We start from the raw sequence: 47,724 nt of genomic DNA, 5'->3' as shown, positions 1-47,724 counted from the left end.
AACCTCTTTTTGACTCCCCTAACGCTTGGCGTTAAGTGGACGGCTATCTTAATCTTTTAAAAACTCACGTCAAGCGTTTATTTTTATTTGATTTTTTACGTCAACATGGCGCTGAGCGCTTGCCCTGTGTGCCGTGTCGATGTGGGGCGTAGTATAGCGACACAGATCACACTGACAAGGGTTTTTTACGTTTTTTATTTCGACTGGACAAGAATCCACCTAAAATGATGAATAACCAGCGTTTTGAAACATTCTTGATACGTGGTATTTACTGAGAGATAACGCTGGCCCGTTTTCTTGGTCCTTTTCATGACATGCATTGCCTATTTGTTGTTCATGTCATCACTTTTAATTGCTCTATTTTTAATAATGCTTATGAAATCACCAGTCAATTTTGCACTAATTATCTGTATCGCCGTACTCGGCGCCATTATCGTCAACCTGATGGGGGTCAGTTCACCTGCCATTGCATTCGCTGCAGGCGCAATCGTCAGCGGACTGGCTTGCCTCTACCTTCCTCTCCCCGATTTTAAACCAGCGACACAGGATGCTCCTGCATCACATAACGCGAACAACGACGAGGAAGAATCACCTCAGAGTAAAACCTTGTATGTGGGTAACCTACCTTATCGCGCCAATGAAAATGATGTCCGTACACTGTTTAGCGAACATGGCGAGGTTTTTGCCGTTCGACTGATGAAGGATAAACGCACCGGTAAACGTCGAGGCTTTGGTTTCGTGGTGATGGCCGCTGCGCATGCCGAGGATGCCATCAACGCCCTGAATAACAATGTATACGGCGAGCGGACACTTAAAGTCCGTGAAGCGAACGAACCAAAAAAGCAGGCGAATAGCTAACGCGCGTCAATCCTATCGACTGTATATAGTCGGATAGCGCGTCAGCCTTAATCGGTGTTGCCGTTGCGTAGGCGTGATTGCCTGATGTGGTCGCGGTAACACTGGATATGTTCAGTGTGGCCGTCAGTGAGACGATGCGGCGCGCGATTGCAGTGCCTGAATCAATCAAACACACTGACTCACCCAATACTTGTTGGATTTCCTCTCGCAATAAGGGGAAATGCGTACATCCCAGCACCAACGTATCGGTGGTAGCTGCAAACGGCGCTAAGATTGCCGTTAAGTCCTCTTGATTAACGGCCTCGCCTCGTAGCTTTCGCTCTGCCATATGCACCAAAGCTGTAGTACCTACCGACACTATATGACAATCTTTGGCGTAATCGGCAATCAACTGCTTCGTATAAGGACGAGCAACGGTGGCAGGTGTGGCCAGCAAACCTATCGTTTTATACTGACTTTGCGCCGCTGCCGGTTTGATCGCCGGCACCACGCCGACAACCGGAATCGCTAACTGTTCACGTAACTGCGGCAGTACCAGCGTCGAGGCGGTATTACATGCGATGACCACGATATCAATATCATGCTGCATACATACCGCACTCACCAAAGCAGTCACACGAGTGATGAGTTGGGTATCATCCAGCTCACCGTATGGGAAAGCTGCGTTATCGAACAAATAGGTGTAGTTAGCGTCAGGAAGCAGCTCTCGCACCGACTGATAAATCGATAAGCCCCCCACACCGGAGTCGAAGATCAATATATTGGGCTGCGCCATGGGACACCCATTCAATAAAAAACGCCCTTATCATAACGATAAAGGCGTGATTAAAGCTAGTTTAGAAAGAGTATCTCGCTTCCAGTGTCAATTGGCGCCCATCACCTGGATAGTAAGCGTCCCGTGCATTCGCATTAGCATTAGCAGGATATTGTTTGTCAAAGAGGTTATCTACGCGAAATGTAGTTAGCCACTGTTCCAATTCATACTGTAACCCAAAGTTAGATAGCCAATAGGATGAAAGCTTTCCTTTGCTATTAGCATTATCCCCATCTTTATAGCGCGATCCAGTATAAACACCTTCAATATATGCGAGAACATCTCGAGTAATATGGACAGTACTTTGCAGTGTCGCTGTATGCATCGCTACCCACGGCAACGCATTACCCTTGTTATCACCTTCCGTAAACTCAGCATCGATATAATGGTACTCACCCACAACAAGCCACGCTGGAGTGACGTGTAACTGACCAGAGATACTTCCACCGTATCGTACAGAGCGATCTGCGTTAACATTCGCACCGCCTGAACCGCCTGATGGCGAGATGGCATTAGAGTCAAATAAGATTTCATCATCAATTTCTAAACGATAAAGATCCGCACCAATTTGATAGTTCTCAGCCTCTTGTCGCCAACCTAGTTCTAGAGAGTTGCCTCGCTGCGGATCTAAACCAAACACACCTGGAGAGGTGTATGCTTGCTCATCCACTTTTGCAAAACGAAAGTTCTGCTCACCACGAATATAAATACGGTTTATATCATCAATAAAATGGTTTAACCCTAACTCTAACGCATTAGCATGTGCTTTTAATTGCTCACCATTTGGATATGTCGCAGCATCCGTTAAGTCATCGGTAACACGTGATTTTCTTCCTCCCAGAACAAGGGTAGTCTGTGAAGACAATGGATAATGAAGTTGGCTAAACACACTCACTCGTTGCTGACGATTATCCCTGTCTATAAACAGGGAAAAATAGTCGAAAGTATTGTTGGCATAATCAACGCCAACAATCCAAGCTCCCTCTTCTCCCCCTTTGGCCGCAAATGATTTCTCTCCTGATATAGAGACTGTTAGCTGATCCAACTCGGCTTGGCTTGGTGTTCCCCAACTTTTAGCGCTTGTGCTGGTATCCGAATACTGTAAAGAGGTAGATAACTGCCATGTTTCTCCTACACCTTTCTGATAACCCACATCAAGCGAGCGAGATATTTCATGACCATAATCTTCAGCGTGAGTACTTTTAGACTGGCGAGGATTGGCGCGATACTCATTTTCAGTTAGTGAACTTGGCCATTGACGATCATCGTCAAAGTAACTGAGTACAGCGTGGAAGCGCTCGCTACCTCGCTGATATTCGACTCGGCTACTCAACATCCCAGAATCTTGCGCATTGTGCTCACGATAGTTGTCTGTTTTCTCGTAGTCTGCCGATATTTGATAATGCCAATAGTCCCTCAGCTTGCCTGATTTGCTAGCGTAAGCGCCACGGGTCTCAAAGTCTCCAACACGAACACCTACATGGCCTCCCTCTCTGGCTGTACTTTTTAGAATGATATTGATGACACCACCTACCGCTTGGTCACCATATAAAACACCGGCACTACCAGAGAGGATTTCAATACGCTCTACTTGGCTCAAAGCAACCGAGCCTAGCTGTGGCCCAGATAAATCAGCTTTGTTTAATCGCCGACCATCAATCAAAACAAGTGTATTGTGAGCGCTTTGTCCACCAGAAAATCCGCGCATTGCAAAAGAAGCGCCAGAGTTAGTATCCGAAACCTGAATACCTGACTTTCCTCTAAGTAGAGTCGCTATATCTTGAGCTCCACTCTTGCGGATATCTTCTTGAGTAATTACAGCGACGTTTGAGGGTATTTGCGTGAGCGTATCAGCATGATGACTCCGCCCTATCACCACCACCGTTTCAGTATTTTGCTCGGCCCACGCGCTCGCGGGGAGTAATGACGCCGCCACCAGGCTCGCCACAATTGGTTTGTTCATGGGTTATTCCTTCCTATCGCGAGAATATGCAGCACAATGCTGCGGGGCGGGCTGTATTCGGACTTAAGAGCATGGCTTTCGCCGCCTACTGCTAACGACTTCCCATCACCTATCCAAAGAATTGGCGACAGTGTCTGGCCAGGGGCCGAGTTAGGGTCGTTCTCTGATACCGCTGCGCGTCAGTTGCGGATTCTCACCGCATTCCTGCGATTACGGCTTGTTTGCTCGCTAATCGCTTACCCGCCCAAGGATAGTAGCCATCTAGATGGATATTGTCCATTGATAACCTTGTAGAATAACGGAGAATCGTGAGCAAGGCTGGACATAGCTGGGGATTTGTCTAAAATCTGCGCTCATTTTCCAATCGCTGAGGCAGCCATCATGACCAAGGCCCAATCAACCGTTGACTACGACACACAGCTTGCTGAGAAAGTCCAACGACTCACGGAACAACTCGCACCGTTTCACGCGCCTGAGCTCGAAGTGTTTCATTCGCCAGAGACGCATTATCGGATGCGCGCGGAATTTCGGGTATGGCATGAGGGGGATGATCTTTACTACATCATGTTTGACCCGGCGACTAAACAAAAATATCGCGTTGATACCTTTCCCGTGGCGAGCCGCTTAATCAACGACTTGATGCCGCTCTTACTCGAAGCAATTAAACCCAACGAGACCTTGCGCCGCAAACTGTTCCAAGTGGACTTTTTGTCAACCCAAAGTGGCGAGATCTTGGTGTCGTTACTGTACCACCGCCAACTAGATGAAGCGTGGGAGCAGGCCGCCCAGACACTGAAGCAACGCCTCAATGATGAAGGCTTTAACCTCAACTTGATTGGCCGTGCGCGTAAGCAAAAAAAGGTACTAGACCGCGATTACGTACTAGAAAAGGTACAGGCTGATGGCCAAACCTTGGTGTACCAGCAAATTGAAAACAGTTTTACCCAGCCCAATGGCCCAGTGGCGCAAAAAATGCTGGATTGGGCGATTGATTGTACCCGAGATAGCGAGGGCGATTTGCTGGAACTGTATTGCGGTAACGGCAACTTCTCACTGGCGCTGGCAAAAAACTTCCGTCGAGTCTTAGCCACCGAGCTTGCCAAGCCCTCGGTACAATCGGCGCAATACAATATTGCCGCCAATCATATCGATAACGTGCAAATCGTTCGTATGTCAGCCGAAGAGTTTACCCAAGCGATTAATGGTGAGCGTGAGTTCCGTCGCTTACAAGACCAAGGCGTGACGCTGAGTGATTATCAGTGCAACACCATTTTTGTCGATCCACCCCGCGCGGGCATGGATGATGAAACCTGCAAAATGGTGCAAGGCTACGATCGTATTTTGTATATTTCATGCAATCCGGAAACCTTGGTCGAGAATTTACAACGCTTAGGCCAAACCCACCGGATTAGTCGTTGTGCCCTGTTCGATCAATTCCCGTTCACTCACCATACCGAAGCGGGTGTGTGGTTAGAGCGCATCAAATAAGGGTTTTCCGGTCATTTAAATAAACCCAAAATCGTTCTGGGTACGGCGTGAGGTACGGGGACACTAAAAACCGACTTCACGCCAAAATGAACAACTCTTTGTCATCCATTGAAAGTGCGATTAGGAATTCTCACTAAAAATCCTAAAGATCGGATTTTTAGTGATTTTAGTGATAAAATGGAGTGAAAGAGACTAATTTTTGCATTAGCCATAAAGTGATTGATAATGTGAGGAAATTCTATACTTGGTTCAGGCTGGACTTTATCGCATTTTCGAACAACGTGATGAATGAAGCGCAGTCACCGATATAGTTTGGATATGCTTCCGACAACTGTCCCATGTTTTTTGTCGAAATGAGCAGAGTGTTTAGTCTCGCATGACTGCGTGTCATCTTCTCAGCCGCATTATAAACCGAAATAGCTCTGTTGTAGTTCGCAAACTCTTCACTAAAGATCAACTCTAGCGAAGCTTCATCGATCACTAAAAGGACATGCTCTATTGAGCTATCGCAGCAGCCTTCAACTTTTTCGGATAAAATTTTAAAGCTTCTCAGACGGCCCAATGCATTAATTTCACTGTCCAAATCAATCAATCTATTTGAAAATTTCGTTTTGTCATCATCACTTAGCTCGATAGCACCTTCTGTATCTGCAATGTACTGACTCATGATTGAAAGGAGTTCTTCCCACTGGATCTGCAGGTTCGCTTTGTCGGCATCTGGACTATGCGAGTGTGTCTTAATCTTTGTCCCTTCCAAGATGTCGACGATTTCTACCGTTGTTGCCCAGAGGTGTTGAAGACGAGTACGTAGCTGAGCTTCTATATTAAAGCTTTTGCCACTAGCATGGTCATAATGATAGATGAGATGCAAACTACGGTATCCGCAGTCATTAGGTTTGGAATTTGTGATGTAATCATCAATGTCCTTGATTTTTATCCGACCCACTTTTTCTACTGTGACTTGCAGTTGCTCTTTTGCTTTCTCCAATGACTCCAGATCAGGAAAAATAGCCCGACAACCACCAATATCGTTCATATTGGTTATGCAAGTCGCATTCGTCGTCTCACCATCAAGAGATCTACGCTGTAGCTTATCAACTATGGTTTCTAAGCGCTTAAGTCGCGTCACTATCTTAACGTCTACCCCTAGCTCGCGGCAACAGCGCCCTACAAGATAAGCGATTGTATGTAGTGGTTTTTCATGAGCAGCACGAAACTGCTGAATTGTCGCAGTAGCGGACTTAAGGTCGCCCTCTTTCTTACGTAGCCGTCGCCCTGCTTTTTTCACCCCATTATTGGTGTATGAGAAGTCTTCAGCGGTACTTTCATTAACCGTTCGCTCAAGAAAATCTTGAAAGTTCAGCTCATAGTCATCTTGGAAGGTTTTTGATGCCTGTTCGGCGGTAGGCGTGTCGTCAATCTGAAAACTGACGACACTTTTTTCTTTCTCACTCACAGGCTAGCTGTCCGACCTGACTGTTTGATCTGAGAGTAATGAGCTTGGATCAAATAATCTGGAATCACTTTTTGGTGTGTGCCATCCCAAACTTGATGCCATGGGCTACCGTCACGATGCGTCAAATCTACAAGCTGAGGTCCCGTTAAGTGGCCCAGTTGTGATACTACATCTTTGACAATAGACTCACTCTCCTGATCTAGAGCAACATCACATTGTTCAGTGATCTCGCTACTACCGTATGATTTAAAACGAAAGTAGACAGAGGGTACTACTGGACCAAACTTCCAAGCAAATACGTCGTCCACAACAAGAGGACGCTGGAAGTGAGCCAATGATAGACCGTGGCATACATAGGTTAGTTTTTGTAGCTGCAAATTGGAGAAGCATGTACCTTGCTCTTTCGCATGCTTAAGCAAGCTCCACGCAACGTCTACAGCACTGTATGTGTGATATGCTTTCATCTTCTTATTCCAATTTCGTCTAAATAGTTTACATAATTCAGTCGATGCAACATCAAAATTGTAAACCATTGCTGCATTTAAAGACAGTAATTTTATTCACAGTTAGATGCTCGTTCGCAAAAATTAGCAACATATTCATGCAAATAATCGGTCGCGGTAGGAATAGCGGTCACCCGCTACCCCCCGCACAGATCCGTACGTGCGCTACTAACGCATACGGCTCCTACCTTAGGTCTAACGTCAAATCGCTGCTCAGGATAAGGGTGGACAATTCTTGCACTGGGAATCCAGTAATCAACTAGTTTCCTAAAGCGTGCCCATGTCATTTTATGACGCTGGCTACGCCTTCGTAGTTGCTTTAACCACACATTAGTGACCTCTGTAATAAACAGATTTAGGGAGCGACCATTCATTGGTACACCGTAATAGTTGATGTGCCCTCGAATAATCCGATTCAGCCACCTTCCAACCTTCCATGGCGGTAGATGAAGCCTTTTCTTTAGCTCCTGTCTGACCCATTTTATCTTACTGATAAGTCGCTTTTTTATTGTCTTCCGCTTGATCACTATAGCCTTTCGGCTCCTTGTAAGGTCGCAGTAGTGCGTAAATCCAAGGAAATCAAAGGTGCCAGGTCTTTGGGCTTTCCCTTTCTTGTAGTCTTCGAAAGCGAAACGTCCAAAGTGTATCAACTTGGTTTTGTCCGGATGAACTGATAAACCAAATTTAACAAGGCGCTTTTTCAACCCCTCTAAGCAAGCATTTGCATCACTTTTGTACTGAAAACCAATAACTGCATCGTCGGCATACCTAACCATGATTACATCGCCGATTGCACTTCGGTGTCGTTCCCTGTTCAGCCAAAGGTCAAAAGTATAATGAAGATAAACATATGCCAGTAATGGCGAAATCACAGCCCCCTGAGGAGTGCCTAAGAGCGATTTAACCCGTTGGTTATGTTCATCAAGATACCCTACTTTTAACCATTTGGTTATAAGCTTGAGCAATTGCTTATCTGCGACTCGATGCTCTAGAAATTGGATCAACCAGTGATGTTCTACAGTATCAAAGAACTTGGTTATATCTAAGTCGAGCACCCAGTTTATCTTTCTTCGATTGAGTGCAACATACAGTGCATCAAGGGCTTGATGCTGACTTCGCTCTGGTCGAAAGCCGTATGAAAATCCCATGAAATCGCTCTCATAGATTGACTCGAGGATTTTGCAGACTGCTTGCTGAACAATTTTGTCCTTAATACATATGATACTCAGCGGACGCTGACTACCATCCTGTTTAGGGATATGGATTCTTCTGGCAGGTTTTGGCTTATATCGCCCAGAGTGGATGTCTTCACATAGCTGCTTAATGAGCTGTTTTGAGAATAATTGGTATTTATCCCATGTTACCCCATCTATCCCTGCGGCGGAGTCACGCTTGAGAGCATAAAAGCTCTCCAGCAGTAGCTCTTCCGTTATGAGATGAAGAAGATTGTTAAACTTCAGTGGCTTATCTTGAGTTGCGAGTTTGCGTATGGTCACCAACTTTGACGTCACGGGAGTCCAGCTCTGTGTCTGGCCGTGGTTAGACTGTTGACCATTCCCCTTGGTCAGGACACTTCCCTCCACAGATTCCGCGGCTGTTTTACGAGTGTTGTTCGCCTGTTTCATCAGTACTATTATCCTGTCCGACTTCCTATACCATAACTATCTCGCCTGAAAAGGTTCGGCAGTTATGCCCGATTGATACCTACCGGGACTGCATAGGATCTCCTAGGTTCCGGCGTATAAACTTCTCTGTATGCGTAAGGTCTCCGACCCCGGGAAGTGTGACTAAGAGCTCACCATTTACGCTCTTGTCACTGTTGGATTCTGTTTCGCTTAACAACATCTCCACTTCCGAATTTAATTTCGTGGCTCAATACTTAGCCTACAGATGCCTCTACTAACACTTCACTGGTACAGTTACCCACACTCAGCGCATAGCTCGAGGACTCAGCGGATGGTTAGTCCTTACTGAGATGGGACTTTCACCCATTATTTATTCGCCAGCTTTGCCTAGCGTACTAAGCGGTTAATTAACCGGTGAACGCCTACTTGACATCATTGAGATCCATACTCCACGGCATCAGATCTGACATATCATCCGACGGCGACCGCTTGGATAATTCAGCGAACAGGTGTCGGAAGTAATAATAGGGATTGATGTCATTGGCACGGCGTGTCATCACCAAGCTATACAGATTGGCGCTCGCTTTCGCACCACCGACAGATGTCGAGAACATCCAGTTCTTTCGCCCTGTGGCTAACGGGCGGATGTCTCGCTCTGTCATATTGTCGTCGATGCTAATCTAATATGGCCATCTTCCAGATAGGTCAGCAGGTCTTAAAAGATGGCGATGCATTGGCGAATTTATGAGGGGATCCCTCAGGATATCGTGGGCAAACCTTATCAGGATCGGCTCGAACGATTGAAACATAAGAATCAACAATTGCTTTCTGTTCAGATAAACGTAAAAAAGGCGTCTTCTCGACGCCTTTTTGGGTTTCGCTAACGGCTGTCTTAGAAGCAATTACACGTCAGAGGCGGTATCGCTTTTCGCTTTGCGACTGAAAAAGCCCAACTTATGTCCAATCCAGAAAGCTAACGCCATTGAGACCAAAATCGAGAAGAAGTTACCGCCCAGCTCTGGTATTTGCATGCGAATAAAGGCGGAATAGCCAAATGCCCCCACCAGGAAACACGCAAAGGCAATCAGCGGTGTGCCTTCTGTCAGTGGCTGTCGTTCATGCAATTGATAACAAGCATGTACGGCCAGTACAAATGCGAGAATGGGGAAGATCGAAAACGCCACGCCACTGAAAAAGACGGTGGCTAGCGTTGCACTTCCACAAATGCCAGTGACTAGCGCCAGCAATAAGAATTTACGTTCTGATTTGACTTGCTCGTGTTCCATGTTTTCACCTGTTTATGACAGTTTTTCCTGTAAGGCTCGCCGCTCACGGTCTTTACGGTACCAGTAAGCTCCCTTGGCTATCATGCGCAATTGTAACACCATTCGCTCCGCCAATTCTGCGCGTGCGTGCGGGTCGAGATCAAGGGCCTCAGCCCCCATATTGAAGACTAAAATCACACACGCCTCAGATTGATTGTACGCTTCTTCATACGTGAGCTGTGTGCGCGATTGTAAATACTCGGTTAACTCCGCAACAAAATGTTGAATTTCTCGCGCGACCGCAGCACGAAACGCAGCGGATGTGCCTGACCGTTCACGGAGCAACAATCGAAACACATTCGGACTACTTTCAATAAATTCCATAAAGGTTTCGACGGAAGTACGTACCACACTGCCTTCCGCAGCGATACGTTGACGCGCTTGGCGCATCAGTTGGCGCAATAACAAGCCCCCTTCATCGACCATGGTTAAACCGAGCTCATCCATGTCTTTGAAGTGACGATAAAACGAAGTCGGTGCTATACCTGCCTCACGGGCCACTTCGCGCAAACTTAAGCCTGAGAAACTGCGCTCAGCACTGAGTTGGCTAAACGCCGCATCAATGACAGATCGACGCGTTTTTTCTTTTTGTTCTGCTCGAATCCCCATCATATCCAACTCATGGTCACCATGGTGTCACTATACGCAATTTTTATCGGCAAATCAGCCAGCCTACATCACGCGCGAACGCCAATTTCACCAGAGATTGGGCACCGAAAGTTAACCTTACGGATAATAAGCGTTAAACTAGTCATAAATGGATGTTGCAATAATGAAAATAAGGTCTGAGCCCTATGAGTAAGTCGAGTCCCCACCCAAAAGATCACTTTGACGCGATCGTTATTGGTAGCGGCCCTGGCGGTGAAGGGGCCGCGATGGGTTTGTCAAAAGCAGGCAAACGCGTCGCGGTGATTGAGCGCGAAAACACGGTTGGCGGCGGATGTACCCATTGGGGCACGATTCCCTCCAAAGCGCTGCGCCACACGGTTAGCCGGATCATCGAATTTAATCAAAGTCCGATTTATACCCAAAACACCAAGAGCCTACACAGTACGTTTGCACAAATTCTAAGTCATGCCGATTCAGTGATTGGCAAACAAACGCGCATGCGCCAAGGTTTTTACGACCGCAACCAATGTACCTTGTTACATGGGAGTGCCACATTTATTGATGCACACACATTAGCGGTTCATCATAGTGATGGCAGCGCTGATACCTACACGGCCGATCACTTTGTGATAGCCACCGGCTCTCGCCCTTATCAACCGGCAGATGTTGATTTTGCTCACCCTCGTATTTACGACAGTGATTCAATTTTGTCGCTTGAGCACGACCCTCGTCATGTCATCATTTATGGTGCGGGGGTCATTGGCAGTGAATATGCCTCGATTTTTCGCGGGTTAGGGGTGAAGGTCGATTTAATCAATACACGAGACCGCTTGCTCTCCTTTTTGGATAACGAAATCTCTGATGCCTTGTCCTATCACTTTGGCAGTAGCGGCGTCATGATCCGTAACGATGAGACCTATGCAAACATTGAAGGCACGGAAGATGGGGTGGTCGTCCATCTTGAGTCAGGCAAAAAAATGAAAGCCGATTGTTTGCTCTATGCCAACGGACGCGCGGGCAATACCGACAAACTTAATCTTCAATCCGTCGGGCTGATACCGAATTCTCGCGGTCAACTTGATGTCGATAGCGAAAGCTATGCCACTGAGGTCGGTCACATCTACGCGGTCGGTGATGTCATTGGTTATCCAAGTTTAGCGAGTGCTGCCTACGACCAAGGCCGTGTGGTGGCTGAAGCCATCTGCCAAGGCAATGCCAATGTGCGCCTGATTGAACATATTCCAACTGGGATCTATACCATTCCGGAGATCAGTTCAGTGGGGAAAACCGAGCAGGAGCTCACTGCAGAGAAAGTCCCTTACGAAGTAGGCCGATCGCTTTTTAAACACCTAGCACGAGCACAAATTGCAGGGATGGATGTCGGTAGCTTAAAGATACTGTTTCACCGTGAAACACGCGAGATCCTTGGCATCCATTGCTTTGGTGAACGTGCCTCGGAAATCATTCACATTGGCCAAGCGATTTTCGAGCAAAAAGGTGAGGCAAATACCATCGATTATTTTGTCAACACCACCTTCAATTATCCCACCATGGCAGAAGCCTATCGGGTGGCGGCGCTTAATGGGCTCAATCGCTTGTTTTAGCGGCTTTGTTCTTATCCATGCAAAACGGCACCGAGAGCGGTGCCGTTGACTGTATTATCAAACACCTGCGGTGTCTCTAGCGACGTAAAATAGATGACCACGCTAGCGACTCATCACCAAGAACAATAAAGTTTGGATTTTGCAGTGAATCCCGCTCGTTATACGACAAAGGGTCAAGCTCTGTGCTGAGGATCCGTCCACCTGCTTGCTCGACGATGCATTGCGTCGCGGCGGTGTCCCACTCACCGGTCGGTCCTAAACGCAGATAACAATCTACCGCCCCTTCCGCCACTAAACAGGCTTTCAGTGCGGCTGAGCCCAAAGGGATCAAATCGTAATTAATTTCAGGCGCTAGTTTTTCCGTCACCGCATGAATATCTTGTCGACGACTGATCGCAATGGATAACGAGGTAATCGCTTCGTCGCGCTTCATGGTCGAGATGCGATGCATATCGCCATCAGGGGTGATTTTCCACGCCCCTTTATCTTGGCACGCATAATAGGTCACACCCGATACAGGCGCATAGACCACGCCCATCACCGGATGGTTGTTTTCCACCAGCGCAATAATAGTGGCAAAATCGCCACTGCCAGCGATAAATTCTTGGGTACCATCCAGTGGATCAATCAGCCAATAGCGCTGCCATTGTTGGCGATCACTGAAGGGTACACCGCAATCTTCTTCCGACAATACCGGAATCTCCGGCGTCAACGCAGTGAGTTTTTCCGTAATCAGCTTGTGGGCAGCTAAATCGGCGCTGGTCACCGGCGTTTGATCACTTTTGGTGATCTCTTCAAAATCACCGTCTTGATAAATATCGAGAATAACCTGGCCCGCTGAGCGGGTTATTTCAATCACATCGGGCAACAACTCAGGCAATGCCATGCCTCACCTCTCCGCTTGTAAGTACTTCAGCGCCATCATCAGTGCGGTAATACTGCGCGCTTCACAGAAATCACCATGGGTCAGTAACTCTTCCGCTTGGGCTAACGGCCAGCGAATGATCTCAAGCGGTTCGGGTTCATCACCTTCCAAGCTTTCTGGATACAAATCACGTGCCAACATCAAGGTCATACGGCTGGAAAAGTACGAAGGCGCGAGGACCACCTCTTTCAACGGGATCAATTCGCGCGCGCCCTGGCCAATTTCTTCTTTCAGCTCACGCACCGCCGCTTGCGCAGCCTCTTCACCCGGGTCAATTAAGCCTTTCGGGAATCCCAATTCATAGCGCTCTGTCCCAGCAGCATATTCTCGGACTAATAAGAGATCGCCTGACTCGGTAACCGGCACCATCATTACCGCATTACGGCCTGAGGGTTTCATCCGCTCATAGGTACGTTCAACGCCATTGCTAAACGTGAGCTCTAACGACTCCACCTTAAACAAACGAGAAGCGGCGACGACCTGTTTCGACAGGATTTGAGGAAGTTTACGCTGCGTCATAGTGTGATTTGCCACCCTTTGCTGATATGCCAATCAGGCCTTGTTAGCCGCGAAAAGAAAAGCGATAGCGGCCTTGTTGATCTGGCGCGCCTAACCAAGATAATGGCGCCTTCATCGGCTCGGGATAGTCAGGCCCCGGCTTTAGCCATCCCGATACAGAGTATCGCCCAGACGGCGTAATTGACAATGAAAACTTATTGCTTAAAGACGCCGACTGCCCCTCACCGTGCGCGGCAATACCTTGATTTTCGCAGGATAAAGCGGCTTGCGCAGGAATATTTTCTAGCTGCCTCATCGGCAGTTGCAATGCTGCATGCTGCCATTGGATTTGCCCTTGCAATTGCTGACACCCTGATTCAGCCAAGATGGCATCGCGCAGCACCAGATCGAGTGTGCCATCAATCGCAACGCCCGGGGGCAGTGCGATAGCGCCTGTTAATAGCTGCGCGGGCGCAGACACCAACGTTTGTGACACCGTCAGTGTCGAGCCGTTAAAACCAAGGTTCCCTTTTCCTCGCAACCCGTCAGGGCTACGTACCTGAATGGCCGCTTCAAACGTCGCGCCGGTGACTAAACGATGCCACTGCACATCCCATTGCACCGGCCCTAGGGTATAATTTTGCCACCGTATTTGTTCGACTTGCCCGTGCCAAACCGTGCCGTCGATTTCACCGATTTGTATCGCATCGGGCAAAGGCGCTAGGCGTAATAAAGACGCAGGCGCGTGCACCACAACACTGACCACAAAGACAAGCACACACCCTATGCCGAATAAGCCTTTTTTCCACATTGTTTTATCGCTCCAACTGCAGTCGATTCACCTTAACTTTGCCGGCCGTCTCTGTGGCTTCCGTGCTTAAACGCACCACGCGAATACCATGTACACTCGCCAGTTGATCTAACCAGCGGAGGAGTTGGTTAAACGGCAGCGGTTCAATCCCAAGCTGCACGCTATCTTCACCCGGTTGTAAGCGCGTAATCGTGAGGTTAAATTCCCCAGCACTGGCCGCGATGACTTGGTTTAATGGCTGTGTACGGCTTGCAGAGGCTTGATAACCGCTTCCTGACTGCGCCCGCAGCTGCATGATTTGGGTGCGCTTTTGTTGAACGTCTCGCAACAGGTGCTGCTCGCTGGCTAGCGCGGTATTGGCCTTTTCGGCCTGAGTTTGAAGCGGAACCATAACTCCCCAGTACAAAAGACTAACGACCAGCACGCCACCCGCGATCAGTAATAACCGCTGCTCGCGCACACTGATCGCCTGCCACTGGGCTTGAATGCGTGCCATCATGATGGGCTCCTTAACGTAAACTCGCCACTGACTACGTCGCCACTACGGTTCAGCTGGCCGAGCTCAGTCGCATAATGCTCGCTCAATATTCCTCGCAAACGCTCAAATTGCGCAAAGTCTCGACCTTTGGCGCGTAAAATCAACGCGTCTCGATTACCCTGATAACGCAGCGCCTGGAGCTCCAGGCCAGGCACATCATCCAGCATTGGCGCTAATTGTGCCAACCAAGGCAGTAGCGCGGAATCCTGTTGCTGCCCGGCTAGGCGGGCAATTTCAGCGTCCATTTGCCGCACCATATACGAGCGGGTTGGAATGCGTTGGTATTGTGGTAACGTCTCACGAAACAAGGCTTCGCTTTGCGAGCGTAACACTTGCACCTGTTGCTGGGTGTCACGAAGTGCCAGCCATTGCTCGCCGCCCAACAACGCCATCACCATCACCAATAGCGCGGCGGTGGGGATCAGCGGCTTGAATCGCTGCTTCATCTGGCTTTGCGGCCGATAAGGGCCGGATAATAAATTGGCAGACACCGCGGTACTCTGTGCGGCCAACATACTGATAGTTGGTTCACTTTGCTGCCACTGCACCGGGAAGCCATCGATGGGTAAAGGCGACTCGGTGTGTGCGTCTTGCGCGCCATACACCTGCAGGCTGAGTGTCGATGACTCGGTGTCTGCCGCGCGCGCTCCCTCGGTTTGATTGCCCAGCTGTTGCCACCAAGCTTGCGCCCAGAAGGCAAGCCATGCGCGCTGCCCAACCACACCTTGATGGGGTTGATAGCGGCACAACCACTGATCGGCCAGTGGCGCTAGCGTCAACGTTTGAGGCTGCCAAGGTAAACACAACACATCCGGGATCCACTGGCGAGCATGGATATTGGCCGCATCAAGGGCCTGCTGCCAAGCTTGCATCTGCCGATGAGCTACCACCGCGACCTGAGCGGTGTTTTCTTGGGTGTCTAGCAGGGTGACATGCACCGCCTCAACCTCATCGGCTAATGCTTCTTCCAGTAAATAGGGCACGACTTTGTCTCGTTGCCGGCGCGAGCCAGGCGGTAACGTCACCGAAGTGAGCGTCAGCCAGGTACTGTCCACCAGCACAACCACACGTCTTGTCTGTGCTTGTTCTGTTAATGCTGACAACTGCTGACAGGTGCCGGTCGTCATCACTTGGTTATCGCTGGTACGCACCTGCGCCCAATAAATGGGTTGGCTGGCATCACTGATCCTGATTATCAGTCGCTCGCTCACGCATTCCTCCGAACCGACGGCGTAAAACCGATACTTGGCCGTCGTCTTGATAGTGCAATAATGCCTGGATGTGACGTTGGGCTGAGGCCACGTGCACATCGGCGTGTAATAAAAAGTAATGGCTTGTCACGCTTAAATGCGACATCACTTGCTTGCGCGCCGCCTCATCAAAATCAGTCAGCGTCAGGGTAGCGATAAAATCGTCGACACTTTTCCAACCCGACTCAGGGCGCTCGGTCAGTACCTGTTCTGCCTGTTCAACTGACAGGGCCGGGGTAAACAACGCCGATAGCAATGCAGCCTGTTTGTCCGTTAACGTGTTCACATTCACCATCAGCTCCGCAGAGGGAATCGCACACAGCTGCGGTGATAACTGGCGAAAGACCTCAGCGTTGACCCCACGAACAGCGCGCCACTCACTGACATCGGCAATCACGGCATCAGCCGTCACGTAAGCGGGACGGACACTCTCGTAGTGAGCATCTTCCGCGCCTAACGATTGATCAAGCTGATTATTTTCATCAATATAATCGCGACTCGCTTGCGCAATCACATCGGCTTGATAACTATCGTCGACCTGGCTACCGATTAAAGCACGCAGTACGCGCACTTCATACGGCACCTCACCGCCTAATGCTGCGCCTCGCAACTGCAAACTATTTAAGTTAAAGCAGGCTTGCGCATCTTGTAAGTAACCACTAACTTTGCCACCTTGAAGCGGAAATGTCCGCGCAGACTGGGCCCAGTCCTGGTTTACATTCACCGTGTCACTGTCCGATAAACTCTCGCGTAATACCGCAGAGGCAAGGGCTTCCACCGCGTTGCTGTACCAGTACACTTGCTGAAAATGGAGCTGGTTTTCCGCCCGATGGTAATTGGTAAACAATCGTGACGCCATGCTGCCAGCAATCGCTGTCATCAGCGCCATGATCATCATCACGATAAGAAGCGCCGCGCCTCGCTGTCGGGTCATTGTGCCTCCCGCTGCAGCGGCGCGGGTAACGTTTGCCCCGCCAGCAAATACGTGCGGACTAACCGCCCGTAACGCGGATGAGTAAAGCGTACTTGCACCGCTTTGGGCAAAGCATGGGCCGTGTTATAGCTTTCTTGCCAATTGCCTTCCACGTAAAATCGAAACGTGAGCGCTTTGATATCACTGAGCAAGGTCGCCACCGCTGGCTCATCACCTGCGGCCTGATCCGGATAGCGCCAACGCAGGCGCTCTAAGTGACCGTCCCGTTGTCGGTAGCCAACCGCGACGACTTCACCGCGAGGAAAACGCGCTTGCGGGTTAATCCAACCGGTACGCGTAAAACGTATACCCATTTGTTCACTTTGGAGAACATCGCGTCCGGCAATCAGCAGTCGCTCGGTCGGTGTTTGACCGTCGATACGCTGACGACGCGCGGCCATTTGACGAAAGTCACTGTCCATGATCACTAACGCACGTTGCAACCGCTGCAAGGTTTCGCCGACTTCACGCGATTGCACATTGCTGCGTTGTACGGTTTGTAGCACTTGATAAGCCGTCAGGCTGATACTGGCAAATACCACCAACGCCAACAAGACTTCAAGTAACGTAAATCCCTTTTCAGCGCGTCTCGACATACGTCCTCACGGTCACCAATGGGTTATCGCTCTGCTCAGCGGCCGACACCGACAGATCCACCGCTCGCAGTTGGCCGGTTTCGGTCGCCACCGGCGTGAGTTGCCATTGCCATTGCTGACCGGCCATCTCAGTGGTCCCTTGCGTCGCCTTTTCTGGCACGTCAGCCCTGAGCACGACTTCAGCAAGTTGGTTATCCGCCACCATGGCCGCTAAGGTTTTTTGCTCTAAACGCCCTAGCGAACGGGTATGCTGGCCCGTCGCCTTCATGACACTGAGCGCGGCAATGGCAAAAATGGCCACCGCCACCAATACCTCAAGCAAAGTCATGCCCTTTTGGGGGCTTGGCGTCTTGCCATGCATCAGCGGTCCTCCACTCGTTGCCAAGTAAACTGTGCCAGCTCATTGGCTTTAAGCTGCCAAGCGGCCTGGCCATCTACGTCGATTCGTAAGGTAAAAGGGGTGAGTTCACCATTGGGCAATAACCAGATCTGTGGTGGGGCCACGGGCTGTTCACCCTCGTCATCAAACAGGTTCTCAAACAGAGGCTTATCTTCGAACAAGCGGTCTTGTTGCTGCCAACCAAAGCCGTCCATGGTGAGAGAAAACCGGCTTTGCGCTGGCAAGGTCCCTTGGGTTGCCCAGCGTTCACTGCGCACGGGGCGCCACTTGTCTTCCCCCAATCTTAACAGCTGATAATCATGCTCATTGATGCGCACGCCATACGTTCGCCCCTCGAGCCAGCTTTGCTCGGCCCATAGCTTCATCCGCTGGTGTAACGCTTGCCCCGCTTCTTGCGCGCGGGTATCGGCAGGCTCTGGCAACACCATCACCACACCAGAGGCACTGACAGCGATAATGACCACCACCAGTAAGATCTCAAGGAGGGTAAAACCTGCCGCTTGGCGCATCTTATTGCAGCTCGTTAAGGTTCCAGTTGCCGATGTCTTGGTTGACACCGTCGCCCCCTTCTTGGCCATCCGCGCCTAACGAGAAAATATCAATCACCCCATGTTCACCTGGGCTGACATAGCGATAATCGTTATTCCATGGGTCCTGTGGCAAGCGCTTAATGTAGCCTTGATCCGGATAGCTGCGCGGTACCGGCTCACTTTGCGGTTTGTTCACTAACGCGTCTAAGCCTTGATCGGTGGTGGGATATTGGTTGTTATCCAGTTTGTACATGTCCAGAGCATTTTCAAGCGCACTGACATCAGCAATCGCCTTTTTGACCGCGGCTTTATCTTTATTACCGAGCAAATTGGGGGCGACAAAGCTTGCTAATAAGCCAATAATCACCACCACGACCATCACTTCGAGCAGGGTAAAACCGTGTTGACGACGCATCTTGTTCTCCTTATTTATCATTATAAAATTACAATCCGACCATATCGTTCATGGCAATAATCGGCATCAAGGTGGCCACGACAATAAAAAGCACCAATCCTGCCATTAATACGATCATCAACGGGCCGAATATACCTAGTGCCACATTCACTTGGGCTTCAAAATCTTTATCTTGGTTATCCGCGGCACGAGAGAGCATGGGCTCAAGATCACCACTGCGTTCACCACTGGCAATCATGTGCAGCATCATGGGAGGAAATAAGCGCGACTGATCCAAAGCGACACGCAAACTGGCACCTTCCCGCACTTTATCCGCAGCTTCCAATACGCGCATGCGGACGTATTGATTACTCATCACTTGCGCGGCGACTTTCATCCCATCTAATAACGGGATGGCACTGGCCGTGCATATTGCCAAGGTACGCGCAAAACGGGATGTATTCAGGCCGCGAGCCACCCGGCCAATTACCGGCAAGGACAGTATTTTTTTATCCCACACTAAGCGTCGCTGCGTATCCTTAAGCAAGGCTCGGATACTGACACCGATAAGGATCAGTGCGCTCACCACCCAAACCCCCCAGTCGGTAATAAAATCACTGGCGTTCAATAGAAATTGGGTGGATGCCGGCAGCGCCTGACCGGTTTGAACAAATTGACCGACAATATCAGGCACCACGGTGGCCAGTAAAAAGGCGACAATCACCACCGAAAAGAAGGTGAGAATGGCGGGATACAACATGGCTTGTAACAACGTGGACTGAATGCGCTGACGGTTCTCAACATAATCAGCCAAGCGTGATAATACGGTGGATAAATACCCCGCTTTTTCACCGGCAGCAATCATCGCTCGATAGAGTTCATTAAACACCTGTGGGTAATCGGCTAACGCATCAGCCAAGGTGTACCCTTCCATCACTCGCGCTCGAACACTGGTCATCATGCTGCCTATTCGCGGTTTTTCCGCTTGCTCTGCCACTGCTTTTAAGCACTCTTCAAGTGGCATAGAGGCATCGATTAAGGTCGCTAATTGGCGGGTGATCAACGACAGCTCTTGTGTACGAATACCGCGGTTTCGTTGACTGAACAGTGGCTGCGACGCCGATGCCTTTTGGTTGGCGCGTTGACGACGCGTTGCATTGACGTCGAGCGGGGTAAAGCCTTTGTCACGCAGCTGCTGACGCGCTTGTCGTGCAGTATCGGCTTCAATCACCCCTTTACGCTTACGCCCTCGCGCGTCTAACGCTTGATAGTCAAATGCGCCCATTAGCCCTCCTTGGTGACACGAATCACTTCTTCAAGGGTGGTTTGCCCTTGCAGCACTTTGGTTAGGCCGTCATAGCGAATACTCGGACTTTGCGCACGCACGGCTTCTTCTATCGCATGCTCGCCCGCATCATGATGGATCAGCGCTTGCACCTTCTCGTCGACTGTCAGCAATTCATGAATCCCGGTTCGGCCTCGGTAGCCCTTGTGGTGACAGTGTTCACAGCCATCCGCTTTATAGAGCGTGATCGCCTCGCCGGGGTTCGCCAAGCCTAGCTCGACAAATAACGGCTGCTGCGAGCTATCGGCTTGATAAGGGATACGGCACCGTGGACATAAGGTGCGGACCAAGCGCTGCGCCAGCACGCCGAGTAACGAGGAGGACAACAAGAAAGGCTCAATGCCCATATCACGTAAGCGTGTCACCGCGCCAATCGCCGTGTTGGTGTGCAGTGTCGACATCACTAAGTGACCGGTCAGTGAGGCTTGTACGGCGATTTGTGCGGTTTCTAAGTCTCGAATTTCACCCACCATTACCACGTCGGGATCTTGACGCAACATGGCGCGCAACCCTCGCGCAAAGGTCATATCGACTTTTGGATTGACTTGGGTCTGACCGATACCCGCCAGATCAAATTCGATCGGATCTTCCACGGTGAGGATATTGCGATCCTCACTGTTAATGGTTTGTAATCCAGCATACAAGGTCGTGGATTTCCCCGACCCCGTCGGGCCGGTGACGAGCAAAATACCATGAGGTTTGTGAATCAGTGCGCGAAAATCTTGGTGCAAGCTGGGCACCATGCCCAACTGCGCGAGATCCAGTTGGACGGCGTTCTTATCCAGCAAACGCATGACGACACGTTCGCCGTGAGACGAGGGCATGGTCGACACCCGTACATCCACCGCTCGCCCACCAATACGGACCGAGATACGCCCATCTTGTGGGACCCGTTTTTCGGCAATATCCAGTTTTGCCATCACTTTGACGCGAGACACTAATAATGGGGCCAACTTGCGGCTGGGGGATAGAACGTCACGCAGCACCCCGTCAACGCGAAAACGGATCGATAACGCATGCTCAAAGGTTTCGATATGAATGTCAGACGCGCTTTCTTTAATCGCTTCGCCTAACATGGCGTTAATCAACTTAATGATCGGCGCGTCGTCTTCCGATTCAAGCAAGTCTTCACTTTGCGGCAGCTCTTCGGCCAACGAGAAAAAGTCGTCGCTGTCAGCATCCGCACCAATGTCAGCCATTAGCTGTTGTGCATCGGCGCTGTCTCTTTGATAGAGGCGAGTCAGGTGGTGCTCAAAGTCAGCATCCGACACCCATTCCGGGGCGAGAGTCGCGCCCAGCACACGTTGCACCTCCACCAAGGTCTGCGGTGTTACCGACGCTAAACACAATAAACGTGGGGTGTCGTTGTCGGTCAATACCACCACACCGTGACGACGCGCAAAGCCAAAGGGTAACTGCCAGGTTGTCACCGGTTCAGCCGCTAGCGCCGCAGCACGCTCACTCATCCTTCTAACTCCGCTTGTAGCATACGTACTTCGGCCGGCATCACCGCTTCGCTGTTGTAATCAGGCAGGACCGGTTTTTCGGCGTCAGGCATCAGCTTAACGCCATCTTGGGCGCGCAGTAATTGCTCGGCGCGGATATAGTTGTATTTGCGTTGGGTCACCCCGTCTGCGGTCAAACCGGTACGGATAATGGTCGGCTTAATAAACAGCATCAGGTTTTTCTTTTCGGTTTCGGTCGAGGTCGACTTAAACAAGTGCCCTAAAATGGGAATATCCCCCAACAGTGGCACCTTGGATTCACTTTCGACCGTACGTTCGTCAATCAAGCCACTTAATACAATCATTTGTTGGTCACCGACCATCACTGATGTATTCAGTTGACGTTTACCAAAGCGCACATCCACCGCGCCACTGGCGCCAAGCACGTTCGAGACTTCTTGCTCAATATCGAGCAACACCGCGGAGCCTTCATTGATTTGCGGAGTGACTTTCAGCTTGATCCCCACATCTTTACGCTCAACGGTTTGGAAAGGGTTATCGTTATTTGAGCCTGTCCGCGAACCAGTAATCACCGGCACTTCCTCACCGACAATAAACGAGGCTTCTTGGTTATCAAGCACCATCAAATTGGGCGACGACAAAATATTCGACTCGTTTTTCGACGCCACCGCGGTCACCAAGGCGGTCCAATCGCCCATGACTACGCCGGCAGCCAAGCCATTTAACCCACCTAACACTTCATTAAGTGCGGAGTAATCGCCCGATTCAGTGATCTCAACGGTTTTTTCCTCACCATCGATGACGCGTGTCTCGGTTCGCGTTCTATCTTTGGTGGCTTCCTGCCCACCGAGGTAACTCGAAATGCCGACACCTGTGTTATTAAACTGAATCCCACCGTTTTCAAGCGAGCCCCACTGTACGCCGAGATTCGCCCCATCGGATTCCGACATTTCGACGATTAGCGCTTCAATCAACACTTGTGCGCGGCGTATATCGAGCTGAGAAATCACGCTCTCAAGGGTTTTTAAAATATCAGGTGGCGCGGTGATCACCAGCGAGTTAGTGCCTTGGTGCGAGGAAATTTGTACCGCTTGGTCATTCACACTCGGTTTCGCATTTTTCTCTTTGTCTTTCAGAAGATTATCCGAAACACCTTGCAATACATCGACCAAATCTTCCGCTTTCGCATAGCGCAGATAGATCACCCGGCTGTTGCCCGTGGTCGCCATTTCTTGGTCGAGTTGTCGGATAAGTTCAATCACGCGCTCACGGACTTTGGGCTCGCCAGAAACCAACACCGCATTCAGGCGCTCGTCCGCAACAATACGTGGTTCTAAAAGCTCAGGGCGGGTGTTGGCGTTGTCTCGCTTATTTAAAGTATCGACAATCCGTACCATTTCCGCGGCTGACGCGTGGTCAAGGCGGACCACTTCCACTTTTTTATCGCCCGCTTGATCGACGCGCTGAATAATATCAGTGAGCCGATTCACCACCGCGGCACGACCGGTAATCATAATGACATTGGCAGGATCATAGTGCACCACGTTCCCTGCCCCCGCATTATTGATCAGCTGACGCAACAAAGGGGATAGCTCGCGCACCGAGACATTTTTTACGGCAATCACGCGCGTCACGACTTCGTCACCGACCACGTTATCGCCTTCTCCAACCACGGGAACGGGCGAGGTTTTCGCATCTTTGTCGCGAACAACTTTAACAATCCCATTTTCCATCTCAACCACCGCAAAGCCATACACTTCGAGCACGTTAAGGAAAAATTGGTAGTACTGTTCATCGTCTAACGTATTGTAACTGCGTACATTAATGGTGCCGCGTACCGAGGGATCAACGATAATGGTTTTCTCGAGGTTGCGCCCTACAATTTCGATAAACTCTTGAATGTTCGTGCCTTTAAACGAGGCACTAAATTCTGCCGCTCCCGCCGGTAGGCCAGAGAAAAGCAGACTTGCGGCCATCAGATAGGGGATCAGTCGTTGCTTTACGTTCACGTCACACTCCTAAAGCCGCACGGGGCGGTTGTGGTAATTTATAGTTGAATCGAAATGTCATGTTGCTGCCCTTGTCGCTCGACGACTAAATCAAGCGTGCCCTGTTGTTGAATGCGATTGAGAATATCGGGAAGCGCCACCGAACGGCTCAGTGTTAGACCGTTAATAGCGACGGCGATATCACCCGGCTGTAACCCCGATTGCTCAAATAACACCGGATTTTTTCCTGGTGTAAGACGAAAACCTTTTAACTGTTTGGCATCGCCGACCTGCGCTAACTGGACATAATCAAATAAGCGCTGAGGATTGCTGGCAAGCTGTCGCGCTAAGTCGGCAGGCCAGTCAGGGCTGGTCTGCCTTGAGATTGGCGTCGGCTTTGGGGGCGTATGGTTACCCTCAGAAGAAGAGAACACGGTTTGCGGTGTACTGTCGGCCTCCACACCCGGCATCAACAAGGCTTCACGACGCGTGCCTTGACGAAGGATAACGCGATCGGACAAGACTTGATCGAGACTGACCTGGGTACCTTTAACTTGCTCACCCACACCATAGGTTGCTTGTTGACCACCGTTAGCAATCACCGCTAATGCCCGAGCAGGCTGATTGGAAGCCACCACGCCGACTAAAGTAAGCTGTAAACGGGTCTCAGGCACTTGGCTAACCGACTGCTGGCGCTGTTGCGCGGAAGCTTGGAATCGACCAAATAACTGGGCATTAATCGCGGGCGCCAATGAAAAGGCCCCCTTACTGGCGACTTGGCTCGTCACAACCTGACTACTCGACGGCAAGATAGGTGCCGCGGGAGGCGTGTAGACATGCCACACCAGCCGCCCAATAAGCCAAGCCAGTATAAGTACTAGCCCACCGTTTAGGCACAGCAGTACCCGACCGCGTGTCAGTGCAGACATCGAGATTGTTCGTTGAGGGCTTCCTGCCTGGATCATCCTTTTAAAACCAATTAATGACACCACATGCCTATTGATGGCCTTTTTCGCCATTAGATTCCACGATTAGATTACGAAAAGCTGGACATACTAGCAAAAACACATTGTGATCTTGAGACTTTTTCATTTATAGCGTGTTTATTTTACCGAAGTCGCAGCGATGACGGGAGGATGAGCGCTGATGCTGTGATACTGCTCTAAAGTAAATTTTATGCTAATGTCGCCGATCCAGATTGCGCAGGAGTTGAGGGATGAAAAAAAGCAAATCAGCACCTTTGACAGCGGTCAGGTTAGATAAATGGCTGTGGGCCGCTCGCTTTTATAAAACACGCTCTATTGCTCGCAATATGATCGATGGGGGCAAGGTGCACTACAATGGTCAACGTGCCAAGCCAAGCAGAATGGTCGAGGTTGGGGCTGAAATACGCTTGCGCCAAGGCCATGATGAAAGAACCATCGCTGTTTTAGCGTTATCGGAGCAACGTCAAGGCGCGCCGATCGCGCAAACCTTGTATCAAGAAACCGACACGAGCCTAAAGAAACGTGAGCACGAGACGGAAATGCGTCGCTTAAATGCCCATAATCCACGTCCCGATGGACGACCGGATAAAAAGCAACGCCGAGATATTCGTAAGTTTAAACAAGGCATAGACTAAGGCCGCAAGTCGCGCCATTGCCGGAGAGAGATTGCATGTCAAACGATCAATTACACCGTTACCTATTCGAAGATGTGTCTGTGCGTGGTGAGCTAGTCAAGCTCGACGAAACCTATCAACGCATCCTGGAGAATCAAAATTTTCCAGCCCCGGTGAATGCTTTACTGGGTGAAATGTTGGCCGCCACCAGCCTGCTTACCGCAACACTCAAATTTAATGGCTCGATCACGGTGCAATTGCAGGGAGATGGTCCTGTGTCGCTGGCGGTCATTAATGGTGATCACCATCAGCAACTGCGCGGCACCGCGCGGGTGAAAGGTGACGTCAAAGAGGATGCGACCTTGCCAGAAATGATGGGCAAGGGCCAACTGGTCATTACCATTGAGCCTGTCGATGGCGAGCGCTATCAAGGCATTGTTGGCTTAGAGTCGGATCATTTACAAGGTTGCTTGGAAGATTACTTCGCACGCTCAGAGCAGTTAATGACCCGTCTTTGGCTACGTACGGGAGAGGTTGACGGCAAGCCGCATGCGGCCGGTATGATGTTGCAAGTGTTGCCTGACGATAAAGGCGACGAAGGCGACTTTGATCACCTTGCCCAGCTGACTGAAACGATTAAAAATGATGAACTTTTCAGCCTCAGCGCCAAAGATGTCTTATACCGTCTGTACCATCAAGAGAAAGTCACCCTGTATCCGGCACAAGATGTGGTGTTTAAATGCAGTTGCTCCCGTGAACGCAGTGCCGGTGCTATTGCCGCGATTGAGCGCAGTGAAGTCGACAAAATGGTCGCGGAAATGGGTACGATCCATTTGCACTGTGATTACTGTGGCACTGACTATGCGTTCGATAGCGTTGATGTGGCGGCAATTTTTGAGCAAAACGCCAGCTCCTCCTCTCAAATGCAATAACCACGTGCTACATTTTTAGCGCTTCGAAGTAAATAAGCTTGACCAAGCTCAAAAGCCAGCACAACGCTGGCTTTTTTCTTATTCCTTCCCGACTTAACTCACATTTTTCTGCGCGTTATTTTTGTACAAACAATAATAGGTCTTTGGGTAGCGCAAACGTTTAACTAAGCGTTACCATGTCTATGACATGGCAGCTGGTGGTCCGTACCCTACAATCACAATAACCCCAGTCTGTCGTCATCTATGGAGTCAGTTCCTGAATCTATATTTCAGGTTGCTAGCACAAAGACAGTTAACATCATCTTACCTCAAGGAGCACCTATGACTGTCCTGAACGTCGAATCTGAGGTCGCTGACATCGATCTTTCCCGTTATGGTCTGGAAAATGTCAAAGAAGTCATCCGTAACCCCTCATATGAGCAGTTGTTCGAAGAAGAAACCAAACCTGGGCTGGAAGGCTACGAAAAAGGCGTAGTGACCGAACTCGGCGCGGTGTCGGTAGACACGGGTATTTTTACCGGCCGCTCTCCCAAAGATAAGTACATTGTTCGTGATGACACCACGCGCGATACCCTGTGGTGGTCGGATCAAGGCAAAAACGATAATAAACCGATCGATCAAGCGGTATGGAATGATCTCAAGGCACTGGTCACACAACAGCTCTCTAACAAACGCCTGTTTGTCGTTGACGGCTATTGCGGTGCCAACCCCAATACACGATTACGTATTCGCGTGATCACCGAAGTGGCTTGGCAGGCGCACTTCGTCAAAAATATGTTTATTCGTCCAACCGAGGAAGAGCTTAAAGATTTCGAGCCCGACTTTGTGGTGATGAATGGCGCCAAATGCGTGAACAACCAATGGCGTGAACATGGCCTAAACTCAGAAAACTTTACCGTTTTCAACCTCACCGAACGGGTGCAGCTTATTGGCGGTACTTGGTATGGCGGTGAAATGAAAAAAGGCATGTTCGCGATGATGAACTACTTCTTGCCGTTGCAAGATGTCGCATCGATGCATTGCTCCGCCAACATGGGCAAAGATGGCGACGTTGCCATCTTCTTCGGGCTATCTGGAACCGGGAAAACCACACTCTCCACCGATCCTAAGCGCCAGCTTATCGGTGACGATGAACATGGTTGGGACGATCAGGGCGTCTTTAACTTTGAAGGGGGCTGCTATGCCAAAACCATCAAGTTATCTAAAGAGGCTGAGCCAGATATCTATAACGCCATCCGCCGTGATGCGTTATTAGAAAACGTCACCGTCCGTGGCGACGGCCGCATCGATTTTGACGATAATTCGAAGACAGAAAACACCCGCGTGTCATACCCCATTTATCATATCGATAATATTGTGAAGCCGGTTTCAAAAGGCGGCCATGCCAACAAGGTGATTTTCTTGTCTGCGGATGCATTCGGCATACTTCCACCGGTGTCTAAATTGACGCCTGAACAAACCAAGTACCATTTCTTATCTGGTTTTACCGCGAAGTTAGCAGGTACCGAGCGCGGTATTACTGAACCCACGCCTGCTTTCTCAGCGGCCTTTGGCGCGGCATTTTTGACCTTGCACCCCACCAAGTATGCGGAAGTATTGGTCAAGCGCATGGAAGCGGCAGGGACTGAAGCCTATCTGGTCAATACAGGCTGGAATGGCTCAGGCAAGCGGATATCCATCAAAGATACCCGCGCGATCATCGACGCGATTTTAGACGGCTCGATCGAAAAAGCCGACACCAAGGTAATTCCAATCTTTAATTTGGAAGTTCCTGTCTCGCTAGACGAAGTGAGCGACGGCATTCTTGACCCGCGTGATACCTATGTTGACCCGCTGCAATGGGAAAGCAAAGCGAAAGACCTGGCCACACGCTTTATCGATAACTTCGATAAATACACAGATACCGAAGAAGGCGCAGCCTTGGTCGCTGCAGGTCCACAGTTAGACTAACCCCTAGCCCCATATTGCTGATGCGATATGGGGCGCTATTCCTCAGGGTGACTGGTTGACTGGTTGAAGTTTGGCAACTTTTGCGCCAATCTTACTGCTACTCGTTGCCTGATAGGATTCATTCATGCGCATCCTGGCCAAACTCTTTGCCAGCTTTTTTATCCTAATCATAATCTCACTGTCAGTGATTTTTGTGTTGCTCCATACGCGACACGCCACCCAGGTTTTCACTGCCCTTATCACCCCTATACTGCCAGGCACCTTAACGGCAGAACAGGTGGACTATCACTGGCAACGCCCGCTTCACCTCACTCTGACGCAACCGAATTACCAATATGGCCATCAACACTGGCAGGCCAATACGGCGCGTGTACAGTTCTCTGTCGAACGATGGTCTCACCTGCAATGGGTAAGGATTGACGGTCTAAGCCTTGACCTGACCGATCGGGCCATAACGTCTCTCGATATGCTACCGGCGACGCTTACCATTGGTCGTGTCCTTTTTAATGATCTTTCCCTGCAAGGACAAGGCTGGCAAGCGCAGCAAGTCAGCGCTCAGCTCGATGATTGGCACAAAGGACAAGCCCCCTTAGGATCAGTTCGCGGCCGCGCGCAATGGGAGGCCAAACAAGTCGACTGGCATGGGCTACAAGCCTCCCGACTTTTAGTCGATGCCACACCAGCGCCTAACGGTTGGCAATTCCGCGGCGTGTCTTTTGAGTGGCAAGGTGCCGCGATCAGCGCCCAAGGCCATTGGCAGCCAGGTGCGCTCGCCTTAACCCAGTTAACCCTGAGCGATGTCATTATCGACGGGGAAGACACGTATCAACGCGTGTCCAACGCCTTATTGCAATGGCCCCACACAACCACGTTAACCATCGACCGTACTGATATTCGCCAACTCAGTGCCGAAACCGAACAGTTTTCGGTGAATGGCCTCACCTTATCGGCCGAGCACATCACCATTGCGCCAAAGACGCCTTGGTGGCAACAGCCTAAGCTGCGTGCATCATTCAACGCTGACTATATCCGCTGGCACACGCAGACTTGGGATCAACCGCTTGGGGATATTGAACGTCACGGCGAAAGCTGGGTGATCCATCAGTTGACCAGTCAATGGCAAGAAGGATTTGTCGGGCTATCCGGGCACTTTTCTAAGCGTCATTGGCAGATTGATAAGCTACAAGCCAATAACCTGACACTCAGTCACGCAGTGCTTTCTCCGCTGATGGCGGCACTCCCGGAGTGGCCAGAGACACTGTTCATTGACGACGTAACACTGAAACATAATCAATGGCTGGCCTTATCGCCGCAGTTTCCTATCAAAATCAGTGGCATTGATGTTAATGGACGCGCATTGCAGCTATCCCCGTTCAAACAATGGCGCTTAACCGATGGACGTTTGACCGCCAGCGCAAGCCACGCCAGCATCAATCAGCATTGGCTGGCTGAGCCCTATTTGCGCCTCGATGCTGATCAAGGGAAATTAACCCTCCAGCAGCTATTACTGGGCTTCCCTGATGGCCAACTGGCTGTATCAGGAACCTGGGACTTAAGCGCCCCTAGTCAACCATGGTCACTGCTTGTGGATGGGTTACAAATTCCGCTCTCTGTTTATCAAGACTGGTTTGATTGGCCCCTCCCCCTGACAGGGTTTCATGATATTGAGGCAAAGTGGTCAGGGCTGGCAGCGGATCGAGAAAGCTTCAATGTGGGGCTCAATGGCGAGATGGATATCACCTTCTTAGATGCAAAAACCCATGCAGACTCAGACACAAATTGGGCCACACAAATAAGCGCTTGGCTGCAACCGCCAAGCCCCAAGAAGGACAAACAACAGACTTTCCCGTTTGAGACTTTATCCATTGATGCTGATCGCGGCCAACTGACCGGCGCACTGCAAGGCGAGACACGCTTATCCATCCAGTGGCCGATTTATCGCACGGACGCCCCACGCATTCGTTAGCGTAACAAGGCCAACTGAGGGGCAGGTTGTGCGGTAGCGCCATCATCCGAGGGGAGCAGGACATAGGTGCCGGTAAACACACCGGCTTTTTCATCACCACTGAAAAAATCGACTTCTAACGTCACACGGGCACGGCGTCCGTTTTCTAATCGATCGAGCTCGCCACTAAGGTTATCGAGTGACACACTCGCCCGGGGCCGTTCTGCAACCGGACGACGGTAGCGAATATGGCTATCCGCTAGGACAATATCCGCGCTGAGTTGGCGCTCTTTCATCAATAGCCATACCATGCCCCAACCGGTTAACGTCGCAAGGCTGAAAATACTGCCCGCAAACATGGTTTGGCGAGGGTTTAAATTGGCGTTTAAATTGGCGCTCACTTCAAAGCTGTAGCCAGTGAACTGGCTAATTTTGACTCCCATTTTGTCGCTAATCGGAATGTGTGCTTGCCAACGCTGCTGAAGCTCGGTGCACCACTCGGGACGGCGAACCACATCCGATAACGGATCCAAGGGTTTAACCATCTGCTGATGACGTATCGGTCCTCGCTCGTCACTCAGATCGCCCTGACGGAGGAAATCGTGTTGCGCATAAAAGCTCACCGCCTCTTCACGCGCACTGCACACCAGACGCTTAGCGCCCTCTTCCCGCGCCAACGACTCTAACGCCATGAGCACTAAGGCCCCTAAACCACGATTACGATAATCTGGTGACACCGCCATATATCGGATTTGGCCGTCATTGTCTGGGGTTAAGTACAAGCGTCCAATCGCGACCGGCGCGTCATCACTGTCTACGATCATACGATGGCACGCATTAACATCATACGCATCGCGCTCTGAACCACGCGGCGCATGCCATGGTTCTCTTAACATCCGATAACGAAAATCATAATAACGCGCTAGCTCTTGCTCTGTGCGCGGGGTAACGATTCTAAACATGCCTGTCTCTCCTTGTGAGGCGCGTGGTTATACCTGAAGCCAGAAAGTCACAGGACCATCATTAACGAGGCTGACTTTCATGTCAGCGGCGAATTGACCCGTTTGCGTTTTTAACCCTGCACGCTGGCAATCCTGACAAAATACCGTGTACAAACGTTCTGCTTCATCAGGCGATGCCCCCGAGAAGCTCGGACGCATTCCCTTTTTTGTGTCGGCAGCCAGGGTAAACTGCGATATCACCAACAATTCACCGCCGTACTGAGACACATTGAGATTCATTTTGCCATTATCGTCTTCAAACACACGATAACCTCTGACTTTATGCGCCAGTTTCGCGGCATCCGCATCGGTATCGCCCTTTTCGACGCCCAGAAGCACCACCAGCCCTTTCCCTATCGCACCGAGGATCTCACCGTCGACAGTGACATTGGCTTCACTCACGCGTTGAATTAGGGCAATCATAAGGCGCCTCCGCTTGATTGATTAAAGGATGGGATGGTTCAGCCAAACCGGCTGACTGATTGTTAACCGCTGGCGAGGTGCCATTTGGCCACCAAGTCTCCGACTCTCTTAAAGTCGCGGTAACTTGTGCGCCGAATAATACAATGCACCAGCTAAAATACACCCACACAAACAGAATGGGCACCACGGCCAGGGCGCCGTAAATTAATTGATACGAGGGAAAGTGAGCAACATATAGCGCGAATACTTTTTTACTTAGCTCAAATAACACACTCGCCACAGCCGCACCGACCAAGGCATGGCGAAGGCGCACGCGAGTATTGGGGACCAGGGTATACAATCCCATAAAGGTGAGCGTGGTTAAAAGAAAAGGCAGAATTCGGAGTAAGGTGGTAAACAAATCATTCGCCAGCCCTGTTTGTAATAACGACAAAGACGTTAAGTAAGAGCTCAGCGCGATGCTAGTACCAATCAAAATAGGCCCTAACGTGAGCACCATCCAATAGATTGAGAACGCAATCATCATCGGCCGTTTGGTCTGAATTTTAAACGTGTGGTTCAAACTTTTGTCGATCGCCGAGATCAGCATAATCGCGACCACAAACAAAAAACTAACCCCAACAGCGGTCATCTTACCGGCGTTAGCAACAAATTGGTTGAGATAGCGTGCCACCACCTCACCGGCGGCGGGAACAAAATTATTGATCACAAATGTTTGTAAGGTATCACCCACTTGAGAAAATCCCGGGAAACTCGAAAAAGCAGACAACACGACAGTGACTAAGGGGACCAAAGAAAGCAGCGTGACATACGCCATATAACCGGCACTCACCGTGAGCCTGTCTTCGCCCATACGCTGCCACAAATGCGTGAGCATCGCTTTCAACCAATTACGGCTGTCATGCCACGTTTTCTGATTTAGCGTCCCAATTATGCGCATCCTTCCACCTTTATCTTGTGCCCGCTTTACGCGTAATGAGTGTACATGATTTACTTCTCGCTCGCTGCGATCAAAAAAAGGCACCTAACGGTGCCTTTAATCTTGGGACAGAATCTGGTGACTCAGTCACATGATGATATAACGCGATTAACCTTTACGACCAGCGCGCTTGCGGTCTGTCTCAGTCAACAGCTTTTTACGAATACGGATGCTTTCTGGCGTAACTTCAACCAGCTCATCGTCATCAATAAACTCAAGCGCTTGCTCCAAGGTATACTTGATCGCTGGGCTCAATACCTGCGCCTCATCGGTACCCGAGGCACGCACGTTAGTCAATTGCTTACCTTTCAAGCAGTTAACCGTCAAGTCATTGGCGCGGTTATGAATACCGATAACTTGACCTTCGTACACTTCATCACCGTGTTCAGCAAACAAGCGACCACGGCCTTGTAGGTTAAACAAGGCATAAGTCAGTGCCTTACCTGCGGCGTTTGAGATCAATACACCGTTGATACGTTGGCCAATATCACCCCCTTTGAATTTACCGTAATGGTCAAAGGTATGATAAATCAGGCCCGAACCAGAGGTCAGGGTTAAGAACTCGGTTTGGAAACCAATTAAACCCCGTGATGGCATCACAAAGTCCATGCGTACACGGCCTTTACCGTCTGGGAGCATGTTGCTCAGCTCGCCTTTACGCAGACCGATGCTTTCCATCACGCCACCTTGATGCTCTTCGAGCACGTCAATGGTCACGGTTTCAAACGGTTCAAATTTCTCACCGTTTTCTTCTTTGATGATCACTTCAGGGCGAGAGACGGCAAGCTCAAAGCCTTCGCGACGCATATTCTCGATAAGGATCGACAAGTGCAATTCGCCACGACCTGATACACGGAATTTATCCGGGTTCTCGGTCTCTTCAACACGCAGCGCCACGTTGTGAACCAGCTCTTTTTGCAAACGCTCAAGGATATTACGTGACGTCACGTACTTACCTTCTAGGCCGGCGAACGGCGAGGTGTTGACTTGGAACGTCATGGTCACAGTTGGCTCATCAACGGTCAGTGCGGGGAGCGCTTCAACGTTGCTTGGATCACAGATAGTGTCTGAAATCTTTAGCTCGCCCAGACCCGTAATAGCAATAATGTCGCCCGCTGAGGCTTCATCGACATCAGTACGGTCAAGGCCGAGGTAACCCAAGACGCTACCTACCTTGCCATTGCGCTTGCTGCCATCAGCACTGACAATGGTCACTTGCTGGTTCGGTTTCACCGAGCCACGCGTAATTCGACCCACGCCGATAACACCGACATAGGCGTTATAATCAAGCTGAGACACCTGCATTTGCAATGGCGTAGTAATGTCGACGTCAGGCGCATCGACGTTGTCCACGATCGCGTTGAACAACGGCTCCATATCGTCGCCTTCGGTCGCTTCATCTAGGCTCGCCCAACCGTTTAGCGCTGATGCGTAAACCACTTGGAAGTCTAACTGTTCGTCCGTGGCACCCAAGGTGTCAAACAGATCGAAAACTTGGTCCATCACCCAGTCAGGTCGTGCACCCGGACGGTCAATTTTGTTGATAACCAAAATCGGCTTCAGGCCGTGAGCGAAGGCTTTTTGGGTCACAAAGCGGGTTTGTGGCATCGGACCATCAACGGCATCAACCACCAATAAGACCGAATCAACCATCGACATGATACGCTCAACTTCACCACCGAAATCGGCGTGCCCTGGGGTATCAACGATGTTAATTCGATAATCATTCCAGTTAATGGCGGTGTTTTTCGCCAAAATGGTGATGCCACGCTCTTTCTCAATATCATTTGAGTCCATGACACGCTCTTCCACCTCACCGCGGGAAGCCAGCGTACCGGATTGCTGAAGCAGCTTATCCACTAGCGTGGTTTTACCGTGGTCAACGTGGGCAATAATGGCGATATTTCTTAATTTATCTGTTTGTATTTTGGTCATGGACTCTCTTTTTCACTCGTTAGACGCGGCACGTGTCGAACCTGACACGCTGAGACAGCGTATACTAGCACGACGGGGCCACCATCTGATTAAAAAAACGGCCGTAATGTACCAGATTTTGTCGCAAAACCCACCTTATTCTGTGAATCAGCTCACCATCAAAGTGGCTTGACTGCTGTCTAGTTGGTCATTTGTTAAGCAAATACAAGGATTCACCGGTTTTCGAGCAAACATGAATTTTTAAAGACGGCCCACACTCTCAATACCGATTGTCTGCTAAAAAGAAGAGGGGGATGGGTTTGCACCCATGTCGTGCACAAACATCTGCACCACCTTCGCCCCTTGCACTATGATTGAGCATATGTGCACAATAATGGTGCAACCCGCTCTCGTTTGACGAGCACTGAGCGGCATTTTTACCCGCCGAGCCTGCTATGGCGTGGTTTTAAATTGTTGGCACAGTTTTCGCTTTGTCATGCAGCAAGGAGCCAATTCGCTATTTACCTAATTTGACACCGGAGGTTATTTCACATGTCAGTAGAAAATGTGCTCGCACTTATCCAAGAAAACGAGGTGAAATTCATCGACCTGCGCTTTACCGATACCAAAGGTAAAGAGCAGCATGTTTCCATCCCCTCTCATCAAGTGGACGATGACTTCTTTGAAGAAGGCCAAATGTTTGACGGTTCATCCGTGGCGGGCTGGAAAGGGATCAACGAATCAGACATGGTCATGATGCCAGATGCAAGTTCGGCCGTGCTTGACCCCTTTACCGAAGAAAGCACCTTGAATATTCGCTGTGATATTCTAGAGCCGTCTACCATGCAAGGGTATGATCGTGACCCACGTTCCATTGCTAAACGCGCTGAAGATTTCATGCGCTCAACGGGGATCGCAGATACCGTTCTAATTGGGCCTGAACCCGAGTTTTTCCTCTTTGATGACGTGAAATTCGCCACCGATATGGCCGGCTCTTTTTACAAAATCGATGACGTCGAAGCGAGCTGGAACTCAGGCACCGCACTGGAAGGCGGTAACAAAGGCCACCGTCCAGGCGTTAAAGGTGGCTATTTCCCTGTTGCACCGGTCGATTCGTCACAAGATATCCGCTCGGCCATGTCATTGGTCATGGAAGAGATGGGCTTAGTGGTTGAAGCGCACCACCATGAAGTGGCAACGGCTGGCCAAAACGAAATTGCGACCCGCTTTAACACCTTGACCACTAAAGCGGACGAAATTCAGATCTATAAATATGTGGTGCACAACGTCGCACACGCCTTTGGTAAGACGGCGACCTTTATGCCGAAACCACTGGTCGGCGATAATGGCTCAGGCATGCACGTTCACCAATCACTGGCCAAAGATGGTCAAAACCTCTTTGCAGGTGATAAATACGGTGGCCTATCTGAAACAGCACTTTATTACATTGGTGGTGTGATTAAGCACGCTCGAGCCATTAACGCCTTTGCCAACGCGTCAACCAACTCGTATAAGCGCCTGGTTCCTGGGTTTGAAGCGCCGGTCATGCTGGCTTATTCTGCGCGTAACCGCTCTGCGTCAATTCGTATCCCAGTGGTGCCTAGCCCGAAAGCGCGCCGTATTGAGCTCCGTTTTGCCGATCCAACCGCGAACCCTTATTTGTGCTTTGCTTCGATGCTGATGGCCGGCCTTGACGGTATCAAAAACAAGATTCATCCAGGCGATGCCATGGACAAAGACTTGTATGATCTCCCGGCTGAAGAAGCGGCAGAAATTCCGACGGTAGCGGAGTCCCTTAAAGAAGCTCTACAGGCGCTGGATGCTGACCGCGAATTCTTGACCGCAGGTGGCGTGTTCTCAGACGACTTTATCGACTCATACATCAAACTGAAAAGCGAAGATGTTGAGCGTATTCAAATGACAACGCACCCAGTTGAGTTTGAGCTTTACTATTCGGTGTAACGACTCGTCACGCTGAACATTGAAAATGCAGCCCACCTCGCAGGTGGGCTTTTTTATGCTTGGCGACTGTATGTACCCACTTACAATGCTCCGCAGGGGATCACGCAAACCTAGGGGGCTGTAATGCGTGGGTTAGGTGCTCGTTGGCGAGGAGCTCTTTCGCGAGGAGCTCTTTTACTAGGCGCTATGTTACTAGGCGCTATGTTGCTGACATTGGCTTTTAGCAGCCATGCGGGCATGCTCTATCAGTGGACCGATGACAACGGCCAGGTGCATTTTAGCGACCAACCTCCGACGCACCCGCACCACGTTAGGCCGTATGCATCCCTAACGCCTTCGCCCTCTCTCTACGATGCCTCTTCGTCTTCGGCTGAACAGCCTGCGCCAGCCCTGACACCACCCAAATCGGTAACACTCACCCTTGTATCGCCCAATGATGGCGCAACATTACGCAGTAATCCCGGCGAGCTATCCGTGACAGCCACGGTGTCACCGCTTTCCATCCCCGCCAAGCAAACACGGCTCGTCTTAGACGGCCAGCCCGTTGCGTCTCCCCCAACCATTAGCTTGAACGCATCACAGCGACAGCTGGATTGGCGGCTGGCGCCCATTGATCGTGGCACCCATCAGATTCAAGTCCAATACCTCGAAAGCGGCAAGGTAATTGCATCCTCATCGATATATCACGTGTATTTACACCGCGCGCACGTTAATCAACGCCATCGACGCCAAGATTAACCGACCACGGCACCTAAACCATCACAAACTCAGTGGTACCGGCTGCATCATGCAAGGATCTCGATTACACTCAATGCACCAAACTAGTGCAAACAAGGACGCGACACGGATGACGCCAGCTCAACTGTTTGATCATCTGCTTACCGCCATCATTGTGGTAGACAGCCAATGGCGTATTGAATACGTTAATGCAGCAGCAGAACAGCTAATGCATCAAAGTGCTAGGCGCTTGCGCCAGCAACCCCTCACACAGCAAATTCAGCATGCCAGTGTTGACTGGGCGCACATAGCCAGCGCCACTCAGGCAGGGCAAAGTTTAACGGATAGTGATGTCACTTGGGTGGTTGATGGACAACCACAAAAAGTACAACTCAGTGCAAGCCCCTTATTTGACGCCGAGGATGAGGGCCGTCTGTTACTTGAAGTCAACGTCGTGAGCCAGCAACAAAGGATCAGCAAGGAGCTGACCCAAAAAGCGCAACAACAAGCAGCAAAAGAACTGGTGCGTGGCTTGGCTCATGAAATAAAAAACCCGCTAGGCGGATTGCGCGGGGCGGCACAGCTACTGGAAAAAATGCTACCCGATGCCAGCCTCGCGGAGTATACCCAAATCATTATCGAGCAAGCGGACCGCTTAAGAAATTTAGTCGACCGCTTGCTTGGACCGCAGCGCCCGGGATTACGCCAACGGCAAAATATTCACGTGGTCTTGGAGAAAGTCCGTCAACTGGTCAGCCTTGATCATCATGACGGGGTGCATATTGTGCGCGACTATGATCCCAGTTTGCCTGATTTTGATATGGATCCAGAGCAGCTTGAGCAGGCGATCCTCAACGTCGTCACCAATGCCGCCGACGCGGTGAGTGGCCAAGAGGATGCACGCCTCACACTGCGCACCCGCACCGGTTTTCAAACCGTGATTCATGGTCAACGCCATCGTGTCGTGGCCCAGATAGAAATCATCGACAATGGCCCAGGTATCGCCCCTCACTTACAAGATACCTTGTTCTATCCGATGGTCACCAGCAAAGCGGATGGTAACGGACTCGGACTGGCCATTACCCACCACTTAATCGATCAACACCAGGGCAAAATTGAAGTGAATAGCTGGCCGGGCCATACCTGCTTCGCTATCCAATTACCCATTATTGAAAAGGATAGACCGCATGAGTAAAGGGACCATTTGGGTCGTGGATGATGACAGCTCGATTCGTTGGGTGATGGAGCGAACACTGAGTGCTGCGGGCCTCACGTGCGATACATTTTGCGATGCTGAAAGTGTAATGAGTGCGTTGCACGAGCGCACTCCCGACGTTTTAGTGTCAGACATTCGCATGCCAGGCAGCGATGGGCTTGCTCTGCTCAATGTGGTGCAAGCACAACATCCAGACTTACCCGTCATTATCATGACCGCCCACTCTGATTTAGATGCCGCGGTTAATGCCTATAAAGAAGGCGCATTTGAGTACCTGCCAAAACCTTTCGATATTGACGAAGCCTTGGCTTTGGTTGAGCGCGCGTTAGCCCACGTTAAAGAACAGCAAAAGCAGCAAACGGCGACGCAACCACAAGCACAAACGCCAGAAATCATTGGCGAAGCCCCGGCGATGCAAGAAGTGTTTCGCGCCATCGGTCGGTTATCGCGCTCATCCATTTCGGTGTTAATCAACGGTGAGTCCGGCACCGGCAAGGAGTTAGTCGCCCAAGCGCTTCATCGCCATAGTCCGCGTTCAGAGCAAGCCTTTATTGCCCTGAACATGGCAGCAATCCCAAAAGATTTGATCGAGTCAGAGCTGTTTGGGCATGAGAAAGGCGCATTTACCGGAGCCAATGCCGTTCGCCAAGGACGGTTTGAGCAAGCCAATGGCGGCACCTTATTTTTAGATGAAATTGGTGACATGCCGTTGGATGTGCAAACGCGTTTGCTACGCGTGCTCGCCGATGGTCAATTCTATCGCGTGGGTGGCCACGCAGCCGTCGATGTGGATGTCCGTATTATTGCCGCGACCCACCAAGATTTAGAGCGTCTTGTCACCAATGGCACATTCCGAGAGGACTTATTCCATCGCTTAAATGTGATTCGCGTCCACCTTCCATCACTCAAGGACAGGCGACAGGACATCCCGCAACTGTGCCAGCACTTTCTGGCCCGCGCGGCTAAAGAGTTAGATGTCGAGGCCAAACAACTTCACCCGGACACCGAAGCCATGATGAGTCAGCTTCCGTGGCCTGGCAATGTGCGTCAGCTGGAAAACACCTGCCGCTGGCTCACGGTGATGGCCAGCAGTAAAGAAGTACTCCCCGGTGATTTACCGCGCGAATTAGTCAATCAGCCGTTGTCTGTGACCGACAGTGAAGCGCAAGACTGGCAGGATGCACTCACTCAATGGGCTCAGGACGCAATCACTCAGGGGCAGCATGGCATTTTGCAACAAGCATTGCCTAACGTGGAGCGAATACTCCTACAATCAGCGTTGCAACATACTCATGGGCATAAGCAAGAAGCCGCAAAAATTTTAGGATGGGGGCGTAATACACTGACACGCAAGCTGAAAGAGCTTAATATTGAGCACTAACGCAATATTAAAACTAACACAATTTGAACCTCTGCTAAATTTAAGTAAAGAGATTGAAGTAAAAACCGTTGATCGTGTTAACTTCAATGGTGTTTAGTTGATGAGAAAAGTGATGTTGTTGTTCTGATGAGAAACATGCGCCCATTGTCGATTCGAGCCGCTGTAATGCTCCCCGTGTTTCTCGTGCTCACGTTCACCTTGATTGTGATCATTCTGACCATTAACAACCACTACCGCACCAGCTCTCAGTTTGTCGGTAAGTTACTGCTGGACGATTACTCTCAAGGGATTGAATTAGACTTACGCCAGTATCTTCAGCACCCGTTTAACGCCAACGTATTTGTCGCTGAGCGTCTCGCCGCTCGCCTCCAAGCCGCCCCCATCAACAATAAAGGCTTGCGAGACTATTTACTCAGTAGTCACACGTCGCTTTATCAAGCCATGCCATACATGCAAGTGCTCAGCATTGGCGTTGATGCGAACGGCGATTATTTTGGCTATCGCAAAAATCAAGCAGGCCAGTCGATTTTGATGGAGCGAAGTGATGCCACACAAGGCGCATTACGCATCTTCGACGGTCGAACGTTAAACGCTAATATTGTTTACCAAGACAGCCACTATGATCCTCGTGTTCGCCCCTGGTATATTCCAGCCTTTAACCGCGAACATCCACGCTGGACCGATATATACCTCGATGCTGATGAAATCGGCGAAGTATCACTCTCTGCCATTGCGCCCGTGCAGGTTAGTGGCGAGGTCTGGGGGGTGGTCGCCAGCGATATCAAGCTGAACGCCTTTAATCGCTTTCTCAGTGAGCGCCAGCAAAAACTCGGCGGCGCGCTTTTTATTGTCGATGACGAAGGCAGGATGATCGCCCATAGCGGCAACAGCAGTCCTAGCAACATTTTACACTTCCCTAATATCACCAATAACTCAGTACTCAACGCCACCATCAATGAGATATCGGCTGATTGGCCTCCTGAACCTGAAAAGCTCGGCAAATCGTTTCATTTCGACATCCATGAAAAACAGGGTCACTTCTATGGCACCGTCAAAAAAATCGCCTTACCGCCGCCTTTTCAGCATCAATGGTATGTGGTGGTTGCGCTGCCTGATCAGCTGCTTCTCGAAAGCTTGTTAAGCCAACAAGAAATCAGTATTTATTTAGTGATCGCAATATCGGTAGTTGGCTTGGTGATTGTTTATTTAATTATTCGCCAACTCACTCGGCCTTTGCGTGACACCGCAGAGGCGGCGGCAAAGCTCGCCTCAGGCAATCTCACTTATCGGATTAACACCCCTGCCAACCTGCGGGAGATTGCGATATTAAAAGACGCGTTTAATAACATGTCCGGCAAAATGCAAGAGTCATTCAACCGCTTACGTCAGCAAGTCCGCCAAGATAACTTAACCCAGTTGTATACGCGCGAAGGCTTGATTGAACAAGCCGCCGGGCTGCGTTATCAGTCACCGAATACCTTGGCGATTTTGGGGGTCAATGGCTTTCGTGATATTAACGATAGCCTAGGTCAAGACGGCGGTGATGTGCTGCTATGTGCCATCGCACAACGGTTAACGGATTTAGCCGATGGTTCCAAGATGCTAATCGCACGCGTTCGCGGTGATGAATTTGCGGTCCTGGCGCCCCACACCACCAACCGAACCCAGTCAGAAGCGCTAGTGAGTCAACTACTGAGTCTATTTAACCGCCCAGTCACTATCGGTAACGACGATGTCTTGGTGGATGCTTGTGCCGGGGTGGTGTTCGGTTATACCTACGGGGATGCCATTCATGAAAGCCTCCAACACGCAGGGTTGGCTCTCAGTGAAGCCAAGCGCAGTGATGCGGCGATGTATGTCTATTTTGAAGCCAGTATGCAAGCTCGGGTGCAAGAACAGTCTCGGCTCCTGCTTGAGCTTCATCATGCCGTTCAGCATCATGAATTCGTCGTGTTCTATCAACCTTTCGTGCGCTTAAGCGATGGCTATTTCTGTGGCGCAGAAGCCTTAGTGCGCTGGGAAAGCCCCAGCCGTGGCATGGTGTCCCCAGCTGAGTTCATTCCGATCGCCGAACAAAGCGGTTTAATCAACCAAATCGGCATGCAAGTGCTTGAACAAGCCGCTTTTGATACGGTCGCACAAATTGAGGCCGGACGATGGCCTGCCCATTTCCAATTGCATGTCAACTTATCAGCACGACAGTTATTATCGGCTGACTTTATCGACAAGTTGGAGCAAGTGCTCACACGCACACAACTTCCTCCCGAGAATTTAACCTTAGAGATCACTGAGTCACAGTTGATGAGCCATGAGCATCTCGCGACCTCTGGGCTCACTAAAATCCGCGCCCTTGGGATTAAAATTGCGATTGACGACTTTGGTACGGGCTATTCTTCATTGGCCTATTTACATCAGATGGCTTTCGACAGCCTAAAAATCGACCGTAGCTTCGTCCATTCGATGACCGAAAACAGCACCAACCAAAGGATCATTGAAGCCGTGGTTGCCATGACTCGTGGCATGGATGTCCACTTGGTCGCTGAAGGCATTGAAACCAAAGAAGAGGCGGCTAGGTTACGTGAAATTGGTTGCCATTATGCGCAAGGGTTCTTGTTCGCCAGGCCCCTACCCTTGGCCGAACAACCAACAGAACGGGTAACGGATAAATTGCCAACGCGATAAGGCTCACGTCCTACGCGCTTCGACAGCTGACGCATGGCGCCACAGTCGCTATACTGAGCGCCAACTCACCGGCTGGGAACCAACGATGATGAGACACGATTTTCCTTTAACGGACCTACACCGTCACCTCGATGGCAACATCCGCATCAATACGATTTTAGAGCTCGGTCAGCAGTTTTCGATGCCGCTGCCGGCACATGACATTGAAAGCCTGCGCCCCCATGTACAGGTGGTTGATACCGCGCCTGATTTGGTCGCGTTTCTCTCAAAACTTGATTGGGGTGTGGCAGTACTCGGAGATCTCGACGCGGTACGGCGCGTGGCGTATGAAAACGTCGAGGATGCCCTAAATGCACACATCGACTATGCCGAATTACGGTTTTCGCCCTACTACATGGCGATGAAACATCAACTGCCCCTCGAAGGCGTGGTGGAAGCCGTCGTCGATGGCGTGCAGGCCGGCAGCCGTGACTTTGGCGTGAAAACCAACCTGATTGGCATCATGAGCCGTACTTTCGGCACCCAAGCCTGTATGGCCGAGTTGGATGCACTACTGACACAGAAATCGCAACTGGTTGCCATCGATTTAGCCGGTGACGAACTGGGGCAGCCCGGAGACCAATTCACCGAACATTTTGCCAAAGTTCGAGCCAGTGATTTGCAAGTGACGGTTCACGCTGGTGAGGCTGCGGGCGCTGAGAGTATGTGGCAGGCGATTAACGAGCTAGGCGCGACCCGTATTGGCCATGGCGTGAAAGCGATTGAAGACCCCGCTTTGATGGACTATTTAGCCAAGCACCGTATCGGGATTGAATCCTGCCTAACCTCGAATATTCAGACCAGTACCATTGCTGATCTCGCACAGCATCCGGTGCGCCAATTCCTCGACCACGGTATTCTGGCATCGTTAAATACCGACGATCCAGCCGTGGAAGGCATCGAGCTGCCCTATGAATATGAAGTCGCGGCCCCAGCCGCGGGCTTAACCGCTACACAAATCAACACACTACAAGAAAATGGCCTAACCATTGCCTTCTTGTCTGACCATGAGAAAGCGGCGCTAATAGCCAAAGCTGCGGCCCGCTAATGGGCTGTGGGTGTTATAAAAAAACCGCCATTTGGCGGTTTTTTTGTTTAAATCACCCGTGAGAACTGTTGTTGTCGCGCCCTATCCCGTAAATAAATATCAAAACTCATACAGATATTACGGATCAGCATCCGACCGGTTTTGGTCACGCTGATGGTCTGGTCGGTGACACGGACCAAATCGTCGTCAATAAAACACTGTAGCAACTTGAGATCGTCAGCAAAGTAACGGTCAAAATCAATCTGATAACGTGCGGCGATCACCGCCTTCTCAAGGGTAAAGTTACACATCAAGGCTTTAATCACATCGCGGCGAATACGATCATCGCGCTCCAACATGACGCCTTTAAATAAGGCATGTCGCTCCGCATCCACTTGGTGATAATACCGCTTCATCTCTTTTTGATTTTGCGCGTAACAATCACCAATCATCGAAATCGCCGACACACCCAATCCTAATAAGTCACAGTCACCCTGGGTGGTGTAGCCTTGAAAATTACGATGCAAGCGTCCCTCACGTTGCGCAACCGCCAGCTCATCATCGGGCAAGGCAAAGTGGTCCATACCAATAAATTGATACCCCGCCGCCGTTAGCGTGTTAATGGTTTCTTGCAGCATGGTGAGCTTGGCGTCGGGTGACGGTAAGGCATTCTCGTCTATTTTCCGCTGGGCGGCGAATAAATTAGGTAAATGGGCATAGTTAAACACTGATAGCCGCCCAGGGCGCATGGTGAGCACTTGCTCTAGCGTGTTGGCAAATCCCTCGGGGGTTTGGCTGGGTAAACCATAAATCAAATCAAGATTGGTGGAGCGAAAGCCAAGCTCTCGCGCACGTGCAACCAATGCGTGAATAAAGTCTTCATCTTGCTCTCGATTGACCAGCTGTTGCACTTTTTTATCAAAGTCCTGCACGCCAATACTGATGCGATTAAACCCTTCATTGCGCAGATGATCGAGCATATCCAGCGGTATTTCACGTGGGTCCACCTCGATACTGATTTCCGCATCGTCTTCAAACTGGAACTCTTGGCGCAGTAACCCCATTAGACGCGAGATCTGTGCTTTGGTGAGAAAGGTGGGTGTACCGCCTCCCCAGTGCAATTGAGTAACCCGACGGGCGCCCAGTAAAAATGCACGCTGGCGAATTTCATGTTCCAAGGCATCCAGGTACTCATCCGCCTTATGTTGATGCCGGGTCACCACTTTGTTGCAGCCGCAGTAATAGCAGAGCTTGTGACAAAATGGGATATGCACATACAACGACAACGGCCGCTCAGGGTACTGGCTACATGCCATATCAAATTCCGCAGGCGTAAATGCCTCATGGAATTCAAGCGCGGTGGGGTACGAGGTATAGCGGGGCCCTGAATAATTATACTTATTGATCAAGGCTTGATCCCAAATGATTTGTGGTGATGACATGGCTTACATTCCGCAAAGGCGCTTAGGAAAGGAGAACAAAGTGTAGTGTGCCACAGCCTTAAGTCAGGTGTTTAGCACTACCCGCATTGATATGGTGAAAGTGTCGGCGAGATCGATTTTCGCCTAATAATTATAAGGGTATTGTGCCAAAATAATAAAGGAATGCCGCTGCGAGCAGCCGCATTCCAAGCAGGTACACTTAGTGGGTCAAAATATGATCAGGGATATGCCGGCCACCCGTAAAGGCCAAAATCTCGGCCAACTCGGCTTTTATCGCCTGCTCGAGTCGCGCTTCATGCTTGGCACGATCAAAGTCCAACCGCATCCGTTCGTTCTTTTTAAGGGTTTTCCTGGCATCACCTCGTGGGGTGTCTTTGACCGCCTCGTAAAGTTCAAATAACGCAGGGTAGCGGCTATCAAATTCAACCCGCTTTTCCCCTTGGAGGTGATCCATAATCATATAAAGACGAATCGCCGCCTCGGACAAATCACATTGATCTTTCAAGGCTGCGAACGCAATCACATCAACGCTTTCAATGATTTTATCATTCCGCTTTTTTATCGCCGCCTCTTCCATCTCCGCTTGCAGCGCCGTCTGCCGCTTGAGTCTTGCCAGCAAAGTCCCGGCGTATACCGATAACGCTAAAATAATCAGCGCGCCTAGTCCTGCTAGTATCCAGATCCCGTCCTGCACCTGCTACTCCTCTTTAATCGTTCTGTTGCTCAAATTTGGCAAGCAGATCGCTTTCATCATCCTCCGGTGTATCCTCGTCGCTCAGCAACCCTAGCTTATCCATCAGCACTTCAATGCGATCGAGTTTTTCATCGACATAGTTTTGCAGCCCTGCCCCGAGCTTTTCACCGTTTTCGATGCGATCGAGTAAGACATTCAGTTGCGGGTCTTGCTCGAGCTTTTCCAGCTCTTGCTCAGGGGTCAACGTGGATTGTTTCGGTTTCGCAGCTTCAGGCCCCAATGGAATCGGTTTTTTACTGCCAATCCGTGGGTCTTTCTTGCCGCCGCGACGATGCGTTTGCACATCACTTTCTTCAGAATGACGCGATCCTGCTTTTTTTCCTTTCCGTTTTTTCTGCTTTTTCAGCATGCGAGCAATTCGATCTTGCTCGGTCTGGTTTTTATCTACGTATTGCGCCGGGCCTTCCGATCCTGTGCGGCGCGTTTTCTTTTTACGCGTCATAACAATGGTTTCCTCATTAATATTACATCGTTGCCCAAAAAGGTCAGTTCGAAGCCAGCTTGAGCAGCTAGAAATTGAAACGTTTGGCGGCTAAAAAAGCTGACATGAGTCAGGTCATTCTTATAGTGCCAGCGTGAAAATGCCGCTGGATCCTGGACCAGCTTGGTCATGATCCCCAGATACCCACCCGGCTTTAGTATGGATAGCCATTGTGTCCACTGCTCGGCGGGGTGATAAAAGTGCTCAATCGCTTCGGTGCAGGTGATGAAATCGTAACCACGCGCCAACACCTGTGTATCAGGGGCATAGAAGGGATCATAGCAGGCGATTGAATGTCCCGCGTCACGCAGCATGTTTGCAAGCACCGGCCCCGGACCACAACCAAAATCTAGGCCGTTGCGTGGCGATTCAGCTAACCGCGCAAGTAACGGGGTGGCCAACCGCGATAAGAAGCGCTGATAACCCGCATCATCAGGATGATTTTGGTGCAAGTCATAAATGGCTTTCTCATCGTGCGGTGCCAGCAGTGCCTGGCGATCAACAAACACCAAATCACAACGCGTACATTGAAAATAGGCGCGGCGCTTATCGGTATGGTAAGGGTGAGTCTGGGTATGCTCACATAAAGGGCAGTGCTGCATGTTATTCGTCTATGCCAAAAGCTGGCGCGAATGTAGCAGAAAGTGGGTCAATAAAAAAGCGACAGGCATAATGCCTGTCGCGGTATCGCCTTGGCGATATAAGCGGGTGTCGTCCGTCCTGGTACGTCTTTCATCCCTGCTCAATAGCGTTTTACGCCTTGGTTTTAACATCCTGTTAGTGTGGTTGGCTTACCTGCCTAACGGTCGCATCCTGCGTCCTTGTCGTCATAACATCCACATCACATCCTGTGCGAGACTATCCTTACATACCGACCTTGGCGAGTTCACATCCTGTGGCAACACCTTCCTGGTGTGAAAAGCTTTCCTTAGCCGGTTGGCCTATTCTTGGCGTCAACGTCCTGTTGATGATGATAGCGTATCCTAATCACTTAATTTGCCTAGCATGCCAAACAAAAAAATCCTGTTTAAAAAAGAAAGGTGCGTGATAAGCGATTGAATATATGGTGTTTTTTATTTTATCTTTCAATCGATATCGCGATTTTCTCGCCGTAAAATAGCAAATATCTTACACCCGATAACGCACTTGTCGTTATCAGCGCTAACACCATGCAAGCAAATCGCAAAGCAGTGATAAGAAGAGGAAGAGAAAGAGGAAGGAAACATCGAGTAGGGTGAGGCGTTGCCGCCTCATCCCTCTCACAGAACCGTACATACGGACCTCGTATACGGCTCATGCACACTTCCATTCAGCATAAAT

General features: G+C 50.3%; 42 protein-coding genes, 1 pseudogene and 1 riboswitch. Of the genes and pseudogenes, 13 read left to right on the top strand and 30 right to left on the bottom strand.

What is annotated here, in order from left to right:
* Positions 1-375: 375 nt before the first annotated feature.
* Positions 376-858 carry an RNA recognition motif domain-containing protein gene (locus tag BZJ21_RS10485; protein WP_025744556.1) on the top strand — a complete coding sequence of 161 codons (483 nt, stop codon included), beginning with the start codon at positions 376-378 and terminating at the stop codon, positions 856-858.
* On the opposite strand, the gene murI is transcribed toward BZJ21_RS10485, so the two are convergent.
* On the bottom strand, positions 812-1,633 hold the full coding sequence (gene murI, locus BZJ21_RS10480; RefSeq protein ID WP_021022550.1) for a glutamate racemase: 822 nt from the start codon (positions 1,631-1,633) through the stop codon (positions 812-814). The genes BZJ21_RS10485 and murI overlap by 47 nt on opposite strands.
* A 61-nt stretch (positions 1,634-1,694) precedes the next feature.
* The gene (locus BZJ21_RS10475) at positions 1,695-3,635 is read right to left on the bottom strand and encodes a TonB-dependent receptor family protein (RefSeq protein WP_077669747.1); all 1,941 of its coding nucleotides are present in this window, start codon (positions 3,633-3,635) and stop codon (positions 1,695-1,697) included.
* Between the two features lie 32 nt (positions 3,636-3,667).
* Positions 3,668-3,894, bottom strand: a riboswitch (cobalamin riboswitch).
* 122 nt (positions 3,895-4,016) lie between these two features.
* Between BZJ21_RS10475 and trmA the strand changes: the two genes are divergently transcribed.
* Positions 4,017-5,123, top strand: a complete 1,107-nt coding sequence (gene trmA / locus BZJ21_RS10470; RefSeq protein WP_077669746.1) for a tRNA (uridine(54)-C5)-methyltransferase TrmA — start codon at positions 4,017-4,019, stop codon at positions 5,121-5,123.
* Positions 5,124-5,361: 238 nt separating this feature from the next.
* Here the strand turns inward: trmA and BZJ21_RS10465 are convergent, their stop codons facing one another.
* From BZJ21_RS10465 to fabR, 6 genes and pseudogenes are all read right to left on the bottom strand, one after another.
* Positions 5,362-6,579: a nucleotidyltransferase family protein gene (locus tag BZJ21_RS10465; protein ID WP_077669745.1), complete on the bottom strand. Its 1,218-nt coding sequence runs from the start codon at positions 6,577-6,579 to the stop codon at positions 5,362-5,364.
* On the bottom strand, positions 6,576-7,043 hold the full coding sequence (locus BZJ21_RS10460) for a Panacea domain-containing protein (protein ID WP_077669744.1): 468 nt from the start codon (positions 7,041-7,043) through the stop codon (positions 6,576-6,578). Before BZJ21_RS10460 ends, BZJ21_RS10465 begins: the two co-directional genes overlap by 4 nt.
* A 176-nt stretch (positions 7,044-7,219) precedes the next feature.
* Positions 7,220-8,707 (bottom strand): group II intron reverse transcriptase/maturase, encoded by a 1,488-nt coding sequence (gene ltrA / locus BZJ21_RS10455; RefSeq protein WP_077669743.1) that lies wholly within the window; start codon positions 8,705-8,707, stop codon positions 7,220-7,222.
* Between the two features lie 422 nt (positions 8,708-9,129).
* A pseudogene (locus BZJ21_RS10450) lies at positions 9,130-9,419 on the bottom strand (transposase domain-containing protein); the annotation flags it as partial.
* 190 nt (positions 9,420-9,609) lie between these two features.
* Complete coding sequence (locus tag BZJ21_RS10445) at positions 9,610-9,993, bottom strand: YijD family membrane protein (protein WP_077669742.1); 384 nt, start codon at positions 9,991-9,993, stop codon at positions 9,610-9,612.
* 12 nt (positions 9,994-10,005) lie between these two features.
* A complete protein-coding gene (fabR, locus tag BZJ21_RS10440) occupies positions 10,006-10,641 on the bottom strand; it encodes an HTH-type transcriptional repressor FabR (protein ID WP_028569605.1) in 636 nt (211 codons plus the stop codon).
* A gap of 185 nt (positions 10,642-10,826) precedes the next feature.
* Here fabR and sthA point away from each other — a divergent pair, with 185 nt between their 5' ends.
* Positions 10,827-12,245 carry a Si-specific NAD(P)(+) transhydrogenase gene (sthA, locus tag BZJ21_RS10435; RefSeq protein WP_077647218.1) on the top strand — a complete coding sequence of 473 codons (1,419 nt, stop codon included), beginning with the start codon at positions 10,827-10,829 and terminating at the stop codon, positions 12,243-12,245.
* A gap of 76 nt (positions 12,246-12,321) precedes the next feature.
* Here the strand turns inward: sthA and cysQ are convergent, their stop codons facing one another.
* The 14 genes from cysQ to gspC all read right to left on the bottom strand — a co-directional run bounded on the left by cysQ (position 12,322) and on the right by gspC (position 24,888).
* A complete protein-coding gene (gene cysQ, locus BZJ21_RS10430; RefSeq protein WP_077577216.1) occupies positions 12,322-13,131 on the bottom strand; it encodes a 3'(2'),5'-bisphosphate nucleotidase CysQ in 810 nt (269 codons plus the stop codon).
* A 3-nt stretch (positions 13,132-13,134) separates the two neighbouring features.
* Positions 13,135-13,689, bottom strand: a complete 555-nt coding sequence (nudE, locus tag BZJ21_RS10425) for an ADP compounds hydrolase NudE (protein WP_077669741.1) — start codon at positions 13,687-13,689, stop codon at positions 13,135-13,137.
* Positions 13,690-13,732: 43 nt separating this feature from the next.
* The gene (locus BZJ21_RS10420) at positions 13,733-14,479 is read right to left on the bottom strand and encodes a type II secretion system protein N (RefSeq protein ID WP_077669740.1); all 747 of its coding nucleotides are present in this window, start codon (positions 14,477-14,479) and stop codon (positions 13,733-13,735) included.
* Positions 14,480-14,483: 4 nt separating this feature from the next.
* The gene (gene gspM, locus BZJ21_RS10415) at positions 14,484-14,978 is read right to left on the bottom strand and encodes a type II secretion system protein GspM (RefSeq protein WP_077669739.1); all 495 of its coding nucleotides are present in this window, start codon (positions 14,976-14,978) and stop codon (positions 14,484-14,486) included.
* The gene (gene gspL, locus BZJ21_RS10410; RefSeq protein ID WP_158075523.1) at positions 14,975-16,228 is read right to left on the bottom strand and encodes a type II secretion system protein GspL; all 1,254 of its coding nucleotides are present in this window, start codon (positions 16,226-16,228) and stop codon (positions 14,975-14,977) included. Before gspL ends, gspM begins: the two co-directional genes overlap by 4 nt.
* The gene (gene gspK / locus BZJ21_RS10405; RefSeq protein ID WP_021022561.1) at positions 16,197-17,201 is read right to left on the bottom strand and encodes a type II secretion system minor pseudopilin GspK; all 1,005 of its coding nucleotides are present in this window, start codon (positions 17,199-17,201) and stop codon (positions 16,197-16,199) included. The genes gspL and gspK overlap by 32 nt, the downstream gene beginning before the upstream one ends.
* Positions 17,198-17,836 carry a type II secretion system minor pseudopilin GspJ gene (gspJ, locus tag BZJ21_RS10400; RefSeq protein WP_021022562.1) on the bottom strand — a complete coding sequence of 213 codons (639 nt, stop codon included), beginning with the start codon at positions 17,834-17,836 and terminating at the stop codon, positions 17,198-17,200. The genes gspK and gspJ overlap by 4 nt, the downstream gene beginning before the upstream one ends.
* The gene (gspI, locus tag BZJ21_RS10395) at positions 17,820-18,197 is read right to left on the bottom strand and encodes a type II secretion system minor pseudopilin GspI (RefSeq protein WP_021022563.1); all 378 of its coding nucleotides are present in this window, start codon (positions 18,195-18,197) and stop codon (positions 17,820-17,822) included. Before gspI ends, gspJ begins: the two co-directional genes overlap by 17 nt.
* Positions 18,197-18,745 carry a type II secretion system minor pseudopilin GspH gene (gspH, locus tag BZJ21_RS10390; protein WP_158075522.1) on the bottom strand — a complete coding sequence of 183 codons (549 nt, stop codon included), beginning with the start codon at positions 18,743-18,745 and terminating at the stop codon, positions 18,197-18,199. The genes gspI and gspH overlap by 1 nt, the downstream gene beginning before the upstream one ends.
* A 1-nt stretch (position 18,746) precedes the next feature.
* Positions 18,747-19,202, bottom strand: coding sequence for a type II secretion system major pseudopilin GspG (gene gspG / locus BZJ21_RS10385; protein ID WP_033379158.1), 456 nt, complete (start codon positions 19,200-19,202; stop codon positions 18,747-18,749).
* A gap of 7 nt (positions 19,203-19,209) precedes the next feature.
* Positions 19,210-20,445 carry a type II secretion system inner membrane protein GspF gene (gene gspF / locus BZJ21_RS10380; protein ID WP_077577222.1) on the bottom strand — a complete coding sequence of 412 codons (1,236 nt, stop codon included), beginning with the start codon at positions 20,443-20,445 and terminating at the stop codon, positions 19,210-19,212.
* On the bottom strand, positions 20,445-21,971 hold the full coding sequence (gene gspE, locus BZJ21_RS10375; protein WP_077661377.1) for a type II secretion system ATPase GspE: 1,527 nt from the start codon (positions 21,969-21,971) through the stop codon (positions 20,445-20,447). The genes gspF and gspE overlap by 1 nt, the downstream gene beginning before the upstream one ends.
* Complete coding sequence (gene gspD / locus BZJ21_RS10370; RefSeq protein WP_077669748.1) at positions 21,968-23,947, bottom strand: type II secretion system secretin GspD; 1,980 nt, start codon at positions 23,945-23,947, stop codon at positions 21,968-21,970. The genes gspE and gspD overlap by 4 nt, the downstream gene beginning before the upstream one ends.
* Before the next feature lie 71 nt (positions 23,948-24,018).
* Positions 24,019-24,888: a type II secretion system protein GspC gene (gene gspC, locus BZJ21_RS10365; protein WP_158011832.1), complete on the bottom strand. Its 870-nt coding sequence runs from the start codon at positions 24,886-24,888 to the stop codon at positions 24,019-24,021.
* Between the two features lie 287 nt (positions 24,889-25,175).
* Between gspC and hslR the strand changes: the two genes are divergently transcribed.
* The 4 genes from hslR to BZJ21_RS10345 all read left to right on the top strand — a co-directional run bounded on the left by hslR (position 25,176) and on the right by BZJ21_RS10345 (position 30,407).
* Positions 25,176-25,580: a ribosome-associated heat shock protein Hsp15 gene (hslR, locus tag BZJ21_RS10360; RefSeq protein ID WP_021022570.1), complete on the top strand. Its 405-nt coding sequence runs from the start codon at positions 25,176-25,178 to the stop codon at positions 25,578-25,580.
* Between the two features lie 35 nt (positions 25,581-25,615).
* Entirely contained in the window at positions 25,616-26,491 is an 876-nt protein-coding gene (gene hslO / locus BZJ21_RS10355; RefSeq protein WP_021022571.1) for an Hsp33 family molecular chaperone HslO, read from the top strand.
* A gap of 321 nt (positions 26,492-26,812) precedes the next feature.
* A complete protein-coding gene (gene pckA, locus BZJ21_RS10350) occupies positions 26,813-28,441 on the top strand; it encodes a phosphoenolpyruvate carboxykinase (ATP) (protein ID WP_077669735.1) in 1,629 nt (542 codons plus the stop codon).
* A gap of 124 nt (positions 28,442-28,565) precedes the next feature.
* Positions 28,566-30,407, top strand: a complete 1,842-nt coding sequence (locus BZJ21_RS10345) for an AsmA family protein (protein WP_077669734.1) — start codon at positions 28,566-28,568, stop codon at positions 30,405-30,407.
* Here the strand turns inward: BZJ21_RS10345 and BZJ21_RS10340 are convergent.
* From BZJ21_RS10340 to typA, 4 genes are all read right to left on the bottom strand, one after another.
* Entirely contained in the window at positions 30,404-31,348 is a 945-nt protein-coding gene (locus tag BZJ21_RS10340) for a bifunctional GNAT family N-acetyltransferase/hotdog fold thioesterase (RefSeq protein WP_021022574.1), read from the bottom strand. The genes BZJ21_RS10345 and BZJ21_RS10340 overlap by 4 nt on opposite strands.
* A 27-nt stretch (positions 31,349-31,375) precedes the next feature.
* The gene (gene dtd, locus BZJ21_RS10335; RefSeq protein WP_077577226.1) at positions 31,376-31,810 is read right to left on the bottom strand and encodes a D-aminoacyl-tRNA deacylase; all 435 of its coding nucleotides are present in this window, start codon (positions 31,808-31,810) and stop codon (positions 31,376-31,378) included.
* Positions 31,782-32,750, bottom strand: a complete 969-nt coding sequence (locus BZJ21_RS10330) for a virulence factor BrkB family protein (protein ID WP_077669733.1) — start codon at positions 32,748-32,750, stop codon at positions 31,782-31,784. Before BZJ21_RS10330 ends, dtd begins: the two co-directional genes overlap by 29 nt.
* Before the next feature lie 147 nt (positions 32,751-32,897).
* Positions 32,898-34,724 (bottom strand): translational GTPase TypA, encoded by a 1,827-nt coding sequence (gene typA / locus BZJ21_RS10325; RefSeq protein ID WP_021022577.1) that lies wholly within the window; start codon positions 34,722-34,724, stop codon positions 32,898-32,900.
* Between the two features lie 531 nt (positions 34,725-35,255).
* Between typA and glnA the strand changes: the two genes are divergently transcribed.
* The 6 genes from glnA to add all read left to right on the top strand — a co-directional run bounded on the left by glnA (position 35,256) and on the right by add (position 43,748).
* On the top strand, positions 35,256-36,665 hold the full coding sequence (gene glnA / locus BZJ21_RS10320) for a glutamate--ammonia ligase (RefSeq protein WP_021022579.1): 1,410 nt from the start codon (positions 35,256-35,258) through the stop codon (positions 36,663-36,665).
* 186 nt (positions 36,666-36,851) lie between these two features.
* On the top strand, positions 36,852-37,403 hold the full coding sequence (locus BZJ21_RS10315) for a DUF4124 domain-containing protein (RefSeq protein WP_158075521.1): 552 nt from the start codon (positions 36,852-36,854) through the stop codon (positions 37,401-37,403).
* 109 nt (positions 37,404-37,512) lie between these two features.
* Positions 37,513-38,577, top strand: a complete 1,065-nt coding sequence (glnL, locus tag BZJ21_RS10310; protein WP_021022581.1) for a nitrogen regulation protein NR(II) — start codon at positions 37,513-37,515, stop codon at positions 38,575-38,577.
* A complete protein-coding gene (glnG, locus tag BZJ21_RS10305; RefSeq protein WP_077669731.1) occupies positions 38,570-39,979 on the top strand; it encodes a nitrogen regulation protein NR(I) in 1,410 nt (469 codons plus the stop codon). Before glnL ends, glnG begins: the two co-directional genes overlap by 8 nt.
* Positions 39,980-40,114: 135 nt before the next feature.
* The gene (locus BZJ21_RS10300; protein WP_158075520.1) at positions 40,115-42,661 is read left to right on the top strand and encodes a bifunctional diguanylate cyclase/phosphodiesterase; all 2,547 of its coding nucleotides are present in this window, start codon (positions 40,115-40,117) and stop codon (positions 42,659-42,661) included.
* Between the two features lie 85 nt (positions 42,662-42,746).
* A complete protein-coding gene (gene add / locus BZJ21_RS10295) occupies positions 42,747-43,748 on the top strand; it encodes an adenosine deaminase (protein WP_077461679.1) in 1,002 nt (333 codons plus the stop codon).
* A gap of 47 nt (positions 43,749-43,795) precedes the next feature.
* Here the strand turns inward: add and hemN are convergent, their stop codons facing one another.
* The 4 genes from hemN to BZJ21_RS10275 all read right to left on the bottom strand — a co-directional run bounded on the left by hemN (position 43,796) and on the right by BZJ21_RS10275 (position 47,006).
* Positions 43,796-45,169 carry an oxygen-independent coproporphyrinogen III oxidase gene (gene hemN / locus BZJ21_RS10290; RefSeq protein WP_021022586.1) on the bottom strand — a complete coding sequence of 458 codons (1,374 nt, stop codon included), beginning with the start codon at positions 45,167-45,169 and terminating at the stop codon, positions 43,796-43,798.
* A gap of 199 nt (positions 45,170-45,368) precedes the next feature.
* Entirely contained in the window at positions 45,369-45,863 is a 495-nt protein-coding gene (locus tag BZJ21_RS10285) for a DUF2489 domain-containing protein (protein WP_077461681.1), read from the bottom strand.
* A 13-nt stretch (positions 45,864-45,876) separates the two neighbouring features.
* A complete protein-coding gene (gene yihI / locus BZJ21_RS10280) occupies positions 45,877-46,365 on the bottom strand; it encodes a Der GTPase-activating protein YihI (protein WP_077669729.1) in 489 nt (162 codons plus the stop codon).
* A complete protein-coding gene (locus BZJ21_RS10275; protein WP_077669728.1) occupies positions 46,362-47,006 on the bottom strand; it encodes a class I SAM-dependent methyltransferase in 645 nt (214 codons plus the stop codon). The genes yihI and BZJ21_RS10275 overlap by 4 nt, the downstream gene beginning before the upstream one ends.
* Positions 47,007-47,724: the final 718 nt, after the last annotated feature.

Origin of the sequence: Salinivibrio costicola subsp. alcaliphilus, assembly GCF_001996185.1 — a bacterium.
Classification (GTDB): domain Bacteria; phylum Pseudomonadota; class Gammaproteobacteria; order Enterobacterales; family Vibrionaceae; genus Salinivibrio; species Salinivibrio costicola.
The sequence above is the reverse complement of the archived record's forward strand: the minus strand, read 5'-3'. Positions and strand labels throughout refer to the sequence as shown.

Excerpts from the sequence above, each read along its gene's own strand:
- BZJ21_RS10485 (WP_025744556.1), top strand. The coding sequence starts at position 376 with ATGAAATCACCAGTCAATTTTGCACTAATTATCTGTATCGCCGTACTC.
- murI (WP_021022550.1), bottom strand. The coding sequence starts at position 1,633 with ATGGCGCAGCCCAATATATTGATCTTCGACTCCGGTGTGGGGGGCTTA.
- BZJ21_RS10475 (WP_077669747.1), bottom strand. The coding sequence starts at position 3,635 with ATGAACAAACCAATTGTGGCGAGCCTGGTGGCGGCGTCATTACTCCCC.
- trmA (WP_077669746.1), top strand. The coding sequence starts at position 4,017 with ATGACCAAGGCCCAATCAACCGTTGACTACGACACACAGCTTGCTGAG.
- BZJ21_RS10460 (WP_077669744.1), bottom strand. The coding sequence starts at position 7,043 with ATGAAAGCATATCACACATACAGTGCTGTAGACGTTGCGTGGAGCTTG.
- ltrA (WP_077669743.1), bottom strand. The coding sequence starts at position 8,707 with ATGAAACAGGCGAACAACACTCGTAAAACAGCCGCGGAATCTGTGGAG.
- BZJ21_RS10445 (WP_077669742.1), bottom strand. The coding sequence starts at position 9,993 with ATGGAACACGAGCAAGTCAAATCAGAACGTAAATTCTTATTGCTGGCG.
- fabR (WP_028569605.1), bottom strand. The coding sequence starts at position 10,641 with ATGGGGATTCGAGCAGAACAAAAAGAAAAAACGCGTCGATCTGTCATT.
- sthA (WP_077647218.1), top strand. The coding sequence starts at position 10,827 with ATGAGTAAGTCGAGTCCCCACCCAAAAGATCACTTTGACGCGATCGTT.
- cysQ (WP_077577216.1), bottom strand. The coding sequence starts at position 13,131 with ATGGCATTGCCTGAGTTGTTGCCCGATGTGATTGAAATAACCCGCTCA.
- nudE (WP_077669741.1), bottom strand. The coding sequence starts at position 13,689 with ATGACGCAGCGTAAACTTCCTCAAATCCTGTCGAAACAGGTCGTCGCC.
- BZJ21_RS10420 (WP_077669740.1), bottom strand. The coding sequence starts at position 14,479 with ATGTGGAAAAAAGGCTTATTCGGCATAGGGTGTGTGCTTGTCTTTGTG.
- gspM (WP_077669739.1), bottom strand. The coding sequence starts at position 14,978 with ATGATGGCACGCATTCAAGCCCAGTGGCAGGCGATCAGTGTGCGCGAG.
- gspK (WP_021022561.1), bottom strand. The coding sequence starts at position 17,201 with ATGACCCGACAGCGAGGCGCGGCGCTTCTTATCGTGATGATGATCATG.
- gspJ (WP_021022562.1), bottom strand. The coding sequence starts at position 17,836 with ATGTCGAGACGCGCTGAAAAGGGATTTACGTTACTTGAAGTCTTGTTG.
- gspI (WP_021022563.1), bottom strand. The coding sequence starts at position 18,197 with ATGCATGGCAAGACGCCAAGCCCCCAAAAGGGCATGACTTTGCTTGAG.
- gspH (WP_158075522.1), bottom strand. The coding sequence starts at position 18,745 with ATGCGCCAAGCGGCAGGTTTTACCCTCCTTGAGATCTTACTGGTGGTG.
- gspG (WP_033379158.1), bottom strand. The coding sequence starts at position 19,202 with ATGATAAATAAGGAGAACAAGATGCGTCGTCAACACGGTTTTACCCTG.
- gspF (WP_077577222.1), bottom strand. The coding sequence starts at position 20,445 with ATGGGCGCATTTGACTATCAAGCGTTAGACGCGCGAGGGCGTAAGCGT.
- gspE (WP_077661377.1), bottom strand. The coding sequence starts at position 21,971 with ATGAGTGAGCGTGCTGCGGCGCTAGCGGCTGAACCGGTGACAACCTGG.
- gspD (WP_077669748.1), bottom strand. The coding sequence starts at position 23,947 with ATGGCCGCAAGTCTGCTTTTCTCTGGCCTACCGGCGGGAGCGGCAGAA.
- gspC (WP_158011832.1), bottom strand. The coding sequence starts at position 24,888 with ATGTCTGCACTGACACGCGGTCGGGTACTGCTGTGCCTAAACGGTGGG.
- hslR (WP_021022570.1), top strand. The coding sequence starts at position 25,176 with ATGAAAAAAAGCAAATCAGCACCTTTGACAGCGGTCAGGTTAGATAAA.
- hslO (WP_021022571.1), top strand. The coding sequence starts at position 25,616 with ATGTCAAACGATCAATTACACCGTTACCTATTCGAAGATGTGTCTGTG.
- pckA (WP_077669735.1), top strand. The coding sequence starts at position 26,813 with ATGACTGTCCTGAACGTCGAATCTGAGGTCGCTGACATCGATCTTTCC.
- BZJ21_RS10345 (WP_077669734.1), top strand. The coding sequence starts at position 28,566 with ATGCGCATCCTGGCCAAACTCTTTGCCAGCTTTTTTATCCTAATCATA.
- BZJ21_RS10340 (WP_021022574.1), bottom strand. The coding sequence starts at position 31,348 with ATGTTTAGAATCGTTACCCCGCGCACAGAGCAAGAGCTAGCGCGTTAT.
- dtd (WP_077577226.1), bottom strand. The coding sequence starts at position 31,810 with ATGATTGCCCTAATTCAACGCGTGAGTGAAGCCAATGTCACTGTCGAC.
- BZJ21_RS10330 (WP_077669733.1), bottom strand. The coding sequence starts at position 32,750 with ATGCGCATAATTGGGACGCTAAATCAGAAAACGTGGCATGACAGCCGT.
- typA (WP_021022577.1), bottom strand. The coding sequence starts at position 34,724 with ATGACCAAAATACAAACAGATAAATTAAGAAATATCGCCATTATTGCC.
- glnA (WP_021022579.1), top strand. The coding sequence starts at position 35,256 with ATGTCAGTAGAAAATGTGCTCGCACTTATCCAAGAAAACGAGGTGAAA.
- BZJ21_RS10315 (WP_158075521.1), top strand. The coding sequence starts at position 36,852 with ATGTTACTAGGCGCTATGTTGCTGACATTGGCTTTTAGCAGCCATGCG.
- glnL (WP_021022581.1), top strand. The coding sequence starts at position 37,513 with ATGACGCCAGCTCAACTGTTTGATCATCTGCTTACCGCCATCATTGTG.
- glnG (WP_077669731.1), top strand. The coding sequence starts at position 38,570 with ATGAGTAAAGGGACCATTTGGGTCGTGGATGATGACAGCTCGATTCGT.
- BZJ21_RS10300 (WP_158075520.1), top strand. The coding sequence starts at position 40,115 with ATGCGCCCATTGTCGATTCGAGCCGCTGTAATGCTCCCCGTGTTTCTC.
- add (WP_077461679.1), top strand. The coding sequence starts at position 42,747 with ATGATGAGACACGATTTTCCTTTAACGGACCTACACCGTCACCTCGAT.
- hemN (WP_021022586.1), bottom strand. The coding sequence starts at position 45,169 with ATGTCATCACCACAAATCATTTGGGATCAAGCCTTGATCAATAAGTAT.
- yihI (WP_077669729.1), bottom strand. The coding sequence starts at position 46,365 with ATGACGCGTAAAAAGAAAACGCGCCGCACAGGATCGGAAGGCCCGGCG.
- BZJ21_RS10275 (WP_077669728.1), bottom strand. The coding sequence starts at position 47,006 with ATGCAGCACTGCCCTTTATGTGAGCATACCCAGACTCACCCTTACCAT.